This window comes from Mesobacillus jeotgali, assembly GCF_900166585.1.
Taxonomy (GTDB): domain Bacteria; phylum Bacillota; class Bacilli; order Bacillales; family Cytobacillaceae; genus Mesobacillus; species Mesobacillus jeotgali_A.
This window is the reverse complement of the sequence record NZ_FVZC01000007.1, coordinates 692058-749728: the sequence shown is the minus strand read 5'-3', so window position 1 is coordinate 749728 and position 57671 is coordinate 692058. Positions and strand designations below refer to the sequence as shown.

54 protein-coding genes and 2 riboswitches (2 of these 56 cut by a window edge) are annotated in these 57671 nt (G+C 44.0%); of the genes, 19 read left to right on the top strand and 35 right to left on the bottom strand.

What is annotated here, in order from left to right:
• Positions 1-80: the start of a nitrite reductase large subunit NirB gene (nirB, locus tag B5X77_RS05005; protein WP_079505684.1), read on the bottom strand. 2344 nt of this gene lie to the left of the window's left edge; 80 of the gene's 2424 nt are visible here — the first part of the coding sequence; its start codon is at positions 78-80; its stop codon lies beyond the left edge, outside the window.
• 253 nt (positions 81-333) lie between these two features.
• On the opposite strand from nirB, the gene B5X77_RS05000 reads away from it, so the two are divergent.
• Positions 334-702: a DUF948 domain-containing protein gene (locus B5X77_RS05000; RefSeq protein ID WP_079505682.1), complete on the top strand. Its 369-nt coding sequence runs from the start codon at positions 334-336 to the stop codon at positions 700-702.
• Between the two features lie 215 nt (positions 703-917).
• Entirely contained in the window at positions 918-3296 is a 2379-nt protein-coding gene (locus tag B5X77_RS04995; protein WP_079505680.1) for a M14 family zinc carboxypeptidase, read from the top strand.
• Between the two features lie 35 nt (positions 3297-3331).
• Here B5X77_RS04995 and B5X77_RS04990 read toward each other — a convergent pair whose 3' ends face one another.
• On the bottom strand, positions 3332-3763 hold the full coding sequence (locus B5X77_RS04990; protein WP_079505678.1) for a hypothetical protein: 432 nt from the start codon (positions 3761-3763) through the stop codon (positions 3332-3334).
• Positions 3764-3841: 78 nt separating this feature from the next.
• Entirely contained in the window at positions 3842-5032 is a 1191-nt protein-coding gene (locus tag B5X77_RS04985) for a M14 family metallopeptidase (RefSeq protein WP_079505676.1), read from the bottom strand.
• A 302-nt stretch (positions 5033-5334) separates the two neighbouring features.
• On the opposite strand from B5X77_RS04985, the gene B5X77_RS04980 reads away from it, so the two are divergent.
• Both B5X77_RS04980 and B5X77_RS04975 read left to right on the top strand, forming a co-directional pair.
• Positions 5335-7410: a carbon starvation CstA family protein gene (locus B5X77_RS04980; RefSeq protein WP_079505674.1), complete on the top strand. Its 2076-nt coding sequence runs from the start codon at positions 5335-5337 to the stop codon at positions 7408-7410.
• Positions 7403-7606: a YbdD/YjiX family protein gene (locus B5X77_RS04975; protein ID WP_079505672.1), complete on the top strand. Its 204-nt coding sequence runs from the start codon at positions 7403-7405 to the stop codon at positions 7604-7606. Before B5X77_RS04980 ends, B5X77_RS04975 begins: the two co-directional genes overlap by 8 nt.
• 79 nt (positions 7607-7685) lie before the next feature.
• On the opposite strand, the gene B5X77_RS04970 is transcribed toward B5X77_RS04975, so the two are convergent.
• The 3 genes from B5X77_RS04970 to B5X77_RS04960 form a co-directional block, all read right to left on the bottom strand.
• Complete coding sequence (locus tag B5X77_RS04970; protein WP_079505670.1) at positions 7686-8408, bottom strand: amino acid ABC transporter ATP-binding protein; 723 nt, start codon at positions 8406-8408, stop codon at positions 7686-7688.
• Positions 8405-9061, bottom strand: a complete 657-nt coding sequence (locus tag B5X77_RS04965; RefSeq protein ID WP_079505668.1) for an amino acid ABC transporter permease — start codon at positions 9059-9061, stop codon at positions 8405-8407. Before B5X77_RS04965 ends, B5X77_RS04970 begins: the two co-directional genes overlap by 4 nt.
• A 126-nt stretch (positions 9062-9187) precedes the next feature.
• Positions 9188-10018 carry a basic amino acid ABC transporter substrate-binding protein gene (locus tag B5X77_RS04960; protein WP_079505666.1) on the bottom strand — a complete coding sequence of 277 codons (831 nt, stop codon included), beginning with the start codon at positions 10016-10018 and terminating at the stop codon, positions 9188-9190.
• Between the two features lie 171 nt (positions 10019-10189).
• Here B5X77_RS04960 and B5X77_RS04955 point away from each other — a divergent pair, with 171 nt between their 5' ends.
• The 3 genes from B5X77_RS04955 to B5X77_RS04945 all read left to right on the top strand — a co-directional run bounded on the left by B5X77_RS04955 (position 10190) and on the right by B5X77_RS04945 (position 12831).
• A complete protein-coding gene (locus B5X77_RS04955; protein WP_079505664.1) occupies positions 10190-10558 on the top strand; it encodes a VOC family protein in 369 nt (122 codons plus the stop codon).
• Between the two features lie 104 nt (positions 10559-10662).
• Positions 10663-11877: an MFS transporter gene (locus tag B5X77_RS04950; RefSeq protein WP_079505662.1), complete on the top strand. Its 1215-nt coding sequence runs from the start codon at positions 10663-10665 to the stop codon at positions 11875-11877.
• 168 nt (positions 11878-12045) lie between these two features.
• Positions 12046-12831 carry a formate/nitrite transporter family protein gene (locus B5X77_RS04945; RefSeq protein WP_079505660.1) on the top strand — a complete coding sequence of 262 codons (786 nt, stop codon included), beginning with the start codon at positions 12046-12048 and terminating at the stop codon, positions 12829-12831.
• A 64-nt stretch (positions 12832-12895) separates the two neighbouring features.
• On the opposite strand, the gene B5X77_RS04940 is transcribed toward B5X77_RS04945, so the two are convergent.
• The 4 genes from B5X77_RS04940 to B5X77_RS04925 form a co-directional block, all read right to left on the bottom strand.
• On the bottom strand, positions 12896-13900 hold the full coding sequence (locus tag B5X77_RS04940; protein WP_079505658.1) for an ABC transporter permease: 1005 nt from the start codon (positions 13898-13900) through the stop codon (positions 12896-12898).
• Between the two features lies 1 nt (position 13901).
• Positions 13902-15410 (bottom strand): sugar ABC transporter ATP-binding protein, encoded by a 1509-nt coding sequence (locus B5X77_RS04935; protein ID WP_079505656.1) that lies wholly within the window; start codon positions 15408-15410, stop codon positions 13902-13904.
• Positions 15411-15590: 180 nt separating this feature from the next.
• Positions 15591-16691, bottom strand: a complete 1101-nt coding sequence (locus B5X77_RS04930; protein ID WP_079505654.1) for a sugar ABC transporter substrate-binding protein — start codon at positions 16689-16691, stop codon at positions 15591-15593.
• A gap of 100 nt (positions 16692-16791) precedes the next feature.
• A riboswitch (SAM riboswitch) is annotated at positions 16792-16897 on the bottom strand.
• Between the two features lie 178 nt (positions 16898-17075).
• On the bottom strand, positions 17076-19820 hold the full coding sequence (locus B5X77_RS04925) for a dynamin family protein (RefSeq protein WP_079505652.1): 2745 nt from the start codon (positions 19818-19820) through the stop codon (positions 17076-17078).
• A gap of 373 nt (positions 19821-20193) precedes the next feature.
• Between B5X77_RS04925 and B5X77_RS04920 the strand changes: the two genes are divergently transcribed.
• Positions 20194-20703, top strand: a complete 510-nt coding sequence (locus B5X77_RS04920) for a hypothetical protein (RefSeq protein WP_079505650.1) — start codon at positions 20194-20196, stop codon at positions 20701-20703.
• A gap of 32 nt (positions 20704-20735) precedes the next feature.
• Here B5X77_RS04920 and B5X77_RS04915 read toward each other — a convergent pair whose 3' ends face one another.
• The 7 genes from B5X77_RS04915 to B5X77_RS04885 form a co-directional block, all read right to left on the bottom strand.
• Entirely contained in the window at positions 20736-20951 is a 216-nt protein-coding gene (locus B5X77_RS04915; protein WP_079505648.1) for a hypothetical protein, read from the bottom strand.
• 53 nt (positions 20952-21004) lie between these two features.
• Positions 21005-21202 (bottom strand): hypothetical protein, encoded by a 198-nt coding sequence (locus B5X77_RS04910; RefSeq protein ID WP_079505646.1) that lies wholly within the window; start codon positions 21200-21202, stop codon positions 21005-21007.
• On the bottom strand, positions 21195-21722 hold the full coding sequence (locus B5X77_RS04905) for a Rieske 2Fe-2S domain-containing protein (RefSeq protein WP_079505644.1): 528 nt from the start codon (positions 21720-21722) through the stop codon (positions 21195-21197). Before B5X77_RS04905 ends, B5X77_RS04910 begins: the two co-directional genes overlap by 8 nt.
• A 24-nt stretch (positions 21723-21746) precedes the next feature.
• The gene (locus B5X77_RS04900) at positions 21747-22481 is read right to left on the bottom strand and encodes an Mrp/NBP35 family ATP-binding protein (protein WP_079505642.1); all 735 of its coding nucleotides are present in this window, start codon (positions 22479-22481) and stop codon (positions 21747-21749) included.
• Positions 22482-22781: 300 nt separating this feature from the next.
• Positions 22782-23330, bottom strand: coding sequence for a 4Fe-4S dicluster domain-containing protein (locus tag B5X77_RS04895; protein WP_079505640.1), 549 nt, complete (start codon positions 23328-23330; stop codon positions 22782-22784).
• Between the two features lie 14 nt (positions 23331-23344).
• Entirely contained in the window at positions 23345-25474 is a 2130-nt protein-coding gene (gene fdhF / locus B5X77_RS04890) for a formate dehydrogenase subunit alpha (RefSeq protein ID WP_079505638.1), read from the bottom strand.
• Positions 25455-26624 carry an MFS transporter gene (locus B5X77_RS04885; protein WP_257391728.1) on the bottom strand — a complete coding sequence of 390 codons (1170 nt, stop codon included), beginning with the start codon at positions 26622-26624 and terminating at the stop codon, positions 25455-25457. The genes fdhF and B5X77_RS04885 overlap by 20 nt, the downstream gene beginning before the upstream one ends.
• Positions 26625-27406: 782 nt before the next feature.
• Here B5X77_RS04885 and B5X77_RS04880 point away from each other — a divergent pair.
• Positions 27407-28396: an NADPH:quinone oxidoreductase family protein gene (locus tag B5X77_RS04880; protein ID WP_079505636.1), complete on the top strand. Its 990-nt coding sequence runs from the start codon at positions 27407-27409 to the stop codon at positions 28394-28396.
• Between the two features lie 61 nt (positions 28397-28457).
• On the opposite strand, the gene B5X77_RS04875 is transcribed toward B5X77_RS04880, so the two are convergent.
• The 5 genes from B5X77_RS04875 to amyS form a co-directional block, all read right to left on the bottom strand.
• A complete protein-coding gene (locus B5X77_RS04875) occupies positions 28458-29090 on the bottom strand; it encodes a histidine phosphatase family protein (RefSeq protein ID WP_079505634.1) in 633 nt (210 codons plus the stop codon).
• A 111-nt stretch (positions 29091-29201) separates the two neighbouring features.
• The gene (locus B5X77_RS04870; RefSeq protein WP_079505632.1) at positions 29202-29645 is read right to left on the bottom strand and encodes a threonine/serine exporter family protein; all 444 of its coding nucleotides are present in this window, start codon (positions 29643-29645) and stop codon (positions 29202-29204) included.
• Between the two features lie 15 nt (positions 29646-29660).
• Complete coding sequence (locus B5X77_RS04865) at positions 29661-30419, bottom strand: threonine/serine exporter family protein (protein WP_079505630.1); 759 nt, start codon at positions 30417-30419, stop codon at positions 29661-29663.
• Between the two features lie 113 nt (positions 30420-30532).
• Positions 30533-31684, bottom strand: coding sequence for an MFS transporter (locus B5X77_RS04860; RefSeq protein ID WP_079505913.1), 1152 nt, complete (start codon positions 31682-31684; stop codon positions 30533-30535).
• 505 nt (positions 31685-32189) lie between these two features.
• The gene (amyS, locus tag B5X77_RS04855) at positions 32190-33737 is read right to left on the bottom strand and encodes an alpha-amylase (RefSeq protein WP_373887796.1); all 1548 of its coding nucleotides are present in this window, start codon (positions 33735-33737) and stop codon (positions 32190-32192) included.
• A 295-nt stretch (positions 33738-34032) separates the two neighbouring features.
• Here amyS and B5X77_RS04850 point away from each other — a divergent pair, with 295 nt between their 5' ends.
• From B5X77_RS04850 to B5X77_RS04825, 5 genes are all read left to right on the top strand, one after another.
• A complete protein-coding gene (locus B5X77_RS04850; protein ID WP_079505626.1) occupies positions 34033-36078 on the top strand; it encodes an extracellular catalytic domain type 1 short-chain-length polyhydroxyalkanoate depolymerase in 2046 nt (681 codons plus the stop codon).
• 270 nt (positions 36079-36348) lie between these two features.
• Entirely contained in the window at positions 36349-38001 is a 1653-nt protein-coding gene (locus B5X77_RS04845) for a M20/M25/M40 family metallo-hydrolase (RefSeq protein ID WP_079505624.1), read from the top strand.
• Between the two features lie 162 nt (positions 38002-38163).
• Positions 38164-39822 carry a glutamine--tRNA ligase/YqeY domain fusion protein gene (locus B5X77_RS04840; protein ID WP_079505622.1) on the top strand — a complete coding sequence of 553 codons (1659 nt, stop codon included), beginning with the start codon at positions 38164-38166 and terminating at the stop codon, positions 39820-39822.
• 883 nt (positions 39823-40705) lie between these two features.
• Entirely contained in the window at positions 40706-41203 is a 498-nt protein-coding gene (locus B5X77_RS04830) for a GNAT family N-acetyltransferase (RefSeq protein ID WP_079505618.1), read from the top strand.
• An 89-nt stretch (positions 41204-41292) separates the two neighbouring features.
• Positions 41293-41643, top strand: a complete 351-nt coding sequence (locus tag B5X77_RS04825) for a hypothetical protein (RefSeq protein ID WP_079505616.1) — start codon at positions 41293-41295, stop codon at positions 41641-41643.
• A gap of 46 nt (positions 41644-41689) precedes the next feature.
• Here B5X77_RS04825 and B5X77_RS04820 read toward each other — a convergent pair whose 3' ends face one another.
• Positions 41690-44035: an immune inhibitor A domain-containing protein gene (locus tag B5X77_RS04820; protein WP_079505911.1), complete on the bottom strand. Its 2346-nt coding sequence runs from the start codon at positions 44033-44035 to the stop codon at positions 41690-41692.
• A gap of 299 nt (positions 44036-44334) precedes the next feature.
• Between B5X77_RS04820 and B5X77_RS04815 the strand changes: the two genes are divergently transcribed.
• On the top strand, positions 44335-45279 hold the full coding sequence (locus B5X77_RS04815; RefSeq protein ID WP_079505614.1) for a Gfo/Idh/MocA family protein: 945 nt from the start codon (positions 44335-44337) through the stop codon (positions 45277-45279).
• Between the two features lie 42 nt (positions 45280-45321).
• On the opposite strand, the gene B5X77_RS04810 is transcribed toward B5X77_RS04815, so the two are convergent.
• Positions 45322-45816 (bottom strand): NUDIX hydrolase, encoded by a 495-nt coding sequence (locus tag B5X77_RS04810; protein ID WP_079505612.1) that lies wholly within the window; start codon positions 45814-45816, stop codon positions 45322-45324.
• Between the two features lie 141 nt (positions 45817-45957).
• Here B5X77_RS04810 and B5X77_RS04805 point away from each other — a divergent pair, with 141 nt between their 5' ends.
• Entirely contained in the window at positions 45958-46320 is a 363-nt protein-coding gene (locus tag B5X77_RS04805; protein WP_079505610.1) for a hypothetical protein, read from the top strand.
• Positions 46321-46491: 171 nt separating this feature from the next.
• Positions 46492-48153 (top strand): PAS domain-containing sensor histidine kinase, encoded by a 1662-nt coding sequence (locus B5X77_RS04800; protein ID WP_079505608.1) that lies wholly within the window; start codon positions 46492-46494, stop codon positions 48151-48153.
• Between the two features lie 32 nt (positions 48154-48185).
• Here the strand turns inward: B5X77_RS04800 and B5X77_RS04795 are convergent, their stop codons facing one another.
• Positions 48186-48416, bottom strand: a complete 231-nt coding sequence (locus B5X77_RS04795; protein ID WP_079505606.1) for an excisionase family DNA-binding protein — start codon at positions 48414-48416, stop codon at positions 48186-48188.
• Between the two features lie 5 nt (positions 48417-48421).
• Positions 48422-49006, bottom strand: a complete 585-nt coding sequence (locus B5X77_RS04790) for a DUF1836 domain-containing protein (protein ID WP_079505604.1) — start codon at positions 49004-49006, stop codon at positions 48422-48424.
• A 133-nt stretch (positions 49007-49139) separates the two neighbouring features.
• On the opposite strand from B5X77_RS04790, the gene trhA reads away from it, so the two are divergent.
• Positions 49140-49787: a PAQR family membrane homeostasis protein TrhA gene (trhA, locus tag B5X77_RS04785; protein WP_079505602.1), complete on the top strand. Its 648-nt coding sequence runs from the start codon at positions 49140-49142 to the stop codon at positions 49785-49787.
• A gap of 72 nt (positions 49788-49859) precedes the next feature.
• On the opposite strand, the gene alaP is transcribed toward trhA, so the two are convergent.
• The 9 genes from alaP to B5X77_RS23220 form a co-directional block, all read right to left on the bottom strand.
• Positions 49860-51251: an alanine permease AlaP gene (alaP, locus tag B5X77_RS04780; RefSeq protein WP_079505600.1), complete on the bottom strand. Its 1392-nt coding sequence runs from the start codon at positions 51249-51251 to the stop codon at positions 49860-49862.
• A 310-nt stretch (positions 51252-51561) separates the two neighbouring features.
• Entirely contained in the window at positions 51562-52176 is a 615-nt protein-coding gene (locus B5X77_RS04775; RefSeq protein WP_079505598.1) for an exonuclease domain-containing protein, read from the bottom strand.
• A 104-nt stretch (positions 52177-52280) separates the two neighbouring features.
• Positions 52281-52784, bottom strand: coding sequence for an energy coupling factor transporter S component ThiW (gene thiW / locus B5X77_RS04770; protein ID WP_079505596.1), 504 nt, complete (start codon positions 52782-52784; stop codon positions 52281-52283).
• A 2-nt stretch (positions 52785-52786) separates the two neighbouring features.
• Positions 52787-53437: a thiamine phosphate synthase gene (gene thiE / locus B5X77_RS04765; RefSeq protein WP_079505594.1), complete on the bottom strand. Its 651-nt coding sequence runs from the start codon at positions 53435-53437 to the stop codon at positions 52787-52789.
• The gene (gene thiD / locus B5X77_RS04760; RefSeq protein WP_079505592.1) at positions 53410-54246 is read right to left on the bottom strand and encodes a bifunctional hydroxymethylpyrimidine kinase/phosphomethylpyrimidine kinase; all 837 of its coding nucleotides are present in this window, start codon (positions 54244-54246) and stop codon (positions 53410-53412) included. Before thiD ends, thiE begins: the two co-directional genes overlap by 28 nt.
• A 194-nt stretch (positions 54247-54440) precedes the next feature.
• Positions 54441-55253, bottom strand: a complete 813-nt coding sequence (thiM, locus tag B5X77_RS04755; protein WP_079505590.1) for a hydroxyethylthiazole kinase — start codon at positions 55251-55253, stop codon at positions 54441-54443.
• Between the two features lie 14 nt (positions 55254-55267).
• Positions 55268-56029, bottom strand: coding sequence for a 3-oxoacyl-ACP reductase (locus B5X77_RS04750; RefSeq protein ID WP_079505588.1), 762 nt, complete (start codon positions 56027-56029; stop codon positions 55268-55270).
• Positions 56030-56099: 70 nt separating this feature from the next.
• Positions 56100-56209: riboswitch (TPP riboswitch) on the bottom strand.
• A gap of 57 nt (positions 56210-56266) precedes the next feature.
• On the bottom strand, positions 56267-56422 hold the full coding sequence (locus B5X77_RS23225) for a hypothetical protein (protein WP_176167238.1): 156 nt from the start codon (positions 56420-56422) through the stop codon (positions 56267-56269).
• Positions 56415-56552: a hypothetical protein gene (locus B5X77_RS23220; protein ID WP_176167237.1), complete on the bottom strand. Its 138-nt coding sequence runs from the start codon at positions 56550-56552 to the stop codon at positions 56415-56417. The genes B5X77_RS23225 and B5X77_RS23220 overlap by 8 nt, the downstream gene beginning before the upstream one ends.
• Positions 56553-56677: 125 nt before the next feature.
• On the opposite strand from B5X77_RS23220, the gene pepT reads away from it, so the two are divergent.
• Positions 56678-57671, top strand: the 5' portion of a protein-coding gene (gene pepT / locus B5X77_RS04745; protein WP_079505586.1) for a peptidase T. Its footprint extends 239 nt past the window's final position; the window shows 994 of its 1233 coding nt (coding positions 1-994); it begins with the start codon at positions 56678-56680; the stop codon falls past the right edge of the window.

Below are 57671 nucleotides of genomic sequence, written 5' to 3'. Positions count from 1 at the left end.
TCTGGCTGGAGCTTAAGCAGTTCCTCGATTGTCCTGACTCCTGCCATTCCATTTCCTATCATGACTAGTTTCTTCTTCATCTCGTTTGCCCTCCTATATTCTCAATCCGGAGTATTCATTAATGATATTTCCTCTATGCTTAAATTGTATTGTTAAAAAGGGTTCTTGTTTGTGAAGTTCGTCACACTTTATATCTTGTATGTGCATAATTTCACAAATACTTCAAAATTAACAATTTTAGGCTCTCCTTAAATTTCTGTTATTCTTTCACAGAATTAGGGTAATCAATATGTAAATGCTTTTTCATTCGTGATTAGAAAGGAGGCTCCTTATATGATCATAGTTTATCTCAGTTTGGCCGTAATTGTGGCTGCCCTGGCGTATCTAGGATATGTTGCTTTTAAAACATATAAAGATGCCAAGCCAACAATTGACAGCCTTCAGGAGACAGCAACCCGCGTTCAAAATAAAACAACTGCAGTGAAAGAAGAAACTGATTCATTAAAGTTTAAACAGCAGAAGCTGATGACTGATTTTGAAAAGAAAAAGAAAGCTGTAAATACTGTTGTCTTTTCGGTAAAACAGACACCGGTTGAATTCAAGAATGCCCTGGTTGCAAAGCCAGTCGCCGAACTTGAACAAAAGTATAAAGCAAGAAAGTGGAACCGTGAACGTCGTAAACGCAACATGCAGCCACAATAAAAACAGGGCCTCTAGCCCTGTTTTTATTTTCCCCCTCAAAGTGACTATTCTCCTATATCATTTTACCGATTTATTTCCCAACATTAAAAAAGTTCAGGAACCATCAGGGTTTTGTTACCGGAACCTTTATTTAGGAATTTTGTACGATTGCCGAAATAATATTTAATAAATATTATGTATAAATATACAAATACTTTTTTTCGGAGGATATATTAATGAAGCATAAAAAAATAATTTCTGGTATAGTCGCTGCAAGTTTGCTAGCCTCATCTCCCTGGACGCCGGCGCTTGCTGAGTCTTTAAAATGGAATTATGTGAATACATACGAAGAACAGGATGGAAGTCTTTTCAATAGTGAAAACTATGATTTTATGAAGTTCTCAGAAATTGGAGGAAAGCTTTCTGAAATAGCAAAACAATCAAACAGGGTCAAGGTTGAAGTGAAAGGCCAGTCATCAACAGGACAACCTCTCTATGTCGTGACAATCGCTTCCCCGGATTCCCAGGGCAAGTTCGGTAAAATCCAGGCCTTAAGAAAGCAGATGTTCAAGAATCCTGACAAGGCACAGGACTGGATTGCAAACAATCCAGACTTCAAGGTCCCTGTCATGATCAATGGATCGATTCATGGAACTGAGTTCGTCGGCAGTGATGCTGTCATGCAGCTGATTGAGCGATTTGCACTTAGTAATGACGACACCACGAAAGAAATTCTCGAGAATAATATTTTGATTTTCAATGTCGTCCAGAATCCTGATGGCCGCATTGATGCTACCCGTTTCAATGGAGAAGGAATCGATTTGAACCGTGACTTCATTACTCAGTCACAGCCGGAAACCCAGGAAACCGTTGCACTCATTAAGGAGTGGAATCCGATGGTCTTCCTTGATACACATGGCTATGTAAAAAATTATGCTCCTAACAAGCAGGGCCTTATCGAGCCATGTACTGTTCCGCATAATCCTAACTATGAATACGACCTTTATCAAAAGTGGGCAATGGATCAGGCTAGAGCAATGGAAGCAGAAATTATGTCTGACAAGCAAAGCTTCACAGGCAGCCTGTACCAATCGATGGAAGGAACCTACATTCCTCAGCGTGACGACGCGGAAGGCTGGGATGATTATCCGCCAATCTTTACGCCAATGTATGCAATGTACCACGGTGCATATGGCCATACACTTGAAGCGCCTACGAATGACCTTGACGGCGTTCGCTGGATGTATGATGCCATCATGGGTGCACTGAAAAATGCAACTGATAACAAGCAGGAAATGATCACGGATCAAATTGAGATGTTCAAACGAGGCATCAATTTTGACCACCCCTTCCATGAAGAAGGCTTCTTCCCGACTGCCTATGTTTTGCCTGTTGATCCAGAAGATCCAACGGTAACACAAAAGGCGGTTAACCATCTGCAGAAAAACGATATTGAAGTGGTCCAGGCCTCGAAAGCTTTCACGGCAGACGGAAAGTCTTACCCTAAAGGCACATACCTCGTTAAAATGGACCAGTCAAAAGCCGGCCTTGCTAATACAATGCTGTGGGATGGCGAGGACATCACGGAAGATGTTGATGCGATGTATGATATTTCAGCATGGAGCCTGCCGGAACTTTGGGGCTTCGAGGCAATCGCTGTCCAAAGTGATTTCGATGTAACAGCGACTAAAGTGAACCAGGTGCAGAACCAGGGCACTATCGGCGGCAAAGGGCCATTCCTGATTCCAAACAGCTCAGTGAATGCTGTTCAGCTGGTAAATACTCTGCTACAGCAAGGAGTCAACGTTAAGCGTGACCAGGAAGGCAATTTTTACACAGAAGCGGCCGCGAACACAATTTCAGCAGCCGTTAAACAGTCAGGACTGAAAATTGAATCAGCTAAGGTACCAGCTGATGCGATTGAAGTTGTAAACATGAAGGTTGCCATTTTGAAGGATGGCGGCATGAATAAAGCACAATCACACTCGGGTACAAAACTGGCACTTAAACGCCTGGGCTTCAACGTCACTGAAGTAACTCCAGCAGAGGTTGCAGTGAAAGGTCTTTCTAGCTTTGACGTATTTGTTTACAGCGGAACAGAAGGTTTAATTGCCAAAACTCAGTCACGCGCTGGCAATAAAGAGTTCGGGTTCCAGAATCCTGAGCAGTTCGACAGCTTCAAAGCTAATGTAGAAGAATTTTTAAATAATGGCGGAAAATATATCGCAGTCGGTGCTGGTGCATCCAATGCTGCGAAGACATTAGGTCTCACTGATAACACAGTGGTTGTCGGCGACTACAACAGCAACGGCATCGCTAAGGTTGATTACACAGGAGAAGGTGCAGCTGCCGGCTACAGCGAAGACGATTTAGGCTTTGTTTACCGCCCTGTCTGGTATGAAAGTACAGCTGGCGATGAGGTTTCTGCAACATTTGACAACAACTCAGACTTCTTTGTTGCCGGACACTGGAAAAACAATACAGATGCACAGGGGAAGGCAGTCATTGTGAAAGAACAGGATAAGGACGTTACGCTTATTGGTCTCGAAGCAGGATTCCGCGACCATACTGACTATCTCTTCCGATTACTTTCCAACAGCATTTTTGAAAAATAAGCATTTTAAAAGCATCGGGTGTCTGCCCGATGCTTTTATTTAATTGAGGTATAGTATTTTTCCAATAGGAGATAATCTTTCGTCTTCTGGATTTCGACATTATTAGCAAGGGCAAACGCTTCAAGCTCGCTGATCAGCTGTTCGCTGTAAAAGTAGGCAACACCAAAGTTGAAGCCTCTCCTCACCTTTACCACAGCATTCTTCGTCGCCCAGCCAATCCGGCCGAACTTAATTTTTTTGATCTTCTCTGGCGTGAGAATTTTTCGGTAAACCGTGACTTTAAAAAGTTTAATTTTATATTCAAGTTGATTTGATGCAATCGTTAACTGGACTTCATGTAATATAATCACCAGCGCAGCAAAGGTGAATGGAAGCTTTATGAACCAGTTAAAATTAGGCACGATGATCGCACTCATGAAAAGGATTGCATACAAAATATTCTTGGACATTTTTCCTGAATAGGTCAATGAACTCTTCCCCCCCACTATTTCATTTTACTATATACATCCAATTCAAAGAGACCACCTTTTCAGGTGATCTCCTTTTCACATGTATAGTCCAGCCAGGAAAATCCCGAGAGCTTTCTCATAGATCTCATCAAACTGGGACAGCGGTAGCGGGTTGATTCCGAATCCGAGCTCGACCGTGAATCCCGGCCGGCGCCAGTCCTGGATGAACCAGTCTTTGTATCCGGCATAGCTTTCGATTGTTTTTACCGGCTGATAGCCGCTTACCCTTGCGAATTCGTTGACCAGTGTCTCTGATTCTGGCGGCTCGAGATTCTCAAAGCCCCAGTAGATGACCTCGCCCTGGGTGTGGAAGGCCAGGACCCTGGCAAAATCACGTCTTCTTGTCAATTCTGCCATAGCAATCGCTTCAGGCTCAGACAATGGCTTTTCACCGACATAATCCCTTGGGCCTGGCTGACTCGGATTCCTTTCTTTTTCAAGTTCCCATTTTGCTGGGAACTGATCATTCAAGTCCACCCCTCTTATGTTCGCTTTCCACCCCGAGAAATCAAGGCTCCCTTTATTTAATTCTACTACTCTATCATTCCATGGCTTCTCCTCAGGAGGACCATTAAGAACTAGGTCGACACCATCAGGATTGACCATTGGGACAATCGATAAGGTCGTTTGGGCGTAAAGGTTCTGCATTGACATTCCGCGTATCGGGGACTGGTTCGTCAGCGCCAGTAAGTAGTCATTCAGGAATGTCATGATGACCGGTGTGGTGATCCATTCATTCGCATGGAAGGAACCATTGTAGTGAACCCGTTTGCTGCCTTTCCCAAGTAAAGCTTCCGGTATCCTTTTCCCTAATACTGAGTTGCCGATTGACGGCACTCTTATAAACGGATATACATTTTCCAATCGTCTCAAATCGCTCATCAGTGACTCAAAATCGTAATTTTTTTTGCCCTGGACAATCCGCCAGGTCACCCTTAATGGCACTTTGATCATCTGGCCGATATACAATCCATTCGGATTGATATTGCGATTGGCCAGCAGCAGTGCATCCACCTGGATATTTCTGCTGCGGGCAATCTGCCAGAGTGTATCGCCTGCCCGGATCCTATAATCCACAGCGGCGAAACCGGGAATCTTAACAGTACGCCCTACAGCAAGTGCGTCCGGATCCAATTCAGGATTAGAATCTATGATTAACTGGAGCGGGATGTTGAAAAGGTTGCTGAAATACCAAAACGAATCTCCTCTTCTCACGTATATATCCATAGCGCGCCTCCTGTTCATTCAAAGTTGCATCTATAAATATGTATATGAATGGCTTTGGATTCTATTTCAGAAGTTGCAAATTCGGATTATTTTTTCAAAAAGATTTTGACATTCCACATTGAAAACTGGTCATTTCCCACTTTTTTAAAGTAAAGCGAAACCATTTATACTTTTTTTGATAAAAAAACGATATAAAATGCAAATCTCACTTCAAAAAAACGAATCTGAATAGATTTTCTTATTTAAAAATTTTGAATTTTACAATATAATTTGGACATATCAAAGAAAAGGTGGGAAGAAAGTTGAAAGCAATTAAATCAATCATTATCTGGGGTCTTGTGTCCGCTCTCGGTGCAGCCGGCTTTGCCGTTATGGCACTGAACAGCGGAGAAAGCGTAAACGCGATCTGGCTATTGACAGCGGCAGTGAGTGTTTATGCCATTGCATACCGTTTTTACAGCCGATTCATGGCAAGGAAGGTCTTTGAGCTTGATGACAACAGGAAAACTCCCGCAGAAATCAATAATGATGGAAAAGACTATGTTCCGACAAATAAGTGGGTTCTCTTTGGGCACCACTTTGCGGCAATTGCCGGGGCAGGTCCGCTTGTAGGTCCAATCCTTGCAGCCCAGATGGGTTATTTGCCGGGAACAATCTGGATTGTTGTTGGGGTTGTTTTAGCCGGAGCAGTCCAGGATTTCATCATCCTTTTTGGTTCAATGCGCCGCAACGGTAAATCACTTGGTGAAATGATCAAGGATGAGATGGGAAAAGTAACAGGATTTATTGCAATGATCGGAATACTTGGTATTATGATTATTTTATTGGCAGTATTAGCATTGGTCGTTGTAAAAGCGCTTACTGGAAGTCCATGGGGAATGTTCACAATCGCGGCAACTATACCTATCGCTGTGTTCATGGGATTCTATATGAGATATATCCGCCCGGGCCGTGTTGGTGAAGCGTCAGCAATTGGAGTCGTCTTGCTGCTTTTATCGATTATGTTTGGACAGAACGTTGCGGAAAATCCAACTCTGGCAGCTATGTTTACTTTTAAAGGTGAAACAATTGCCATCATGATGATTATCTACGGTTTTATTGCTTCCGTTTTGCCTGTTTGGATGCTGCTAGCTCCTCGTGATTATTTGAGTACATTCCTTAAGATAGGTACGATTGTAGGACTTGCACTCGGTATTATCATTGTAGCACCGGACCTCGCAATGCCAGGAGTGACACAATTTGTCGATGGAACTGGCCCGGTATTTGCCGGCAATATGTTCCCTTTCTTATTTATTACTATTGCCTGTGGTGCTGTTTCCGGATTCCATGCCCTTGTATCATCCGGTACAACACCTAAAATGATCGAGACTGAATCACATGCACAGCCAATCGGTTACGGAGCGATGCTGACTGAATCATTTGTCGCTGTCATGGCAATGATTGCAGCTTCTGTCCTGACACCAGGAATTTACTTTGCCATCAACAGCCCTCCTGCAGTGATTGGTACAGATGTAGTCCAGGCTGCACAAACTGTTTCCAGCTGGGGCTTTACAATAACACCTGATGATATCACAAACATCGCAAATGATGTGGGTGAAGAGAGCGTACTTTCCAGAACGGGCGGAGCGCCTACTCTTGCAATCGGAATGGCTGTAATCTTCTCAAAGGTTATTGGCGGTAAAGCCTTGATGGCTTTCTGGTACCATTTCGCGATTCTTTTTGAAGCATTATTCATTTTGACGACGATTGATGCAGGAACACGGGTTGGCCGGTTTATGATCCAGGACATCATCGGCACTGCCTATAAACCATTCGCCAGGACAGATGCTTTAATTCCAAATATAATTGCTACCACCCTTTGTGTGTTGGGATGGGGTTATTTCTTATACCAGGGAGTCATCGATCCTCTGGGCGGCATCAATACCCTCTGGCCGCTGTTTGGAATCGCCAACCAGATGCTCGCAGCAATAGCCCTGTTACTCGGGACAACTGTTCTTTACAAGATGGGCAAAAAAGCATATGTGTGGGTTACACTTCTTCCAACTACCTGGATCTTGATTGTGACAATGACAGCCGGCTGGCAGAAGCTGTTCCATGAAAATCCGAAAATTGGATTCATTGCACACTCTAAAGTGTTTAAAGAGGCACTGGATAACGGGAAAGTTCTGGCACCTGCAACCTCCACTGGCCAAATGAAACAAGTATTGCTCAATGATTATATAGATGCTGGTTTAACAGCATTTTTCATGCTTGTCGTCATCACCGTATTAATTTCCGCAATCCGGATTTGGGTGAAGGTTTTGACAAACCAGAAATATGACCTCCACGAGGAGCCGTATATCCCTCGGAATGAAGGAGACTTGAAGCATTATGCTTAATAGATTTAAAAGCATGCTGCAATACAGAAAACAATTTATCAGCCTTCTGGTAGGAGTGCCAAGCTACGAAAAATATGTTGACCACATGGCCCTCCATCATCCGGATGAACCTGTGAAATCCAGAAAAGAGTTCTTCTGTGAAGCACAGGAGGCAAGATACAGCGGAAAAGGCGGAAAAGTTTCGCGTTGCTGCTGATTATAACGCCAAAAGCCTGCATCATGACGATGCAGGCTTTTTTACATGATTTAGTTTATCTATCTATTAACTAATTGAATTACAAGACCTTGCTCAGAAATGCCTTCGTCCGGTCATGCTGAGGGTTTTCGAAGATTTCCATAGGCTGGTTCTCTTCTATGATCTGTCCGCCGTCCATGAAGATGACTCTATCACCGACTTCCCTTGCGAACCCCATTTCATGGGTCACGACAACCATTGTCATTCCTTCCCTTGCCAGCTGCTTAATGACTTCGAGGACTTCTCCGACCATTTCAGGGTCGAGAGCTGAGGTGGGTTCATCGAAGAGCATGATTTTCGGTTCCATGGCAAGCGCCCGGGCGATGGCCACACGCTGCTTTTGCCCTCCTGATAGTGAGTCTGGATATGCATCGGCTTTTTCGCCAAGTCCCACTTTATTCAGCAGCTCTATTCCTTTGGAACGTGCTTGCTCTTCTGAAACTCCACGCACCTTGCGTGGTGCCAGCATGATATTCTCGATTACCGTCTTATGCGGAAACAGATTAAAATGCTGGAACACCATCCCGACCTCCTCACGAACCTTGTTGATATTGGTTCCCTTGCCTGTAATATCGGCCCCTTCAATCAGCACTTGTCCCCCAGTGATGGTTTCGAGCAAATTAATACAGCGGAGGAAGGTAGATTTTCCCGAACCAGATGGTCCAATGACTACAACTACCTCCTGAGGCTGGACCGTCACATTTATCCCTTTCAACACCTGGTGGCTGCCAAATGATTTTTCCAAATCAGTAACTGTAATCATTCCGTTTTCAGCCTTCTTTCAAGGAGATTTAATAAAAAGCTAAGGGAAAGTGTCAGGATGAGATAAATTACTGCTGCGGTGAGATACGGTTCCCAAACCCTATAATATTGTCCTGCCATCGCTCTTCCCCAATACATGATTTCAGGTGTTGCCACAATTGCCGCCAGTGAAGATTCCTTAATCAATACGATGAATTCATTTCCAAGGGGGGGAATCATCCGTTTGAATGCCTGGGGCAGAATGACATACCTCATTGCCTGTACGTGAGTCATACCAAGCGAGCGTGCAGCTTCCATTTGTCCGCGGTCGATTGATTGGATGCCGGCACGGAAAATCTCGGCGATATATGCCGCAGCATTCAGCGAAAGGGCGATAATCGTCGCGGCAATCCCGTTTGTTTCCCCTAAAAACATAGGGACTACTCCGAAATGTATCAGCAGGATCTGTACAAATAGCGGAGTACCGCGAAAGAAAGTGATATACCAGACAAAAGGCCACGAAAGCAGTTTCCTGCGCTGCATCTTCCCCAGTCCAATGAACAACCCGAGAATCGTCCCAATTAAAATTCCTGCCAATGAGAGCCCAATGGTCAACAGTGTCCCTTTTAGCAGATAAGGAGAGTATTCGAAAATAATATCAAAACGAAAATTCATAGCTTGCCCCCCTAGCCTCATGTTTTGGAACGGATTTTTCTCAGGCTGTCCCAACCTGCCTTACAAAAAGATGCGTAACGCTGTTTTAAGTGTTACGCATCTTAGCAGTTTAATTGATTTTGTGTTTTACTTTGATGCTTTATCCTGTTCAGCCTTCAGCATTTCGATGTTCGGTTTTTGGCCGAACCATTCCTGATAGATTTTTTCATAGGTGCCATTCTCGACGATTTTCTTGATGGCTTTGTCAAAGTCCGCTTTCAGCTCGGTCCCTTTCGGAAAAAGGATACCGTAATATTCTGCTTCGAAGCTGCCGATGTCTTCGATGACCTTGAGTTTTTCATCCGGATTGTTCTTCGCGTAGACTTCAACCACTCCATTATCCGCCACTACGGCATCGGCGCCGCCGGAAAGCATTTCCATGATGGCCAGGTTGTTGTTATCAAATTTCTTGATATCTTTATTGTTTTTGCCAAGCAGTTTATCCATTGCTTCCTGCCCGGTTGTGCCGTTCTGGACTGCCACTACTTTGCCTTTAAGGTCATCGGCATCTTTGATGTCGCTGTCTTCTCGGACAAGGATTTTATTAGTGGAAAGGAAATACGGCAATGAAAAGTCGTATGTCTGCTTGCGCTCGTCATTGATTGAAATTGAGGATACTGCCAGATCAGCACGGTTGCTGCCAATCTCAACGAAAATCGGATCCCAGCCAACATGATCGAACTTCAGCTCATAACCAGCTTCTTTTGCAGCCGCCTTCAGGAAATCCACATCAAATCCGACAATCTTATCGCCTTCCATATATTCGAATGGCGCATAAGCTGCATCCGTTACCACTCTGAGCTCCTTTTTCACAGTTCCGTTCGTTTCCTCCGTTTCGCTTGTTTTGCTTGTGCCGCATGCTGACACAACAAGCGTTAACATTGCCAGCATGACCATGGCAAAGTATCTTTTTTTCATTGAAAATGCCCCCTCTTGTAAATACGTACAAAACTTTACTAAATTTATATGTTGGCGGTCAGGCTTGTATTACAGCAATTAAGGATAAGAAAAACTTATTGCTTTTAATTTATAACCTGTTATTTCCTAATCTTTCCTATGGAATTAAAATAAAAAGGGGGAGGGATTATAATGACTTTTAAATTTAAAGCAATCGACCATGTTCAGCTAGCAGCTCCGAGTGGTACTGAAGAGCAGGCAAGGAAGTTTTTTGGTGAGATATTAGGTTTTGAGGAAATCGAAAAGCCTGATGAACTAAAAAAACGCGGCGGTGCCTGGTTTCAATTCGGCTCTTGCCAAATCCATGTCGGGATAGAGAAAGATTTTGTTCCAGCAAAGAAAGCACATCCAGCTTTTGAAGTGGAAAATATTGAAGCACTGAAGGAGCATCTGTCAGCTGCTGGGGTTAAATACCTCAAGGACGACAAGCTGCCTGGAGCAAATAGGATCTATGTGAATGATCCATTTGGAAACAGAATAGAATTGCTTGAGTGGCACTAGAATAAACCACTCTAAGCTTGCTCGGTTGGTTTTCAATCGAGCAAAAATTTGCTATAATATTTAGAAAAGCGAAATATTCGTGCTGAGAAAGAAGTGTTAATGGAATGACCCAGCAGCAAAAGGCAAAGCGCAACTTGATGATCATGTGGTTCGCGAATTTCTTTATCGCAGGCAGTATGACAATGGTAATGCCTTTTCTTTCATTGTACATTGAATCGTTTGGTGACTTTTCGGAGAGATATGTCCAGAACTGGTCGGGCATCACATTCAGCATTACTTTCGTAACAGCTTTTATTTTTTCGCCCATCGTCGGAAGGCTTGGAGACCGATTCGGCCGCAAAAGGATCCTTATTTTCATGGCCTTTGGGATGGGATTATCCGTTTTTCTGCTAGGCCTGGCCTCATCGGTTTGGGAATTATTTTTACTTAGAATGTTCATGGGCTTGTTTTCAGGCTTTATTCCAGTGTCCCAGGCACTAGTTTCTACACAGACGCCAAAAGAACAGGCTGGAAAAGTATTGGGTACCCTGCAGACAGGCAGTATTACGGGATCATTGCTTGGACCAATGATTGGCGGTGTCCTTGCTGACTCTTTAGGCTATGCAGCAACCTTTCAATCAACGTCGGCTTTTATCATCCTGTCCGGCCTCCTCGTGTTCATGGTACTGGAATACAGAATTGATATTAAGAAGGGCAGCAAAACAAATTACAGCCGTAAAGAAGTGCTTCAGCATATTTTCAGAAATCCAATCATGGTAAATGTCCTGCTCATGTCCATGCTCGTCCAGATTGCCCATTTCAGCATCCAGCCTATTCTTTCCTTATATGTAGGCGAGCTGCACGGACATGTAAATCTGGCTTTCTATTCAGGGATCGCCTTTTCCGCTGCAGGCCTCGGCAATCTGTTAATGGCACGGAAATGGGGCCAGATCGCAGACAAGGTGGGCTATATAAAAATACTTGTCATTCTCCTGTTTCTGTCGGCAATCATTTATCTGCCAGGCGGTTTTGTCACGAATATCTGGCAGCTCGTCCTGATACGATTCCTGCTGGGAATTACGATTGGAGGCATCATTCCTGTCAGGGTTGCCTACATCAGGCAGGAAGCTCCAGTGGCGATGCAGGGCGAAGTACTTGGATATAACACCAGTCTCCGTTTCTTTGGGAACATCATAGGGCCTGTGCTCGGAGGATTCCTTGCCGGCTATTTTGGCTTTACATCCGTATTTGTCCTCACCAGTGCCCTCCTGCTCATAAGCGGCATCGTGCTGTTTTCGTCAATGCAGCGGAATCCACAGTTCGTAAGAGATTCTTTTTAACATGGAAAAGACTGAATCGGCCGAGATTCAGTCTATTTTTATGCCTAATAATTGATGACAAACAAAGCTTGGCTGTTTTTCCTCCCTCAACTCAGGGAAGTATTTACATAGGAGAGCCCCATTGAGGCAGAATACTCTTATTACATACTGACGACGGGTGGTTTTAGTTTGGAGGTACAAGCATTACAAGAGGTTGAGAAACTGGCCTTAAAAAAGCAAATGATATTTAAACAGAGCAAAATCCGCTATCTTGCAAGGGCTGCCCTCGCTTCGATGTTCATAGGATTTGGAGTGATTGTCGCATTCAAAACAGGGAATCCCTTTTATGTTGAACACTCCCCCTTTGCCTACCCGATAGCAGCCATTACCTTTGGTGCCGCGATCATTCTCATTGCCTATGGTGGAGGAGACTTGTTTACCGGGAATACCTTTTACTATACGTTTGCCGCTCTGAGAAAGAAGATGGCCTGGCTTAATGTCGGAAAGATGTGGATTTACAGCTATATCGGCAATATTATCGGAGCAGCTGCTTTTGCCTTTTTGATTTATACAACGGGTTTATTTGATGACCATTCCGTAAACGGATTTTTGTTAAGTGTGGCTGAAAAAAAGACAACAGCACCAACCATTGAGCTGTTTTTCCGGGGAATCCTCTGTAACTGGCTTGTTTGTCTGGCGTTCTTCCTGCCGATGGCAATGAAGGGCGACGGAGCAAAAATGTTCGCCATGGTCTTTTTCGTCTACTGCTTTTTCATATCCGGATACGAACACAGCATTGCCAATATGTGTACCTTTGCAATCAGCATGGTACTGGAGGACCGGCAGTCTGTTACTTTTGCAGGGGTGATCCACAATCTGATTCCGGTCACGATTGGAAATCTGATTGGCGGCGGAATTATGATGGGCTGGATGTATTATTACGCAAATCAGCCGTTTTTTGAAGAAAAGCGATAATCAATAGTAAAGCCGGATTTAGGATAATTCCAAATCCGGCTTTTCGGTGTAATGCACACTGTTATCAATGGTTCTGCTTATAGTAGGTAATACCAAGAGCAAATGCCAGCACCGTTCCCTTTACGATATCCATTGCATAGTACGGGACGGACATCATCACGAGGCCGTTTTGGAGAATGCCGATCAGCACCGCTCCGATAAAGGTCCCGAATGCGTTGGGCTTGCCAGCTCCGAGGACGGAAAATCCGATGAAGGCAGCTGCGACTGCATCCATTAAATAAGGCGAACCTGCATTGATTTCCGCGGTCATGACTCGTGAGGCCAAAACAATTCCGCCGATTGCTGCGAATAGCGCTGAAAGCAGATAGGCAGCCGTTTTATAACGGTTCACAGGAATTCCAGAAAGCCTGGCCGCTTCTTTGTTCCCTCCGATTACATACATATAGCGCCCATGCTTGGTGTAGGTCAGAAAAATATGGACGATGAGCACCGCAACAGCCATAATCAGGATAATCCACGGAACCTGCCCTATTTTAGCGAAAAATGAACTGATTGTTCCTGTTGAAAAACTTCCATCAGGCATGATCATATTCTCAGAGACAGTCGCACCCTTCGTATAGGTCTGCGCCGTTCCCTGGATGATGAACATCATTGCCAGTGTCATCAGCATGTCCGGAATCTTCAGCTTGACGATCATCAGCGAGTTGAGTGCTCCAACAATCAATGCTGCGGCAATTGCGGATAAAACCGCAATCAAGGTGTTCTGCGAAAACCAGACGAACATGGAAATGACAATCGCATTGGATAATGATGCAACTGAACCGACTGATAAATCGAAGCCATCAACAGTCAGCGAGATGGTGATGCCGATTGCGATGATGGTCACAATCGAAATGGACCTTAAAATATTGATGACATTGTCGCCGTTGATAAAAGTTGGATTTGCTGCCGCGAAGATGGCGATGAGCACAAAAATCGTCAAAATCGTTCCATACTTGTAAAGGAACTGGAACAACTCAAAAGTTTTCTTCGGCGGCGTTTCCTGCTTCAATGGGAGTTTGGCTTCCATCCTATCTGCCTCCTGTTGAGTAAAATAATAGTTCTTCTTCTGATGTTTCGGCTGTTTCAAGTTCCTTGACAGGTTCTCCATCGTACAGGACGTATACGCGGTCCGTGATGCCGACGATTTCTGACAGTTCTGAGGAAGCATAAATAATGGCTTTGCCCTGTTCTGCCAGCCTGGCAATCAGCTCAAAAATATCTCTTTTTGCGCCAACATCCACACCCTTGGTAGGCTCATCAAAAATATACACATCTGCATCAGTCAGCAGCCATCTGCCTATTGCCACCTTCTGCTGATTGCCGCCTGAGAGATTCTCAACTTTGGCTGTATCCGATGGTGTTTTAATGCCAAGGGCTTTTATATATTCCAGCGCTGTTTCCTTTTCAGCACGCCGGTCGATAAAGCTTAAAAATCCAGAGAATTTTTTCAGGCTGACTGCCGTAAGATTCGATGTGACAGATTCAGCTACGAGAACTCCTTCCTTACGCCTTTCTTCAGGCACCAAAGCCAGACCGCTTTTTACCGCTGCATGCGGACTCGTCAGCTTCAGTTCTTTTCCATTAAGGAGCACTGTCCCATGGACGGTTGGTGATGCTCCAAAAAGCGCTTTGCATAGTTCCGTTTTGCCAGCTCCAACCAGACCGGCTATCCCGACAATCTCTCCTGCTTTTACATGGAATGAAGTATTTTTCACTTTGTCTCCATCTGTCAGGCCTGCCACTGTCAAAAGAGGATTGCCAATCGAGTTTTTTGACCTCTCTGGAAATTGATCCTCCAGCCTCCGGCCGAGCATATATTCAATCACCTGGTGAATATCCACATCAGGGATTTCCTTTTTCACAATAAACTCGCCATTTCTCATGACGGTAAGCTCATCACATAATTCAAAGATTTCCGGCATCCGATGAGAGATAAAGATGATGCCTACATTTCTTTTGGCCAGATCCCGAGTGATCCGGAACAATTCTGATGTTTCTGTGTGGCTCAGAGGAGCTGTTGGTTCATCGAGAATCAGATAGGTACAATCGCTTGAAATTGCCCGGGCAATCAGGACAAGCTGCTTTTCGGCAAGCGTCAGTTCACCCGCTAACTTTTTAACAGGAATCTTCAGATTCATGCCAAAAAGAATATCTTCTGCCTCCTTGAATAGCTGCTTCCAATTCATCCAGTGCTTATTTCCCTTTGACTGCACTGTTTGATTCAGCATGATATTTTCTGCAACAGTCAGCGACGGGATGATGGCTGTATCAACTTCCTGGTAAACTGTCTGGATCCCGAGTTTCTGTGCATCAGCAGGTGTCCTGATTTGGACCTTTTCCCCATCCAGGTGGATGTCCCCGGTGTAATGGTCATGTGCTCCGGAAAGCACCTTCATCAATGTCGATTTTCCCGCTCCATTCGCTCCGATCAGCGCGTGAATCCTGCCCGTTTCTATGCTGAATTGCACAGCGTTCAGCGCACGAACTCCCGGAAACTCAATCGTGATGTTCTTCATTTGAAGTTTCTTGGCTGTCATCCCGGTTCCTCCTTTTCCTATCAATCTGCAAAGCAGACACCCTCTTTAGTTTGAGAGTGTCTGCTTTGTTTCTCTTAACTGGAAAAAATCGTGCAGAATTTCCAGTTCGCTATAAAAACGAGAAATTCGCTATAAAAACAATTTTCCGCTATAAAATTGATTAGCAAGCCAGTTCAATCGTTATTTCTTATAGTGCTCCTTCAATTTTTCCATCCAATCTTCTAAAAACGCATCTGATTTGCCCCAGCCATCGATGATTTCAGCAAGACTAGCCATGTTGACCGGATTTTTTGACTTCTGAAGCTCTTCCTGGGAGATCAGTGAAGCTTCCAAGTCGTAGGTAGCTGGCGTTTCTTCGCCGGCGAGCTTCTTAGCTAGCAATCTCATATTCACTTCACCGATCAGCTTGGGATCCACCGCTGCTGTGTACTTCCACGGGCTGCCTTTTCCCTGGATTTCCTGGAGGTCAGCATTGGAAACGTCGATTCCATAAATTTTGATTTCATCTCGGCCAGCTTCCTTAATCGCACGTGCTGCGCCAATCGCAAACGCATCCCATGTCGCGAAAATCGCGTCAATTTCTCCTTTTGGATGCTTGTTCAGCATCGCTGCAACCGCATTCTGTGTCTGGACGCTTGTATCTGCTGCGGCAACTCCGAATCTCTCAACCTCTTTGATTCCCGGATTTGCCTTCAAGGTTTCCTGGTAAACTTTATTTCTTCTTACCATTGGCGGGAATCCATCGACCCAAAGATAAACGATATTCGCCTCTCCATTTTGGTCCTTTACTAACTGGTCGAGCGCCTGGGTTGCCAGGGCTTCATCATCCTGGGAAGTGAGTGTGACTCCTTCTACCTGGGCAAGGTCAGGGTTGGAATCGAATGTCACAACACTCTTGCCCTTTTCAGCTAATTTCTTCACATCTTCTACCGTTGCGGCATCATCGCCATGTGAGATAATGAATCCATCATAGTCCTGCTGCAGCCCCTGGTTGATGGCATCATGGAATTTGGCTGTGTCTCCGTTAGCCGTGAAAACGTCAACCTTGAAACCAAGCGCTTCCCCTTCTGCCTTTGCACCCGCTAAAAATTGCGCTGTATGATCATCTCCGCCAATCTTGCGGATTACTTTAATTTTAACTTCCTCGCCTTTGGCAAATCGCTCTGGTACTCCTTCAACAGGACCGCTGGCAGTCTTCGTTTCACCGCCGCCACAGCCTGTCAGCAGCAATGCCGAAGCCGCTGCCGTTAATAATATTTTTTTGAATCCAACTCTTTTCATCTGTATTTCCCCCTTTGGTTTATCCGCTCCGCTAACACAAATAAAAAAACCTCTCCAGAAAAGAGAGGTTTCGAACGCAAAATGAAAAGGTTAGATTCCTCTCTTATCTTTCAAAACAAAATTGTTTTGCAGGATTTAGCACCAATTCATAATAGAACGGTTGCCGGGCGTCACAGGGCCAGTCCCTCTGCCACTCTTGATAAGAGAAATTCTTTATTAAGTTAATCAGGCAAATTGATAAGCTTTACTTTAAACTCCCATACTCATATTGTCAATATTATTATGAAAATTTAATTTTATACTGAGAAAAGCGCAAACGATCAAGCTAGACAATTCAATCTTGTAAAAGGAGATTCCCAATGCCCGGGAATCTCCTTTTTACAATCATCCTTGGCCGGCTGCGGTCATCCATTCGTACTGGCGAAGTTTTACTTCATAAAGCGTCAATGGATCTCGGTACAGTTCCGGGTTGATTCTCAGTTTTTCCAATTCATTCTTTCCGTGCTCTATTTCGGTCTTAGCATCCTCTACTGATTCTTCAAGGACGTTGAATGGCTGTTTGAAGAACAGATTTACATCGCGTTCAATCGATTTTTCAAAAATCTCGAATTGCTGCAGGAACTTCTTTGCGATGGCTACGCCAATTTCATAATAATCCTCTGACTCGAGATAGGTTTTATATCTGTTATAAAGCATTGTATTGTTTTGCGGCAGCACTCCAAGCAGCTTTCCGGCGCTCTTCAGGAAAAATTGCTGTGGGGTAGAGCGGTTCATGATGTTGACCTTCTCATAGTGCACTCCATTGGTCATTCGGTCTGCATCACGGCGCCAGTCATCAAGCACCTTGAAATCGCAGTCGAGGCTGATTCGTTCTTCACCATACAAGGAATTAAAACTATCCGCCATTTCATTCAGATAGTTCTGGCTCTGGTCGAACTCTTCCTTTGAAAACTGAATCCACTCATGCAAGTCGGCATGGAACTTTGGCAGTAAGGTTTTGTTGAGATATTCTTCAATTCGGTTGTTCATTTCTTCGTCCATTTCCGAATGAATCTTCCCAAAATCACTATCTTCCGTTACCAGTTCTGAGCAGCTCCGCAGCAACTCCGGAACCTTCTCGATGATTTCCGCACGGGTTTCATCTTTGATTTTACGGAATGATTTCTGGATGGAGCGGGACTTCTCATCTTCAATGTCACCAAGCTGGTTGATGGCGCCATTCAGCTTGCTCACCATTTCCTCATTCCAGTTGATTGACTCCATATGGTTATTTTCGATTTCTACCCTTTTATCAAGCAGATAAGTAATGGCTCTTCTGACGAAGAATTGGAGTTTTGCAGTGCGTTCCTGCTCGATATTCAATGGACTTCTGTTTGCTTTGATAAAATTCGAAAAGTCCTTAAGCTGCTGCCCAGTATCATAATTGGATGAGAATGCGAACATTTTCGCATCCGGATAGAATTGACTGATTTCGGCCCATGTCTGGTCGAAAACTTCCGTTGCCTCCTGACGGCTGTATATCACGTCAATTTTATTCAGCAGGAAGTGAATCGGCAGATCAGGGAAGTACTCTGATATTTTCGCAAGGATTTCCCTTTCCTTTTCCGTAAAAGGATCATTTGCATTGAGAACGAATAGCAAGCTGTCAGCAAACCTCAAGTAATTATAGAGCGGGTGCTTTTCATAGTTATTTCGGTTGACGCCTGGTGTATCGATCAGTGCCAGCTCATGCTCCCGCAAGAATGGGAAGTCTGCCTTGAAGTCAATAATGGTTTCATGCTTATGATTTTTGCGGCTTACTCCTGCTGACTCCTGGAAGTCCTCAATATCTGTGATTTGGCGGACTTCTGTATCCGTAATCTCATGGGCCTCTGGATTTTCATGATTCATGAAACGAATGACAGCTGCAGTCGGCGCAGTAAGCAATTCCTCGCCGACAACCGTATTCACAAAGGAAGACTTCCCATTACCCGATACGCCGGCGACCAGCATATTATGGACATTCGATTCATGAAGCTCCTGGACCATCCATTTAATCTTGTTTCCGACTTGAATCTCATGGTCCTCAGCCCATTTGATGATTGTCTGGAATAATTCCAAGCTATCCCTGTAGCCATCTTGGTATTCCTGAGAGTTCAGTACTAATGTCTCAGCGTCGTGGATTGCCGAAGACGTAATTGTTCCCGGGAACACTTCGTTCCAGGCAATGATGGATGATGCTGCAACAAGGCTGTTCACCGGACTGGTTATTTTCAGCCAGTTCGTCAGCAGTTCAGGAATCAGCGGCGAGATTTCCTTGATCAGCCGGTCCCCATTTATCAAATCGAAATAGCTTTCCTGATAGACTGCTGAAAGCTCGGTCCAGCCATCTATCCTGTTTCCGTCCATCCCGCTGAATAATTGATTGAAATCCCTTAACCACGTCATGTAAGTGCTCTGGTTCCTAAAGCTTTGCCACAGGGTAACGGCCAGTTGTTCAAACCGGCTTCTGTCGACCTGGAATAAGACAGATAATGCCTCGTTAAAATATCCTGGTGAAAACTTGGCGGTATATCCTTGTTCCACATACTGGTTCAAAACATCAAACCATTTTGGCGACCCTGTCCTGATCCCTTCATTGACAGCAAGCTCGACCGCATTTTCCCAGTCATTTTGCTCCTCAAAGAAGGAACGGGCTATTTCTGTCACACCAGGGTAATCCGGATCGAGCGCGACTGTTTTCTTGATGACCGCTACAGCTTTTTCGAGCTTTCCCTGCTCTATGTAAAGTGATAACAGCTGCAGGCCACTCTCGATTTTCAGGACACTGCTTTCAGTTTCAATCGAAAGATAGAGATCTTCCGCAGATGTCAGCAGGCCAAGCTCGAGGAATGCATCCCCCATGTTCTTTTTTGCCCAGGCCTCCAGTCCATTCGTAATATTTTCCCACTTAAAGATTGCTGCTTCATAATCCTTATGGTGAAAATAAACCTCACCCTGCGCAAAGCGGATATATGATAAATCAGGCATATCATTCTTTTGTTCAGCAAGGTAAAGCTCCCCAAGCACCTGGACTGGATGTGTCCGGTTGCCAGAATCCACATAGGTTTCAAAATACGACTTTTTGATTAATTGCTCTTCAAATGTCATGACTTTCCTCCGACCTTTAATAATATCAATCCAAAAAAAGAGCCTTCAGACTCCTTCAGGCATGAAAAATTAGTTTAGTTAACTATTCTTTTTCCCTTCTGCTGCTTACCCTCAAACCTTATCATTGTATTCTATCAAACTATTTTTCATTCAAGATTTCAGGAAGCTTTCAGTTCTGCTACAAGACCTGAAAAATATGTAATGATTTTAATAATTCATCCACTTTATTGCCATATCCTGTCGAAATATAAGGACACCTATACCCTTCGAACTAATATTCTTATTTCTGGGCATGTAATGAAGTTTGTCACACCGCTGATAGGGCAAAATCATTATAATAAAAGGTATTAAACGATCGAAAAAGGAGATTGCTATGCTGACACTAAAAATTATGGGAATCCCCCTCGACCAAATTGCATCAGAACATATTAAAGGCCACTCTGTCTTGATGAACAATAAAACTCTTGCCACCGTAAAAGGTACGGATCATGAAGTGGAATTTCATATTGACCAGCATCTGGATCTGGAAGAATTCCAATTTTTGCGGGATATCATCCTGGAGATAAGCTACGGAAATGAAGCTGCCATCGATGAACAAGGCTGCCAGCTAGGCTACCTGGAGAACGGAGAGAAAGCATTCCTGATTAAAAACTGGGAAGAGTGGAAAGCATTCCTTATGAAAGCAAAACTAAGGACACTTGAAGGTCAAAACGTCCAGGCATTGAATGCGGAGGGCGAGGAACTCGGCTCCGGCCTGCTTGCCGAATACGAAGCAGCTTCAAGTCCATTCCGTATTTTAAGCTGTACTTTGATCACCTTATTCGGCGAAAGAAAATTTGAAGGGGAAAATATAAAGATCGTGCCGACAAATCAGTTCGGTTAAACAGAAAGAGCAGCGGGCTTCCGCTGCTCTTCCTATTTCTCTTTTTGCAGCTCATCAATGAGCTGCTTCGTCCGTTTCGCATTGCCTTCCGCGAAGTTTTCCAGACGGTCCTTTAGTTCAGCATCATCGTTGATACGCTCGGCTGTTATTAAGTATGTCCTCATCAAATCTTCTTCCATTTGAATTGAGTTTTCCAATACTTCTTCTAATGATTCTTTTTTGCTTTCTTGATGAAAAGGATTCTTCATATCAATCCTCCCTCTCGATTGAAAAGACCTCTCCTTTTATCATCGCCGACAGGTTACTTTTTATACTCCGCCTTCTTCCATATAAAGAAGGCGGCCGTTGCTAAAACTGTGGAAATCAATGCGACGATGACCGCGCCATATACACGCTCGTCTTCATGTCCGTAATAACCCTCAATCGCATTGGAAAGCGAGAATACATTGACGGCAAGGAACAGGAAAATGGAGAAGAATGCTGCTCTTTTTTTATCCATGCCTTACTTCCCTCCCAACTGCAAATACCTTTCCATCCTTGATTTCAAGCAGGATTTTCGGAAGCTCACGCTGCGGAGGTCCCGCCATAGGCTGTCCGTTGTCTACATTGAAATAGCCTTTGTGGCATGGGCAGAGAAGAACGTTTTCCTTATGCTCGTAAAAAACAGGACATTGCAGGTGTGTACATTTATTGTTGTAGGCAACGAATTTATCGTCCGGCGTCCTGACCAGGATAGCTGGCTCATTCTTTGTCGGATAGTTAAAATTCCTTGACTCACCGATTGCCAGGTCATTAATATCAGTGACTTCTACTCTCTTCACTTCGCCGTTTTCATCCCGCAGGAAAGTGAAAATTCCAAACGGAGTCGTCGCAAGACCGATTGCAACCGTTGCACCAAAGGAAGCTTTAAGGAACGCCCTTCTATTCAGATGGACATCGTCTTTCCTGTTCAGGTTATCGATCAGTTTGATCATATCTTTATCATCTTCATGATGGTTTTGCTTTTTTTCATCACTCATCGCCAAATCCTCCAGTTCCTATAGCTAAAACTTAGCATGAATTCTCTCTGCCAGGTTTAGATATTCCTTGAATAGCGGGGTATTTTCCGTGGCAATCGCAGGGGTCTCACTGTCCTCATCCGCTTCCTGGATCGGCAGCTGCCCCAGCAAATCCGTGCCAAGCTGTGCAGCCAGCTCCTCGCCGCCGCCTTTTCCGAAGATATAATACTTCTGCTCGCTGTCGTCAGGCTTGAAATAGGACATATTCTCAACCACACCGATAACTTCATGCTTGCTCTTAATCGCCATCGATCCTGCGCGTTCCGCAACGAATGATGCCGCCTTGTGTGGAGTCGTCACGACGATTTCCTTGCTCTGAGGAATCATCAGGTGCATATCAAGGGCGACATCACCCGTGCCAGGAGGCATATCGAGAATAAAATAATCCATCTCCCCCCAGAGTACATCCTCGGTAAAATGCTGAATCATTTTTCCAAGCATCGGGCCGCGCCAGACAATCGGTTCGTTATCCTTCACAAGGAAACCCATGGACATAACTTTAATGCCATTTGCTTCAACCGGAATGATTTTTCCATTGAATGTTTTTGGTTTTGAATCTATATTAAGGATTTTCGGTACACTGAATCCATATATATCAAGATCGATGATGGCAACTGACTTGCCAAGCTTTTGCAGCGCGAGTGCAAGATTAACCGATAACGAAGACTTACCAACTCCGCCTTTTCCGCTTGTCACCGCCAGTACATTTCCTTTTAGCATTTTAAAGCACCTCTTTTTTTGGATGGGTTATTATTCCCTACCTTATCTTCAGTTAGTTGAAACCAAACTGGAAAAGAACCTTGTGAATTTCCAGTTCGCCAATATAATTATATTTTCGCCAATAAAGTTGTGAACTTCGCCAATATAATCGTTTTTTCGCCAATAAACCTATGAACTTCGCCAATAAAACCAGATTTTCGCCAATAAAACCAGATTTTCGCCAATATCGTGAAATCGATCCAAAAATAGAGCCGGCCCTAATGAACTTAGCGCTCTCTTCCGGCCGGCTCTTATGAATTATTATTGTGAATCTGTGTAGACTCCGAAGAATTCAGGCACATAATCCCATTTGTTTCCTTCTTGAGGCTTTTTGCCTTCAACAAGGTTCATCTGGGTACGTCTTCTGCGAAGCTGCTGCATTTCATCGAAATCGATGAAGCGAATCGCATCACTTGGGCATACAGATGCACACATTGGCGCGATATCATGACGAGTTCTGTCATAGCACATATCGCATTTGTACATTTTGTTTTTCTCGAAATCGAATTTAGGAATACCGAACGGGCAGCCGAACGTACAGTTGCGGCATCCGATACATTTTTCTTCCATAGCTGACAGTACGACACCTTCATCGGTGATCTGGATGGCATTGGCCGGGCAGACACGAGCACATGCAGGATCTTTACATTGCATGCACAACATCGGGAAAGTCTGTCGGGATTCAGTAAAATCAACATATTCTACATAATTGCGTTCTTTTGCGTCATGGTCGCCGCACTCTCGGCAAGCTGCCTGGCAGGCACGGCATCCTATACAGCGTTCAAATTCCAGGTACATAATTTTATTCATAATAGCCGTTCCTCCTATTTTGTCAGCTTTTCGAGCTTTACAGCGCAAACTTTAAATTCTGGCATTCTTGAGAATGGATCAAGCGCCGGGCTGGTCAATTGGTTGACTGCCAGCTTTTTGCCCCAGTGGTATGGGACGAACATTGTATCTTTACGGATTGCTTTTGTTATTTTTACCGGAGCGATCATGTCGCCGCGCGGAGTTGAAAGTTTCACTCTTTCACCGTTCTCTACCTGATACTGGCTTGCCAGTTCAGGATGCATTTCTACGAAAGGCTCAGGGCATTGCTCCATCAGGAAGCCAACGCGTCTTGTCTGGTTACCGGACAGATAATGGAATACGACACGGCCAGTTGTCAGCCATAGAGGGTATTCCTTTGACTGAACTTCCGCAGGTCCCCTGAAATCGCAGACTGCCAAATTCGCTCTTCCATCTTCAGTCGCAAATCGCTCTTGGAATACTGATGGAGTTCCTTTGTGGTCTTCTGCAGGTGCTGGCCAGAAAACGCCGTCCTGCTCATCGATTTTTTCATAAGTTACACCGAAGTAATCAGCCTTGCCGCCTTTTGAAGCGAGACGAAGCTCATCAAAGATCTCTCTTGGTTCGTTGTAATCAAAGTACTTTCCTTTACCTAGTCGTTCAGCAATCAGACTCATGATTTCCCAATCAGGCTTCGATTCGCCAATTGGCTCCACTACCTTTCGAATCCTGATGACACGTCCTTCGATGTTCGTTGTTGTTCCTTCGTCTTCAGCCCAAGTTGTTGCCGGAAGAACAACATCAGCAAGCTCGGCTGTTTCTGACATGAAAAAGTCATTTACGACAAGGAAATCCAGCTTCTCCAGTGAGTCCTGTACATAGTTAATGTTCGGTGATGAAACAACGGGATTCGAGCAAATGACGTGTAATGCGCGGATCGTCTTGTTCTGCATCAGGTGGAACATTTCGTATGCGGAAACGCCTTCCTTCGGCATTTCTTCTGGCTTGATGCCCCAAACTCCTGCGACATGCTCAACATCCTTAGGATTTGCGATTTTACGGTATCCTGGAAGAGCATCTGCTTTCTGTCCGTGTTCGCGTCCGCCCTGGCCGTTGCCCTGTCCTGTGAAAGTGGCAACACCTGATGCGAATTTGCCAATCTGTCCCCTCAATAACGCCATTGACGTATACAGGCTAACATTATCAACACCTGACGTCTGTTGTTCCGCACCGCGTGCGAACATCACGACTGAGCGTGGTGATTTTCCGAAAATGTGTGCTGCCTTGATGATTTTCTCAGCTGCCACACCTGTAAGTTTCGATGTATATTCAGGCGTGAATTTCGCCGTCATTTCTTTTAATTCTTCAAAGTTGTTGCATCGTTCCTGTACGTATTCATTGTCAACATAATCATGCTTGATCAGAAGGTGCATGATACCGTTCGCAAGTGCTGCGTCTGTTCCTGGAAGCAAGTCAAGGTGCACGTCAGCGACACGTGCTGTTGCTGTTTCACGAGGATCTGCGACGATGAATTTTGCTCCTTTGTCCTTTGCCTTCCAGAACCACTGAATACTTGTCGGGTGGCATTCTGCTGTGTTGGAACCAGCCATGAAAAATGTATCGGTATGCTCAAGCTCAGTCCAAGGAAGAGTGGAGCCGCGGTCCATTCCAAGAGTCTTGTTGAAACCTCCGGCAGCAGAGCTCATGCAATAGCGGCCATTATAGTCGATATAACGAGTTCCCAGTCCTACGCGAGCGTACTTACCAACGAGGTAGCACTTTTCATTTGTCATTGAAACTCCGCCGTATACGCCGACCGCATCCTTGCCGTAAGTTTCCTGGATTCCTTTATACTTGCTTTCAATCAAGTCGAGCGCTTCATCCCATGTAGCTTCGACAAACTTGCCGTTCTTTTTGATCAAAGGAGTCTTGATGCGGTCCGGATGGTCCACCGTCTGGTAGGCAGTAACCCCTTTCGGACACATCTTCCCTCTTGTTAAAACCCAGTCATAACGAGGTTCAACACCGACAACCTTGTTGTTTTTTTCATCAACACGGATATGCATTCCGCACTGCATGCCGCAATAGCAGCAATGAGTTGTGACTAGCTTTTCACCTTTGCGAATCTGGTTCTTTACGCCTTCTTTAACGAGAAACTGGCTCATCAACTTTTTCCTCCTTTGAGTCCTGGTCAAGTCCGTAAAATTCTTCCGAACGCTTCTTGCTGAAGCCTGATAAGTGAATTCCATTATTGGTGCTTACTGGTCCGTATGGGTTGCCTTTAGGCGCTTCAAGATTCATTTGTTTCAATGCTCTCATCCTGCGGCGGCAGCCAGTGCAATAATCTGAAAGGTAAGAGCCGTCCGCAAGCTGGAGATCGAAATTTTGGCTTTTTAATATTGCCTGGACATCCGCAATCTGGTCATCATTGCTGTATGGCTGTCCGCAGCTTTTACATTCTTTCGTATCCACTTTGACCACCTCTTGATAACTCATAGGAACTGCTGTAGCCAGCGGCCTGATCGGCACATGGAACAGTTTTCCGAATGGGAAGTACATGAGCATGATGATAACTGTTACCTGGTGAATCAGCGACATATAATGGTGCATCCATCCCTCAAGGAATGTGTACATGATTGTTAGGATCAAGCCTGTCACTGTTACTGACAAAAGAATTATCAATGGGAGAATATCGAACTCAAATCGCTGAGTTACTTTTACATCATAGTCCGTGATGCGTCGGTAAAGGGCCATCCCCGCTCCGATTAAAACCATGATTGCACCGATATTCAGGCCGTTATAAACGATTTCCGCGAAAATCCCGTGAGCTGCCATTGTGATGGTCGGCATATCAAACACGATAATCTGGTACGTTTCAGAATCGATAAGATCAAATCTCATCCAACCGAAGGTAAGTCCGAAGGTAATTGCGAATGAAATGATGCAGCCCCATGAAATCATGAAGTGCTGGATACCGCGGTATAATCCGCGCTGGAAAATGAATTTTTGCAAGATGATATTATCAATCAAAGTTTTGAGTACTGCTTTTGTGTTGCGTTTCAATCGTTCTTTATTAAAAAGGTTCTCAACACTTCGCTTAGCCACCTTGTTCGTCGCTTTGCGCCACATCCAGAAGCTCATTCTGATCGTGAGCCCGATGGCAAACACCGCTGACGAGATTGCATACCCCAGAAGCGCCATATCTATATGGACAAACTTCGAGGTCGAATACCACATTGAGAAAAATAATATAATGACAACGACAAAGGAATACATGCTTGTTTTTGAGTAAAAGGATTTCTCGAATTTGTACAACTTTGTTACCTCCCTGTAAATCGTTCCCGATTTCAAAAATCATCTTATCATGGAAAAACAGTCAAAATAGGGGGAAATTGTAAACACTTTGTGAATAGTGAAAAATTGATTTAATAATGTTTTCAACCCTAAGCTCCACTGTGTACCTTGTTCATACCTAAATCTTAAGTGAGCCAGATTAAAAGATATGTGAAGTCCGTCACACCAGATTGACTGTACACAAAATCGTAATAATTTTGTGCGGGACTTAACAATCTGTCAGACTCATCCGGGGTAAAATATCCTGAAGATACGGCCTTACTCGTTGGAATTCTCAGGTGGATACATTGTGGCCTTTTATGGAACGATGACTGGTAAGGACTTGATTTATGCGCATGTTATAGTGACGATAATTTGCTGATGTCTTGGTTTATCTGCACATTAACTCTTTTTATGTGACGATAATAAATGGATGTCTTAGTTTATCGTTACATTAACTCTTCTAATGTGATGATAATTTTTGGATGCTTGGATTTAACTGCACATTAATGCTTTTACCAGTGACGATAATTCATGGGCGCCTTTTTTTATCCCTACATTAATACTTGGAAGTCATGAAAAGCTGACAGGCAAATATGAGTCCGGAAACGTATTTTATCGCCCGCAAGGATGTCAGCAACAAAAGTCATATCCAGTCTTTTTTCTACTTGTTAAAATTGATTGCCCACATTAAGTTGAGTTATTAGAAGATGGACAGTGTTTTCCTTATACTTAAACTATCAAGCCAAGAAAGGTTGGGAGTCATGGAGAATTTCAAAGCTTTTATGGTGAATAAAAATGAAGAGGGATTTTCAGCAGGGGTAACGACGATCACGCAGGAGAACCTCCCTGATGGAGATGTGCTGATCAAGGTAGCATATTCAAGTGTCAATTATAAGGACGGGCTAGCAAGCATCCCTAATGGCAAGATTGTCCGGTCTTACCCTTTCATCCCTGGAATCGACCTTGCCGGGACTGTAATCCGCTCTGACGACAGCCGCTTTAAGGAAGGCGATGAAGTAATTGCAACGAGCTATGAAATAGGGGTTTCCCACTATGGGGGTTTCAGTGAGTATGCCAGAATTCCGGCAGAGTGGGTTGTACCATTGCCTGAAGGCCTGACTCTAAAGGAAGCGATGGTTTTTGGGACTGCCGGATTCACAGCAGCGTTGTCCGTCCACCGCCTTGAAGAAAACGGCCTTACTCCGGAAAAAGGGAAAGTGCTGGTGACAGGCGCAACCGGAGGGGTCGGCAGTGTTGCCGTGGCAATGCTCGCTAAGCGTGGTTACCACGTTGTAGCAAGTACAGGAAAAGAATCGGAACATGATTACCTGAAAAAGATCGGTGCGGCCGAAATTATCAGCCGTGAAGAACTTGTCGGCGAAAAAATTAAGCCACTGGACAAGCAGCTATGGGCCGGAGCTGTTGACCCGGTTGGAGGCGATACCTTGTCGGCAATCTTAAGCAAGCTGGAGTACAATGGTTCGGTCGCTGTCAGCGGCTTGACTGGCGGAACAGACGTCCCGACAACTGTCTTTCCATTCATCCTAAGGGGCATCAATCTCCTGGGCATAGATTCCGTATATTGCCCGATGGAAACAAGAAAGCTTTTATGGCAGCGAATGGCTGGGGATTTGAAGCCTGAGGAATTGCTTGAGACTATCAAAAATGAAGTATCATTAGAAGAATTGCCTAGCGTCCTTTCCAGCATTTTAAAGGGAGAGAACCGTGGGCGGACGATTGTAAAAATGTAAAACAACAGCCTGAACCCAGTCTTGAGCTGGATTCAGGCTGTTTTTAATTCCACGATGTCAATTAAATTTGGACAGAAAGCTCCTCTGCATCTACTTTTGCCAGATGGCTGCAATCATTCAGGAACATGACTGTTTTTTGCCCTTCTTTTATTTTAAGCAAATGGATCCCTGTGTCTCCGGTTGGAAAATAGATATCATTGGTTACTGGCAGATTCAAAAATGCCCTCAGCAGATTGGAAATCATACCTCCATGCGAGACAATCGCGATCCTTTTCCTTCCTGCGCTTTCTGTTAGAATCTTTGAAAATACTGTTTGGGCACGGAAGCGGAATTCGAGCTCGGATTCTCCATCCTCGATTGGTTCATGCGGCTTTCGCCCGCCCTCTGGCTCTGGATAACGCACCTTCGCTTCTGCATAGGGCAAGCCTGCCAAAACTCCATTATTGAATTCTCTTATTCCGTCATCTTCAATCACAGCGACACCTGTTTCACCGCTCAGGATTTCTGCCGTTTCCCTTGCACGCTTCAATGTGCTGGACCAGATCACTTCCGGCATATATTTTTCCTTTACGACTTTTGCCATTTCCCTTGCCTGTCGGCGGCCCCGGTCCGTCAGAAGCAAATCCGCCCGGCCTTCTTGAACCTGAAGGATATCCCCTTCTGACTCACCATGCCTGATTAAAAGAATTTCCATGTCCCCATCCCTTTTTTTTCAATCTTTTTAACTATCAATTCTCCACAAACTAATGAATCCCTTTTTTGGCAAATAAAAAAGACTCACATCCAATGCGAGTCTTCTTAATGATTATTTTACCGGCCCAAGGCTTGATCTTCTAATCACCTGGTTGATTACTTCAGAAAAAACAAGTCCGACAGCGATGGCGCCCGATATCATCGACGCTTTCGCAGCTAACGAAAGGGCAATGCTGTAGTCGTTCTCCACAAAGTTTCTCATCGCATCATACGCCAATCCGCCCGGAACCAATGGAATAATTCCAGCGACACTAAATATGATAATTGGCGTCCTGTATGCCTTCGCGAACACCTGGCTGACAACCGCAATCAGGAAGGAAGCTATCAATGTGGCAAAAATCGTCCCGACCCCATTTGTATCCAGGGCAAAATAAACAATCCAGCCCACCATCCCGGAAATTCCGCATTTGACCAGTGATTCCCTGGGTGCGTTAAAAATGATTCCAAACGCTGCCGATGCAATAAAACTTGTAATTAACTGTTCTATATAAACCATCGTTTTTTCTCCTGACTACAAGAAAGATAAAATTGCCGCTATGCCAGAACCAATCGCAAACGCGGTCAACAATGCTTCTGCTCCCTTTGACAATCCTGAGACCAAATGGCCTGCCATCAGATCCCTGACCGCATTCGTGATCAGCAAGCCAGGAACAAGCGGCATAACTGAGCCGATAATAATTTTATCCAGTTCCTGTCCTAATCCAAGTTTTACAAAGAAAAACGAAATCATACCAATCATAAAGGATGACAGGAATTCAGCGAAAAACTTTACTGGCACAATCCGGTGAAAATAAACGACCAGGAAGAAACCGATTCCCCCTGCGGCCATTGAAGGCAGGAAATCAAGCCAGCTGCCCAGGAACATGATGGTAAAACAGCCGCTCGCAATTGCAGCTGCAATGAGTTGAATCATAAATGAGTAGGTTAGATTTGCTTCCTCAATCTCCACCAAAAGCCTGCATGCCTCCGCAAGTCCAACCTCACCGCTGCTGATTTTGCGCGAGACACTGTTGACCATCGCCACTTTTCTCAGATCAGTTGTCCGGTCGGAGATTCGTACAAGTTTAGTCCGTTCTGGTCCTATACCTTCTACAGAAAAAATGATTCCAGTCGGCGTAACATAACTGTGTGTCTTGTCAATGCCGAGCGCAGAAGCCATTCTGGACATCGTGTCCTCGACCCGATATGTTTCGGCGCCGCTCTGGAGCATGATTTTGCCGGCCAGCAGACAGGCCCGCATCACTTCAAATGTTTGATCCTGATTATCCATAATCATCCTCACATACCAATCCGTACTGTGTAAATTTCTTTATCAGTTTAAATCAAAAGAGAGCATATTAGCAACCATAGAAAAAGCCAGCCATGAAACGGCTAGCTTTTGCCTTAGGAAACTGCCTTCTTTGGAAGTCGTACTTCCCCTTTTTGTTTGCCTTTCATAATCGTGAGGATTAGTGCAAGTACGATGAAACCACTTGAAATCTGGAACAATGTCCCAAGTTCTACATACTGCGCAAAAACTCCGAAAATCAAACCGCTCAATCCAATCCCAAGGTCGATTGATGAGAAGAACATTCCATTTGCCACCCCACGCCTGTTTGCTGGTGTCATCGATAACGTCCATGATTGCAGGGTTGGGATCAATGATCCGAATCCAATCCCGAACAAAACGCCGGCAATTGCAATCATCATATTAGAGTGAGCGAACGAAAGCACCCACATACCAGCAATGGTGATGGTGATCGTTAAAATAACAAGCCCGGCAGGACCTTTCTGGTCAAACCATTTCCCTGCTACCGGACGTGACAATGAAGCTAGAATGGCATTGCAAAGGTAAAACAGAAAGATTTGATCAATTCCTCGTTCCTCTCCGAAAATAACGATGAAGGTGACGATTGTCCCATACCCGAGATTAATGAGCAAAGTCAGCATTGCCGGGAACCACCCCGACTTTTCAATAAGTGAGCCAAGATAGGAGAATTTTAAATCTTCCTTTTTTGTATTGATAACCTGTTCAGGTGTTTGATAATTGACGGTTCCGAGCAAGATCAGGGAAATGACGCCAAGCGCACCCGAGATGTACACCAGATTTTCGAACGTCGTAACCTGAAATAAGAATATCCCAAGACTCGGAGCAATGATCATCCCAATTGTGATGGACAGTCCGTAATAACCCATTCCTTCTCCTAGCCGCGAGTTGGGGATTACATCAACGGCAGCCGTGCCATTGACAGTCGTAGACCATCCCCAGGCAAGCCCATGCAACAGCCTGATCGCCAGGAAAATGACGACTACCTGCGACAGCGGATACAGGAATGTAATCAAGAGCAGCAGCACTGCACCAATCAAAACAAGCGGTCTCCGGTGTTTGTATTCAAGCATGAATCCGATGAATGGCCTGCTCAACACAGCCCCAATGGAGAAAAGGGCGGTAACAAGACCAATCTCGGTCCCATTCGCACCAATTGACTTTATATAGGGTGGCAAAGTCGGAATCAGCATCTGAAAGGACATAAATACAAACAGATTCCCGACCATCAGCTTTATGAATGAAGAGGTCCATAATGGCTCTTTAAGTTTTGACAAAAATATCCTCCCCTTTATTAATAGAGCTGTTCACTAATGATTCTGTTCTTTTCTCTACTTTTTCATTATTGATTGTTAAAAAAGAAAAAAATCTTCTGCAGAAGAAGATTTTCAATGTTATTTCGCATTTCTAAATAATAGCACAGTCCCCGGTATAAATAAAAGGGAAATTTTGTTTATGTGATGTATTGAGGATTGTTCTGTGGATTAAATCCATTGAGTTCTCGCATATACATATACCCTACTATTAATCATCTAGAAATGAGAATTTGGAATAAGGGGATTTCAAAAATTTAAGACATTTAAATAGCTACTGTGAAACCTAATGGACAACTCGGATATATTTTTCTATATTATTCACTGTCAGAATAGGGGAATCCTATTACTTAGCTGAACTAATACAGGATTTTTTAGATAAAAACGGCAATCCGACTGGAATGCCGTTTTACTAGTTCTTCTATTTCTGAACATAAACCGAAACTGATCCTCCATTTACATAAAACTGACCCCATCCGTCACTATTTATGGTTACGGTGTTCGTACGGTTACCTGTAATGTCATACCATACTTCGCCGGCATTCTGTTTCCCTACATTCATCCACTTAGAACCACCAGGACCATCGGTTATCAATGTTGCCAGACCTGAATTCGCCCGCGTTCCTTCACCTTCTCTTGTCCAGCCAATAATATCCCAATGGTCAAAATAATCATGCTGTACTCCATAAGCATAATTTTTTCGTGCAGTTAGAATCGGATCAATCTTAGTCTTTAATGAAGGAATTTCGTAGCCGCTATTCCCTTTAGTCCCGTAATAATCACCATAGAAAACCGAAGGATAACCTTGTTCCCTGGTTAAAATAAATGCATATGCCAGCGGCTTGAACCATGTACTGACCACTGATTCAAGTGACTGCCCTGGCTGTGAATCGTGGTTTTCGACAAGTGTTACTGCGAGCGTAGGGTGCTGGGCAACAACTGTGCCGTTCAAGATGTTTCTCATATCATAATTGCCATTACTGTTTGAAGCATAATGAAAATTATAATGGAGCGGAGCATCAAACACGGAATGATTATAATTTGTTTTCGCAAGGTAGTTATTCAGCGCGTTAATATCATTTTGCCAGTATTCAGCAACAGTAAAAAGCTGTTTACCGGTCTGTGTTCTGACATGGTTAACCCAGTCCCTTAAGTAATCATGCTTGATGTGTTTAACCGCATCTAAACGGAAACCATCAAGGTTAAGCTCTCGCGCGTACCACGTGCCCCAATTTTTCATTTCATTTGCAACATCAGGATGACTGAAGTCCAAGTCTGCGTACATCAAATAATCATAATTCCCCCACTCGCCAGACACTTCCCAATCCCAAGCCTTCCCGGTTCCTCTGAATTTATAGACACGGCTTAAATCTCTTCTTTCGTCCCAGTCTGTTCCATCGAAATGGTACCACTGCCATTTAAAACTGGAGTATGTATTACCCCTCCCAGGAAAACTGAATCCTGTCCATGCATCTATCTGATAATCACCAGATACCTCGTTATTACGGTTATTCGGATTTACCTCGACAGCCGTTACTGCTTGGGTGTAATCCGCGCCGCCTTTATGATTCATAACAACATCGCCATATACATTAATATTTTGGCTATGCAGTGCTGAAATGGCTGATTTCAGCTGTGTTTTCGTTCCGTACTTGGTCCTGACCGTTCCCTTTTGGTTAAACTCACCCAAATCATATAAATCATAAGCGCCATAACCGACATCATTTTGTGAGGTCCCCTTGTAAGCTGGCGGTATCCACACAGCTGATATACCTTTGCCTGCTAAGTTTGCCGCATCATTTTGCAAGCGAGTCCAATGCTCTCCGTCATTCGGCAGATACCATTCGAAATACTGCATTAATGTCCCATTTGTTGGAGTTGCAGCTCCCGCTCTTTCAATAGTTCCAATGGATGATAGCAACAGAATAATTGATAAACCTAAAACAAGAGTAAACTTTACCTTTCTCAATTTCGGCACACTCCTCAACCAAATTATGAAAACGCTTGCACATCTCATTATACCGCGTTACTTTTCCTTGATAAATTACTAATTTGCTTGTTTAGTAAAAAGATACTTTTGTCCTATGACGTCAGGGATTGGCCATACACCAATTCATTATTTATAAAGGCTGGATTGCTATTGTTCTGTAACTCCACTGTAACTCTTCCTGCTTATCATTAATCCAATCTTTTATGCAAATGCCGCAGAACTTTAGAAGTGATGTTCATCTTTTAGACAATTAACAATTAAAGGAGGAATAATAATGAAGTTTAGTATCGAGAAAAAACAGGTAAACATCTTGGTCGTTCTGTTTATCCTTATCTTGTCTTCCTTGTTCCCCATGGCGAAAGAAACAAATGCGGCAGGGCAGTTTCTAACTTATAGCTATAATAGTAAAAGCTATAAAGTTTACGTACCAAGCGGATACCAAAGCGGAACCCCTATCCCGGTCATAATGATGCTCCATGGCTGTACCCAAGATCCTAACCAATTTGCTTCCGGCACAAAAATGAATACGATTGCTGAAAGAGAAACATTCATTGTTGTTTATCCCGATCAACCATCCTCAGCAAACCAAAATAAGTGCTGGCGCTGGTTCCTGCCTGATCACCAAGCACGCGGGTACGGAGATCCTGCCCATATTGCGGGTATTACTGACCAAGTCAAAAAAAATTTCAGTGTAGATGAGGAGAGAGTATTTGTTGCTGGCCTTTCGGCAGGTGCCGCCATGTCGGTGATTATGGGGGCAGCTTATCCGGATGTCTTTGCTGCAGTTGGTGTCAGTTCTGGATTGGAATACAAAGCCGCTACTACAGAAACCAATGCATGGAGTGCGATGTCAAGCGGTGGTCCAGATCCTGTCCAGCAAGGGACTGCTGCATATAAAGCCATGGGATCTTACGCTAGAATAGTTCCAACCATTGTTTTTCATGGAACCTCTGATTACACCGTTTATCCAATAAACGGTCATCAAGTTGCATCCCAATGGGCACAAACAAATGATTTAGCTTCCGATGGAATGGATAATAATAACATCGATGATGTCGCTGATGAAACCATTCACGGCTCGGTAACCGGGGGAAGGTCCTATACCAAGTATAAATACAATGACTCTAATGGAAGAACTCTAGTAGAAAAATATATTGTAGATGGAATGGGCCATGCTTGGTCTGGCGGAGATACAACAGGCTCTTACACAGACCCTCAAGGCCCAGACTCAAGTGAACTCATGTGGAATTTCTTCAAAAACAACCCAAAGAAGGGAGTCGATAGTATTGCACCACAAACAGCAGCCACTCCCCCTGGCGGAACATATGGAGGAGCGGTAACAGTCGAATTATTAGCGAATGAACCATCAACAACCTACTATACCACTGACGGAAGCACGCCTTCCACTGGCTCATCCAAATACTCTTCTCCCTTAGTTATTAGTTCGAATACAACTTTAAAGTTTTTCAGTGTGGATGCTGCAGGCAACAAAGAGGCGATAAAAACAGAAACCTATACTTTTGAGGGACAGTCGGATATCACACCTCCTGTGACTTCGGCCACTCCTGCTGGCGGCTCGTATTCAGGCTCTGTTTCAGTTGAATTAGCGGCAAATGAACTAGCCACTACTTATTTTACAACGGACGGAACTACTCCTACTGAGAGTTCAACAGTTTATAACAGTAAAATAAACATCACATCTGATACTGTTCTAAAGTTTTTCAGTGTTGACCAAACTGGAAATAAGGAAGCAGTCAAGACCGAAACGTACGATATCATTACAGCCAGCAAAACTCTAACCTTATCGAGCCTTGCTTCAGAAGATGGTTTTACAGGAATGTACTTAGCAGATGGACTTAGTACAGCTGCTAGCAAAGTTGGCGACAAAGGGATGAGCAATCGCGATACATTCAGGACAATTTTATCTTTTGATACAAGCTTACTTCAGGATGATGCCAATATATCCAGCGCGAAGCTTAGAGTATATCGAAAATCTTTATCAGGGTCTGTTAGCTCTCTTTCAGTAAGTTTAGTAAAAGGGTACTGGGCAACTTCCAGCAATCTAGAGCAAGGGGATTATAATGCGGCGCCCTCGCCTGCAGGCTCGATTGATTTTGCGACAATGCCTATTCCCGTTGCAGATAACGAATACTCAGAAATCAACATTCCTGTATCTCTCCTTGATATGGTCAATAAGACTGGCAGAACACAGTTCCGACTAAAAGCCGATACGCTCGCCGATTTTGCTTCTGATATTTTAAATCTATATGGAGGAGAAACACCTGAATTTGCACCTCAATTAATTGTGTCATTTAATTAAGTTAGACTGTTAAAGAAATCCCCTACCGCCGACCATGTGCAGCAATCACTCATATGCTGGGACACAATTTGCGAATTAAAAAACAGATATAATCCCTTTTTCGATCCTATATCTGCATTATCTAACAAAGCTAAGTGTTGGAATCCCCTATCCGCAATAGGGGATTTTTTCTATAATAGTTGGGGACAGCCATTTTTTTCTATTGTGTTTCCTGTTAATATACGTTACTTTGTTGGTAAAAGCTGAATTTTCAGAAAGGAGATGCTTTGGATGCTTGACTGCCAGGATGAAGTTTTGTTTTACACAAAGCAGCTTGTGAACATCGGGAGCATTGTCAATACAAATGGAGAGAACGAAATTGCCCAGGCACTTTATACGATGATTTCATCGTTTCCTTATTTTATAGAGAATCCCACCCAGGTCATCAAACCGCAGACTCAGAATGATGTACTTGAAAGGTACAATGTATTGGCTTTTGTAAAAGGAACAAAAGGCAAAAGCAACCGTACCGTCATTTTGATAGGGCATCTTGATACGGTCGGGATTGATGATTTTACTCAGCTTTCCGGCCTGGCGTTTAATCCAGATGAACTCCTTATTGAGTTGAAAAAGGAAAAACTTCCTCCTCTAGTGAAGGAGCACGCTGAATCGGGTGACTGGATGTTTGGGCGCGGGGTGCTTGATATGAAGAGCGGGGTCGCCTCCAATCTCTATCTTCTGAAATACTATTCAGAGCATCCGGAAGATTTGGATGGAAACCTGGTTTTTTTATCGGAATGTGATGAAGAGGACAGCTCGTACGGGATCCTGTCAGCGGTCAAAAACTTAAATGCCTGGAAAGAAGAACATGGCTTTGAATACGTTGCTGCGATCAATAGTGATTTTGTCTCACCAAGATTTCCCGGGGACAAGAACCGCTATATCTATAAAGGCACTGTCGGAAAGCTTCTGCCTTCTTTTTTTATAACTGGCTCTGAAACCCATGTTGGTTCAGCGTTCGAAGGCTTGGATCCCAACCTGATTGCCGCTGAATTGACAAGGCAAATCGACTACAACCCTGACCTCTGCAACGAGGCACTCGGGGAAACGACGATGCCTCCCGTGTCTTTAAAGCAAATGGATCTCAAGCCGAACTATACCGTGCAAACGGCACTGTCTGCTTATGTTTATTACAATTTCTTTATCCACTCCTGGACGCCCAAGGATGTCCTTGTTAAATTGAAGGAGCAGGCTAAGATCGCTTTTGAAAATGCATTGAAGTTATATGAGGAACGTTATCAGCAATTTTGCCAGCTCAGCGGTGAGCCTTCGAGGGAGCTTCAATGGCAGCCGAGGGTGATGACCTATGAAGAAATGGAATCGGAATTGATCAGGGTACATGGCACGGAATATACGGCCCATATGGTTGAGTTCAAAGAAAACCTTCTTCTTGATGCCACCCTTGATTTAAGGATGTACGCAGCCAGAGTCGTCGAGGAAGCATGGAAGTGGATGCCAGATCAGAGTCCCGCAATCATTGTTTTCTACTCTTCACTCTATTCGCCAAGAATTGAAGTGACTGGCGAAACTGAGGATGAGCGAAATCTGATTGAGGCTGTGGATGCAGCTGTTAAAAAGGTTCAGCCAGAATATGAGGAACCAATTGTGGTTCGCAGTTTCTTTCCTTATATATCCGATATGAGCTTTGTTGCATTGAGTGATGATGACGAAGCACTGGATTCTGCCTCCCGCAATAACCCTAGCTGGGGTACGAAATTTTTTGTGGACTACCAGGAAATCCGCGAACTGAATGTCCCTGTGGTCAATATCGGGCCACACGGGCTGGATGCCCATAAACGCTACGAACGGATGGAAATAGACTACTCCGTTAAAATCGTTCCGAATTTGACCAACGAGGTCATTAAGTATGTACTGGCAAAATAATTAGCAGGTGCCTTGTTCCAGGGCGCCTTTTTTGTACAAACATAGCCATACACCTCTTGTTTTTCCGCTTTTTTCTTATTACTATATAGTTCAGTGGAAATATATTAAAGTAATCATTAAAATAGACATAATGAGACTGATCAAAGGAAAGGCTGATTTCAATTGGAAGAAAACTCTAACTTTATAAAAACAATCATTAAAGAAGATTTGGAGAGCGGCAAGCGTGATAAAGTCGTGACGCGGTTCCCTCCAGAACCGAACGGATACTTACATATCGGTCACGCGAAATCCATCGTGATCAATTTTGGGCTTGCTGATGAATTCGGCGGCACGACAAACCTCCGTTTCGATGACACGAACCCGCTGAAGGAAGACCAGGAATTCGTAGATTCCATTAAGGAAGATGTTGAATGGCTCGGTTATGAATGGGAAGGTTTGTTCTTTGCTTCCAATTATTTCGATGAAATGTACGACCGCGCTGTCCTGTTGATCAAAAAGGGATTAGCTTATGTGGATGATTTGTCAGCCGATGAAATTCGCGAATATCGCGGCACACTGTCTGAGCCTGGCAAAGAAAGTCCGTATCGCAACCGTTCAGTGGAAGAAAATCTTGAGTTGTTCGAACGCATGAAGAACGGCGAATACGCAAATGGTGAAAAGGTTCTGCGCGCGAAAATTGACATGTCTTCACCAAACATCAATCTTCGCGACCCGGTCATCTATCGAATTTCGCATGCAACACACCATAACACTGGGGATAAATGGTGCATTTATCCAATGTACGCTTTCGCCCACCCTCTTGAGGATGCTATCGAAGGTGTCACCCATAGCTTGTGCACAACCGAGTTCGAAGACCAGCGTCCGCTTTACGACTGGGTTGTCCGCGAGTGTGAAATGGAAGCAACTCCACAACAAATTGAATTTGGCCGCCTCAACCTGACAAACACGGTAATGAGCAAGCGCAAACTGAAGCAGCTTGTAGAAGAAGGATATGTTGATGGCTGGGATGATCCTCGTCTGCCAACGATTTCCGGCCTAAGAAGACGCGGTTTCACACCGGATGCAATACGTGAATTCGTAAAAGCAGCTGGAGTATCAAAAGGATTCTCAACCGTTGACGCCCAAATGCTTGAACACTTTGTACGCGAAGACCTTAAGCTGAAGTCACCACGTACGATGGGAGTGCTTCGTCCGTTGAAAGTTGTCATTACCAACTATCCTGAAGGAGAAGTGGAATGGCTGGATGCCGAAATTAATCCCGAGAACCCGGAAATGGGCACTCGTAAGATCCCATTCACCCGCGAGATTTATGTCGAGCAGGACGATTTCATGGAAAATCCGCCAGCGAAGTACTTCCGACTGTTCCCTGGTAATGAAGTCCGTCTTAAGCACGCTTATTTTATTAAATGTAATGATGTAATCAAGGATGAAAATGGCGAAGTGGTTGAGCTTCATTGCACCTATGATCCAGAAACAAAAAGCGGTTCAGGCTTCACTGGCCGCAAGGTAAAAGGAACACTGCACTGGGTTGACGCAACCCACGCATTGCCGGCAGAATTCCGTCTGTATGAGCCGTTGATTTTGGACGAAGATGCAGATAGTGACAACGAGGCTGAAAACAAAACCTTCCTGGATCAGGTGAACGAAAAATCCCTTGAAATCCTGAACGGTTTTATCGAACCAAATATGAAGGACGCCAAGGCACAGGACAAATTCCAGTTCTTCCGCCACGGCTACTTCAACGTCGATCCGAAACATACGACAGATGACAAAAAAGTCTTCAACCGTATCGTTTCGCTCAAGAGTTCGTTTAAGCTTTAATATATGGATTAGATAAGTAGCCTCCCCGGGTTTTGTTGGATTCGGGGAGGTTTTTTTGGAGGATAGACTTTGCAGGTGGGCTGGATGGGCAATAGGCAGCTTTTCTGTGTGCCCATCAAAACCTGTCTTAATAGTGTATGATTCTTGACAGCTTTCATGGGCTTCCCACCAAACCTGTCTTAATAACGGGTTATTTTTGACAGCTTTCACAGGCTTCTCACCAAACCTGCCTGAAGGTGCTCCCTCTTTGGACAGCTTTTCCCCTTTCACCTCCCAACCTGTCTAAAGTTGCTCACTCTTTGGACAGCTTTTCCCCTTTCTTCCTCCAACCTGTCTAAAGTTGCTCTCTCTTTGGACAGCTTTTGCCCGTTCTCCTCCAAACCTGTCTGAAGTTGCTTCCTCTTTGGACAGCTTTTCCCCTTCCTCCCTCCAACCTGTCTGAAGTTCCTTCCTCTTTGGACAGCTTTTGCCCGTTCTCCTCCAAACCTGTCTAAAGTTGCTTCCTCTTTGGACAGCTTTTGACCGTTCTCCTTCAAACCTGTCTAAAGTTGCTTCCTCTTTGGACAGCTTTTGCCCTTTCTCCTCCCAACCTGTCTAAAGTTGCTTCCTCTTTGGACAGCTTTTCCTCTTTCACCTCCCAACCTGTCTGAAGTTGCTTCCTCTTTGGACAGCTTTTGCCCGTTCTCCCTCTAACCTGTCTGAAGTTGCTTCCTCTTTGGACAGCTTTTGCCCGTTCTCTTAGAAATCTGTCAGAAGTTATTCCTGCTTCTGACAGTAATCGCGCTTATACCTTGAAATCTGTCCGAACTTACTTTTCTTAGAGGGAATCCGGCTTTAAATCTAGAATTGAATTAAACAACCAATTTAGACAGAGGTGACCATTATGGAAATTCGAAGATTAGATGGCAGGGCTGCTGAGAGTTATCGGGCTCTCCGCCATGAAGCCTTGATTAAGAATCCAGAGGCTTTCGGCTCCAGTTATGAAGATGAGAAGCATCTGGGTGAGTCTGATTACGGTGAAAGGCTTGATAATAAACTTTCTTATACATTTGGCGCGTTTGACGATGGTCAGTTGGCCGGTGTTGTTACTCTTGTCCCAGATATAAAAGTAAAGCTGAAACACCGTGCGAACATCTTTGCCATGTATGTTACTTCCTCACATCGCGGTAAGGGCGCTGGCAGGGAACTAGTAAAAACAGCGATCCAACAGGCCAGAGAATTAAGCAGAATTGAACAGATATACCTCGCCGTCAATGCCAGCAATGAACCTGCTAAAAAGCTCTATTACTCTCTCGGATTCAGAACATACGGGGTTGATAAGAATGCGTTGGTCATTGATGGCAGCTATCATGATGAAGAATTGATGGTGCTATTTTTGTAGAAGAGGCCAATATTGGCCTTTTTTTCATGTTTATTTTTTGCTGAAAAAGGAAGTAGGTAAAGGATGAGTTTTTTGAAAGGAGAATGCACATGTTTTTAGATGCGTATGTTAATCAAAAGGTTCAAGTTAAACTGAAAAATTTTCCCGAAAATATGATTGGCGAGATTACAGGTATCTATCAACCCGATGAATGGTACCTGGTAAAACTGATCCATACTGAGAGTATGGGAATTTGGGTTGAGAACCCATGCTACAAACGGACTCCAGTTCAAAAAGAAGATGGCACCGTCATACCTTCCGAAGACCAGGTCGAAGAAACCTGCATAACCCACCTGTTCCTTCGTTGGGAATACATCGCCTCGGTCATTACCTTCCCTGACTCGGATGCCAAGGCTGACAAAAAAGCGAAGCTCATTGGGTTCCAGCCTGATATTGATTAGAGATATACAAAAACGCTGCCGAAAATCCGGCAGCGTTTCTTTTTTTTTACTTAAAGATTAATACTTTACCAACTGTACCGTCAGCACTTTGTCCAACAACGCGGAATTTCAAGCCGTATTTAGTTACATTACGGCCGGCATCTACAAGACCTGGATTGCTATAATCTGCGCTATCATCGAACAATGGGTTGCGCTTAGTATAATTGTCCTTCATAGTAAACTGTCCTGGATAGTTCAAGAACATTTTTTCGGATTTTTCAAGTCCAAATGCAGCATCGTGTACTTGGTAGCGAGTAGAACCTACAGCTCCATCACTCCAATAATTAGTATGCTGGTCCGCATCGACTACTCCAAGATATCCATCCCCAGGGTGATCACCTGTCCAGTTGTTATCATAAGTTTCATCTACATACCATACGACTAACCCTGGATCATAGGACATAATCGTTGCCCCACGACGAATGTTTTTCAAGCCTTCATCGACACCATTATGGGATCTCCACTCAAGAAGATAATAATGATCGGTAGTATACTTTCCATCATGCTTTTCAAACCCGTTTAATGAAAATTTAGGTTCTCCCTCGGCACCATCAGAGAATACTTCATTCCCATCTGCCGTTACCTTGATGTTATCAGCAAAGAATCCATCTAGATTTGTCGCCCAGTCCGTCATTGAACGGAACTGAAGCTGGATTTTTTGTCCGGCATACTTACTTAGATCAATTGTTTCGTGAACCCAGCCTTTACTTGATCCAGTATAACCAGGAAGATTGTTTTTGATATCTGGATATCCATTAGGATCCACAGTAGATGTTGTTCTACCACTTGATAAAGACTCCCATGTTCCCCCACCATCGGTCGATACTTGAACCATTGCATAATCCCAATCCTGCTCAATATTATACCAGGCATCAAAATCGAGGGTTGCAGCAGTTGCACCACTTAAATCTATTGCAGCTGACATTTTGTGGTCAACTTCATCTCCTTTGCCGCCATAGTATTCATATGATCCTGCAGCTGGTGTGTTCAATACGTTTACTTTTTTCGGAAGGTTAACTCGTACCGCATCATTATTGGTGCCTTTAGTAACACCTTCGTCAAGTAAAACATTTGTGCCTGCACTTGTAATATCATCAGAATTCAATGTTGTTCCACTTAACCAATTACCACCGTGCCATAGTTGGAGTTTTTCTTTTGCATATGGACTGAATCCTGGTGGCTCTGTTCCGCCAATCTTACCTGCCCAGCTGCCGCTTGCCATAACAGACCAGTAAGCAACTGCTTCGCCTGCACCGCTATAGACAGTGTCATATTCATCTGGCAGTCCTAAATCGTGGCCAAATTCGTGAATGAAGACGCCAGCCGCTCCATCTTCTGGCTCGATTGTATAGTCATAAGCCCCTAAAAGGCCTCCAAAACGATCACTGTTTGAACTACCACCCGGTACCGCAACAAGTCTACCGAGATTCCAACGGTGTGACCAGATTGCATCCCCGCCAAGTGAACCGCCGCCTGCTTCTTCACCTACTCCTGCATGAATAACCATTAAATGGTCAATGAGTCCGTCTGGCTCATTGTAAACACCATCACCATCATAGTCGTCGCGATCCCAAACATCATACTCACTTAGATTAACGTTTGGATCTTGGCCAGCTTTCGTAAGTGCTTCATAAACTAACGTACGCGGACGGGCATCACTGCCATCTGGAGCCGGGTAATTACCGCCATAATATGCCGCTGGATGATCTGCTGTATACCAGCCAGCCACTTCACCATCAACTGTATAGCTGCCGCCAGATTGTTGTTCATAATACTGTTTCATAGAGACGAATTTCTCGCCATTTGGACCATCGTAACCACCTTTGCCAAATGCCATGTTTTGGAAATGCTCATCAGAATAGTTATCATAATAAAAACCTGTCTCTTCTGGAGTAATAGTATTATGGGCGTAATCAGGGAAATCGATTTTAAGTATTAGAACCTTATCTGATCGAACCTCTCCGTTGTATCCCTCTTCTTGCACCCCATCCACAGTATTCTTCTTAGCCTGTCCAAGTTTATTCCCTTTGCCTTTAGTCAGGCTGTCGCTATTTGGTTTTTCCGCACCTTTTTTAAGCTGTCCAAGTGATTCTGGCAACTTATCCTTCGTCTTACCGGAATTAGCAGCTTTCGCTTTTAAGTATTTCTGCAATCCCTTCTCAGCCTCAGCAGGAGTTGCATCCTTAGCGATTTTTCCTTCTTTCTTCAGCATTTCTATCAATCTCTCATCGTTTGCGATGCCTAAATCGATTGGTGCTCCTCCATGGGTCTGGTAACTCGGCTTTTCAACAGCTTTGACTGTAGCGGGTCCAGCAGACGCGAATGAAAGCGTGCTTGCGAGCATTGCGGTCATCGTAATGCTCGACAGGACCTTAAGACCTAGATTTTTCTTCAAATTCCTACCCCTTTCCATTAATAAAATCTTTTAATATGTAGTGCATTATTATTTTAGCAATTAAACTATTTATTTACAATATTATTAATTATCAAATAATTATACAAATTCCCTGTTTTTCTACCACGCAATAACCAAAATCGTGATGATATCGACCTATAATTCGACATTGAAAAATTTAGACTTACTAAACTATTGAATTTTTAAAATAGTTTGTATAATGAAGAAAAAGAACTAACAGATTTGGAGGTCTTGCTATGTTAAAAGTCGGAGTGATTGGTCTTGGCGCGATTGGCCAGAGGCTGATCAAAGGATTTCAGAGTCACCATGAAACTGAAATTGCAGCGGTATGTGATACTGTGGAGGAAAGGACAAATGAGATTGCTGCGGAATTGGGCGGGATTCCGGCATTTACGAACCATAAAGAAATGCTTGATAACACTAAACTGGACCTTGTTTATGTCGCGGTGCCGCCGAAGTTCCACCATGCTGTCGCTTCTGATGTAATCGAGAAAGGAATACATATTTTATGTGAGAAACCGCTGGCTAACTCAGTTGAAGAAGCGGAGAGTCTATTAAAAAAGGCACAAGATGCTGGTATTGTCCATGCGATGAATTTCCCGCTGAATTACAGTGCCGGCAGCAGGACTTTTGAAAGGTTAATTAAGGATAATTATGTTGGCGAGCTGCGGAGAGTTCAATTGAAGATGCACTTTCCTGAATGGCCGCGACCGTGGCAGCAGAATGCCTGGGTTGCGAGCAAGGAACAGGGTGGTTATGTACTGGAGGTTGGCGTCCACTTCATCCAGCAGCTGCAGAAGATTTTTGGCATTGTTAAAGTAAAAGATGTCCAATTGCAATTTCCGCAAGATCCGCAGGCAAGCGAGATTGCGATTTTGGCTTTATTGGAATTATCCGATGGTACTCCAGTACTGATTGATGGCATGAGCCAGATTGCAGGCAAGGAGGAAATTGCCTTTACCGCTTTTGGGAACCAAGGAACTTTATCACTGCTGAATTGGGCACAACTTGAAGGGGGCAAGCTTGGCGAAGACATTTTGCCATTGCACGCTGATGATTCCCTGACAGATTCATTGGTTGATCATCTTGTAAAAGCGATAAAAGGCGAGGATTCGATCATCATTGATTTTGCTGCAGGGTATGATGCTCAGGTCGTATTGGAGCAACTTAGAAAAGGATGAGAACGCGGTGATCGCGTTCTCTTTTTTATGCATCTCTTCCGCTTAAGCTTTCACCCATCCCTCATCCCACTGGAACTCAGTCTTGTCACGATCCGTTACCACAAAAATGCTTTCAGGATAAGGTAAGGCTAATTCCGGCCTATTTTCCGCACTGAAGTAACACAGCTCTGCTGTCTCGCTGTCGATTGGACTGTGGTCACCTCCTGTGATTCTGCATTCAAACACGAACACCACATATTCGACCTTGTGGCCATTTGGATATTCATAGCGATAGTCCTTGCCGCCAAATATACCGAGCAATTTTTCCGGGACTACCTTCAGTCCGGTTTCTTCCCACACCTCACGGATAACCGCTTCAGCAGGTGCTTCGCCTATTTCGATCGCTCCTGCAGGCAGGCTCCATTTCTCTCCATTGCCCTTATTCTGGAACAAAACTTCGCCCGCTGTATTCCTGATGATTCCGGCTACGCTGGGCATGAATATCAGGTCACCTCCTATTTTACTTCTAAGTGCCTGATAGTAACTTGACATTCCCATTAATCTCACCACCTGAATATCCTTTCGCTGTACCTCATGTTTTTTCCTTCTTTATGTAAAAGCCTTGCACCCTCCGCGTTCACCCACATACTCTATAATGATTTTATTCTCAGGGACGTTTTTCAAAAGGAGTGTACCCGTATGAATCCTTATCAAATCTACAATCCACAGTATTATGATCCCTATACACACTATGATTTTGATTACTATTCACAACAGCAGAACTTCGACCGGCAGCCAGCTCTGGAACGTAGAGTGAACCAGCTTGAACGGCAATTACAGGTTCAAAAGACAGAGCTTGACCGGCAGAACAAAGAGATGGGCCGCCAAAACAGAGAGATTGCCAGACTCAATAAAGAAATTGGCCGTCTTAACAATGAGGTCACCCGTTTGAGCCAAAATGACGAGCGGCATACCCGTCGTTTAAACCGTTTGAATCAGAGGCTGCGGACCGTGGAGAACCGGCTGAATATACCTTTCCAGGCTACTGATGGCGAATTTTAATCATGAAATGCATAGGAGCGAAGCTATTTCGATCCTATGCATGTTTTTCCATTTAATAGAAATGCTAATATGGAAATATTCTTCATTTTAATTGACAAAATTGTGCTACTATAGATTAGTAACCCTATTTGAAATCATGTAGGCCTATTCGCTTACTTTAGGAGTCAAGATATGAAAAAAAAGCAATATGTCCTTATCTTTTTCATTATGAGCATTGTCTGGATTTTCGGGACAAACTATCTGCTCAATTTATACGCACCTTCCGACTTTGTTACAGTGATTGAACATTCGAAGGAAATTCTCTATGTTTTACTCGCAGGATGGTTTTTCTATTATTTCATTTCGAAGATGGAAGAATTGAGTGCTGCTAAAGAAGAAGAGAAGAGACTCTCCACACTGATCAATTCGATGGTTGATTTTGTCAACTTCAAAGATGGAGAAGGCCGCTGGATCCAGGCCAATGATTTTGGCTTAAAACTATTCGATATTGAGAATATTGACTATAGAGGAAAAAAGGACTCAGAGCTTGCAGAGTACAGCAAATATTTCGGCGATGCCCTGAGGTATTGCGAGATTTCCGATGAAGAGGCCTGGAAAGCCGGCGGAATCATCCGTGTTGAGGAATTCCTGCCGCAGCCGGATGGGACGGTCAAAACATTTGATACAATAAAAGTCCCTCTATTCAATGATGATGGCAGCCGTCAAGGGTTAGTCATCATCGGCCGGGACAGTACGGAACGGAAAAATGTTGAGACGCTTCTTGAAGAAAGCCGCCAGCAATATCGTTCCCTGTTTGAATATAGCCCTGATATTGTTTCGATGCTTGACTTGAACGGAACAATCACTAATCTGAATCCGCAGTTCGAAGTAATAACTGGATTCAGCCGTAGTGAATATATTGGAAAAAACATTACTGACTTGCTTCCAGAGACCCATAGGGACAGAGTATGGGCCAAGGTATCGAGCGTTGTGGAAAATCGCTGTCCGCAGATGTTCGAGCTGGAGATGACTCATAAGAACGGAAAACAGCTTATTTTCCAGAGCACCTCACTTCCGATTATCGTGAATGATAAAATTGCCGGCATTATCTGTAATTCAAGGGATGTGACAGAGCTGCGCGAGACAGAAGAGCGTCTTCGCAGGACAGACAAACTGTCCGTCGTCGGTGAGTTATCCGCAAGTGTTGCGCATGAAATCCGCAATCCGCTTACATCCTTAAAAGGCCTGGTACAGCTGCTTCAGGTGGAGGATGAAAAGCACCAGCTTTACTACCAAATCATGATCGATGAACTCAACAGGATTAATCATATAGTCAGTGAATTGCTGCTGTTGGCCAAGCCCCAGCAAATCAAATACACAGAAGCTGACCTGCAGATGATTTTACATGATGTGATTTCCCTGTTGAAAACTGAGGCGAGTCTCCATAATATTCAAATCGAGTTCCAGGTCAAAGGTCACCGAGCCATGATTGAATGTGAACCAAACCAGCTTAAGCAGCTGTTCATCAACATTGTTAAGAATGCCATCGAAGCTTCTTCTGCAGGAGATGTCGTTGTCATCACGCTCGACAGCTTTGATAATAAGGTCTCGATCAATATCAAGGACGAGGGTGTAGGAATCTCGAAAGAATTGCTTGAAAGAATTGGTGAACCTTTCTACTCTTCCAAAGAAAAAGGAACCGGACTGGGGATGACCGTGAGCTTTAAAATCGTCCAATCCCATAATGGCACCATAAAGTTTGACAGTGAGCCAGAAAAGGGAACAGAGGTTACCGTCCAATTGCCAATCAAGCATGAAGACAAAATGAAGAATGTCGAAAAAGCAGCCAAATAAAAACGCGAAAGGACTTGTCCTCTCGCGTTTTTTTAATCCTCATCTTTTATGTCAATATCTTCAGGAACTGGCTCACTCATCATTTCCTCGACCAGTTTTTTGTATTTCTCTACCTGCTTAAGATGGGTGTTAAATTGGTCTCTATAAATCAGGTACTGCTCTCCATCATGAATTGCCCTGATTTTCCGCTGTAAGATCAGGTTCTCGACCTGTGCCTCTGGCATCGACAAATATTCTGCTGTTTCTTTTACTGTTAAATACACTTGGTTCAGTCCTTTTTAGCGTTTTTCGCCGCAAGCTGGTCTACAAGCTTCTCGGCCGTCTTTCTGTAAAAATTGCTGATATTTATTAACGATGCTATCAATAATACTATCTCGAGCTCCTCTGATTCATCTGCCTCAAGAGTGCTTACTTCTTGTTTAACGTCCTGCTCCATTTGAAGAACGTCATCCTTAAAGATCTCGATATTTTTTTCATGCAGCCTTAAATAACTCTGATAAAACTGGTTCAATTCAAACTGCCCTGACTCGGTCCTCTGGTTGATGCCTTCAAGTGTCTGCTTGATATCCTGGATGGATAAGCCGCCTTTCAGCTGGTAAATTAAGCTGATCAGAATTAAATGTTCCTTTGAATACTTTTTATTTTTTATCGGAAGGAACAGCTTCCCTTTCGCGTAATTGTTGATCATTGTTTTCGTCAGGACCTTTTCTCCTTCATTCCTTGTTGAACTTCCGAAATTCCTTTCGAACAGCTGGATTACCTGATCCATATACAAGTCGAGTTCAGGGATGTCCTCAAGCGCGATATTGCTTTCAAGATTAAGCTGATCAAGCAGGTTAGCTAAATTAGTCAATATGAATCCCTCATGTTTTTTGTTTTTATTATAATGCAAAAAAAGAATATCGTAAACATTGACTACTTGGTGTAATCATAATATCATTATAAGTAGTTATAAAAACTACATAACGATATATGGAGGTTTTAAAATGAACAGCTATATCCGCGAACCTATTAATGGCCTTACCCACCTGGCCGGTGCTTTGTTATCTTTTGCTGGGCTTCTTGCGTTAGTCATCAAAGCTTCAATGACAGATGGCTCAGCCCTGGCGATTACTTCTGTGATAATTTTTGGCCTAAGCATGATTCTCCTTTATACTGCTTCAGCGACCTATCACATGGTCATAAGCAAGGATGGCGTCATTGCTTTTCTTCGAAAAATCGACCATTCGATGATTTTCCTCTTGATTGCCGGAACCTATGCACCGTTCTGCCTGATCAGTTTAAAAGGATTAACGGGCTGGACGCTTTTTGGCATCATCACATTTGTAGCTTTGTGCGGCATTCTTTTTAAAATGATTTGGTTCAGGAGCCCAAGATGGCTTTCGACTTCGATTTATATCGTAATGGGCTGGATGGTGATTTTCGTTGTCTCTCCCCTCTCCTCCGTGCTTAATCCAGCGGGAATATTCTGGCTGGTTGCCGGTGGAATCTTATATACCATTGGCGGCGTCATTTATGCCTTAAAACCGGATTTCCTGCGTTCAAAGCATCTGGGTTTCCATGAAATCTTCCACATTTTCATCATGCTCGGAAGCCTTGCCCATTTTTTCAGTGTCTATTTTTACGTATTATAAGAGCCCTAGGGGGCAGAAACTATCATTAAAAAAATGCGCCTGCTCTTCAAAAAGGAAGAACAGACGCATTTTTTACCCTATATTTGTATTGTTAATTGCATGATCCTTTTTATGAAATCCTTTAGCATAGTATACTCCTGTAAGAAGAGCGAGCCAAAGCGGCCCGATGAAAAGGGCAACTCTTGTGTCAGGACTAAAGGCCATCAGTACGATTACAAAAGCCAGGAACGCCAATGATAGATAGGAAGTGAACGGGAACAATGGCAGCTTATATTTCAGCTTGTCCACTTCATTCTGACGCAGACTCTTGCGGTAACGAATTTGTGAAAGCAGAATGATCGCCCAGGTCCAGATAGCTCCAAACGTCGCAATACTTGTCACCCAGGCAAAGACTTTCGCTGGGACAACATAATTCAAGACGACTCCAATCAGCAATGCTCCAGCAGAAGCCAGAATGGCAAAACCAGGGACTCCATTCTTCGTCAACTTGCTGAATTTCTGTGGTGCTTCCCCGTGATTGGCAAGATTAAACAGCATCCGTCCTGTGCTGAAAATCCCGCTATTGCAGGATGATAGGGCAGCAGTCAATACGACGAAATTTATGATACCAGCTGCAGCAGGAATTCCTAATTGTTCAAAAGTGAGTACAAAAGGACTTCCCTTTTCCCCGATTTCATTCCATGGGTAGATAGACATAATCACGAATAATGCGCCGACATAGAATATCAGGATGCGCCAGAATACTGAATCGATGGCTCTCGAAAGTGATTTCTCAGGATTTTTGACTTCACCTGCCGTTATCCCGATCATCTCGATTCCCAGGTAGGCAAACATGACCATTTGCAATGATAAGAGAACACCTTTAATCCCATTAGGGAAAAAGCCGCCATTCTCCCATAAGTTTTGGATGCCTGTAGCAATTCCGCCATTGCCGATTCCCCAGAATATCATTCCTGCCCCTGAAACAATCATCGCTAAAATAGTGACAATCTTAATCAGGGCAAACCAAAATTCAAGTTCCCCATAAGCTTTCACAGCCAGGAAGTTGACTGACGCCATGATCAATAGAGCAGCAAGCGCCCATATCCATCGAGGTATTTCCGGAAACCAGTATTCCATGTATATACCGACTGCAGTGATCTCCGCCATGCCAGTAACAATCCATAGAAACCAATAGTTCCAGCCAGTAATATACCCTGCCAAAGGACCAAGATAGTCCCTGGCATATTTGCTGAATGATCCGGAAACAGGCTTTTGGATTGCCATTTCCCCTAGCGCCCTCATAATGAAGAACATGATCATTCCACTGAAAGCATAACCCAGCAAGATTCCTGGACCCGCTAACTTGATGGCAGTCGCTGAACCGAGAAATAGTCCAACCCCAATTGCTGCGCCTAAAGACATCAACGTAATATGCCTTTGCTCCAACCCCCGCTGCAGTTCATTTCCTTTTGTTTTTTTCATGGTGTCTCCCCTTGTTTTTAATTTCTGATTGTAATTTCATCATAATATCCTTCTCTGCTGGTACTACATCCTTAGTTAATTAGAAACCCCATTCCTAAGGGAATGTAACCCCTTTCTTATACACATTCAGAAACAAATTTAAACCTCATTTTCCAAAAAATTATTATCCTTAAAAAATTTCCCTGTGCCATTTTACCATGAAACAACCTCATTAGAAATATGCAAATATTCTCATAAAGCAAAAAGCCTTTTCTACCATCACATGGTCGAAAAGGCAGACGATATATTTTTACATTTTTTACGATATATCCTAGTAAAACATCCGTCTTCTTTGTTTTGCGGCAGGCTGGTACTTCCTCATCGGTCCATAATCCAGCACTTCTTTTAAATAATAATCACCGTTTGGATTTTGCTGCTTTAGCAGTTCCGTCAAATATGTAATGTCATCCATTGCCCTGTGGGTCTGGTACTTCGAAATATTGTGTGCCTGCAATAATGTCAACAGCTTGCTATTAGGGAAGCCATGGTTTTTCCATTGCACATTCTTCATCGTGCAATACCACTGCATCTCATTGACCTCGGGATACATCCTGAACAGGAAACTTCTGTCAAAGGAAGCATTATGGGCAAAAATAGCATCGGTGCGATTAAAATAATCCATGATTCTCTCATCGTAAAATGTTTTCCCGCGTACCATATCATAATGAATTCCATGAATCCGATAGGCCCTGTCATAATTTCTTTGTGCTGTTATAGATAATGGCTCCCTTAAATAAGAATCTTCATCCAGAACCTCGATAATTTCCCCTGTTTCTTCATGAAAAGAAAACAGCTTCAGCGCCAATTCTATGATTTCATCCGAGTCGGGACCCAATCCGGTTGTCTCCACGTCCACTACCAATCCAAGCTTGTTCTCTGTGCTCAAAAATTGTCACCCTTTTCAGCTGGTATATATGAATCTATTTATAATCATATAGGAGGATTCCCTCCATTTCCAGCTTAAGCAAACTGGATGAAAACATTTCCAGATTACAGCTTGCCAGCCATCTCTATTCTGCCGGCTGCATTTTTCATAAATATTTTCAGAAGAACAAATCCAATCGCCGCCCCGGCAAGTGAGCTCGCAAAAAATGCTGGAACGAGGCCAAATAAAGCCGCTTCCTTGCCAAGGAAAAGCACAGCAATTGGATAACAGGCTATCGCTCCTATAACTCCAGTGCCAACTATTTCTCCTAAAAACGCAAACCCCATTTTCTTCGTCTTTTTATATAAATATGCTGCCAGAAGAGCGCCAATCATGCTTCCGGGAAAAGCGAAGACTGAACCAGTCCCCATTACATTCCTAAGCAATGATATACCCAGCGCCTGTGCAACTGCATAATATGGCCCAAGCAGCACTGCAGACAATACATTGATAAGATGCTGCACTGGGAACACCTTGACAATGCCTAGCGGAATATATAACAAGTGGCTGGTCAATGTGCCAATTGCGATCATCATGGCTGTAAGGGTAAGCTTTTGTGTAGGTCTCATTTTTACCTCCCTATAACCTTTTCTTTTAATCTGGCTGCAGCTTCCTTGATGTCAGCTGCATGACTGATCGCTGTTATCACAGATACTCCGTCCGCCCCGGTATTCATTACATCGACCGCATTATCTGCATTGATTCCACCAATCCCGACAAGCGGCATTCCTAAATCCTTGATTCCCTCTAATATTGCTGTTCCCTGGACAGCCCTGGCGTCCTTCTTAGTCGCTGTTGCAAAAATCGGGCCAATACCTAAATAATCTGCACCAGCTAGCTTTGCTGTTTCAGCCTCCTCCAGACTGTGCACGGAAACCCCAAGGATCTTATCACCGATTTGTTTGCGGACCTGTATGGCGTCTTCATCCTCCTGACCGATATGAACACCATCTGCATCTAGTTCCAGGGCCAGCTCAATATCATCATTCACAATGAACGGGATACCGTTTTCCTTGCAAATTCTATGCAGCCTCCTTCCCATCTCCATCTTCTCTAGGTCGTCCAGACAGCCTTCGCCTTTTTCACGGTATTGAAAAATCGTGATTCCTCCGTGAATGGCTTGCTCAAGAACGTGAATGGGATCCTTTAAACAATTCGTGCTGCCTGTGATAAAATAAACCTTCAGCAAGCTTCTCATTTGTTCTGGACTGATTCTTGCCATGATGTCACCCCGCTTTCCTTTTTCATATTATAGGCCCAGTGATTAGTGGGGCCATGTCCATTTCCGATAGTCAGAGGATGTGCTATAGCTGCCTGGATGAACTTTTTTGCCACTGATACTGCTTCATGTACAGAAGATCCTTTCGCAAGCTCGGCAGTTATCGCGGCAGAAAATGTACAGCCTGTTCCATGGGTGTTCTTCGTCTCAATCCTTGGAGCGGAAAAGTAGGCAAATTCACTTCCGTCAAAAAGGAGATCAACGGATTCGTTTGTTCCCTCGTCATGCCCGCCTTTTATAACTACATTTTTAGCTCCGAGCTTATGAATGAGTTTTGCCGCTTCCTTTTTCTCATCGATACTGTGAATAGACATCCCTGTCAGCACCTCGGCTTCGGGGATATTCGGAGTGATGATGAGACAGAGCGGAAGCAAATGGGTTTTAAGCGCCGCAACAGCCTCCTGCTGGAGCAATGATGCTCCGCCTTTCGCAATCATAACCGGATCGACAACCACCCTTTCCCAGCCAAACTGCTTTATCTTTTCCGCCACCGCTTCGATGATGGGTGCGTTGAAAAGCATTCCTGTTTTCAAAGCGTCTGTCCCGATATCCTCACCAATTGATTGAATTTGTTTCGCGACTGCTTCTTGTTCCATCGGGAAGACTCCCTGGACACCAAGCGTATTTTGGGCCGTAACAGCGGTGAGTGCAGACATTCCAAAGATCTTCAATTCCTGGAAAGTCTTTAGGTCCGCCTGGATTCCAGCTCCGCCGCCACTGTCCGAACCTGCAATGGTCAGTGCTTTTTTCATGCTGCTCTACCTCCTTTTTTCAAAAGAACTTTTATTAAGGCTCTTTTCTCAAACTTTTTTGCTATTGGCTACAAAATAGGATGGAATTGCCTAAGTTTCTGCACAAAATGAACGCTTATTTAGAGAAAAGAGCTTGCCAACTTCGTACCGACCTACAAAATGGCTATTATTACGTTAAAATCGGCTTCAGGATTTTAATAGTAGTCTTTACGAAATCTGCCCTTGTTATAGATTTCTTCAGCATCGAGATGATACAGCTGATTCAGGAACTCCACCTGAAAACTTCCTGGCCCGTTCAGCGCACTTTTTTCAGCGGCTACTTCGGCTGCTATACCGTAAATAGCAATTGCCCCCGTGGCTGCTTTAAGCAAATCCTTTTCAACTGCAGTGAACGCACCAATTACTGAAGTCAGCAGACATCCAGTCCCTGTTACCTTCGTGAGGATTGGGTGTCCGTTGTGAATGGAAAAAGTGGTTTGCCCATCGGTTACAATATCGTCCTTCCCTGTTAGCGCAACGATGGTCCCCATTTTTTCAGCAGCCGATACGGCAAGCTCCAGAACATCGCCGCTCGCTTCCCCGGCATCCACACCGCGGATGTTCCAGTTTTCACCTGCAACATTGGCAATTTCGGCTGCATTTCCCCTGATAATCGAAATCTCCAATTCTTCCATTAGCATTCTAGCTGTTTCGGTTCGGTATGAAGTCGCACCAGCGCCAACCGGATCCATAATGACCGGAACTCCCTGCTCATTCGCCGCTTTGCCGGCAACCAGCATCGACTCAATCACTTCAGGTCTCAGGGTCCCGATGTTGAGAACCAGGCTCCCTGCCATCCTGGCCATTTCAGCAACCTCTTCACGGGCATAAGCCATAACAGGTGATGCTCCCAGAGCCAGCAATCCGTTAGCAGTAAAATTGGTGACCACCACATTGGTAATGTTGTGTACAATAGGGTTCTCCCTCCGGACTTTTTCCAGCAAGCTTGCAATATCTCTTTTCTCCACTGTAAAACCCTCCTTTAATTCATTACAAGGCCGCCATCAACGACCAGATTTTGTCCTGTAACCGCCCGTGCCCATGGTGATGCGAAGAATACTATCGCATCCGCAGCTTCTGCCGGCTCAGTCACCCTCCTTAACGGTGTGGAAGATTCGATAAGCTGGAACACCTCCTCCGATGTCGCAGAGCTTGCGTCGGTCATTTTCAGCAGCCCGCCAGAAACCATATTGACAGTAACACCATACTTCCCAAGATCATTCGCCATATTTCTGGTAAAACCCAAAAGGGCTGCCTTGCTAGTTGTATAGTCGTGATAGGCGACAACCGGATTTTGGAACAAGTTTGTGCCTATATTGATGATTCTGCCAAAATTCAATTCTTTCATATCGGGAAGTCCTGCCTGGATGGTATTCAAGGCACCGCGAATCGCTCCTTCCAGCTGCTTGTGAAAATCCTCCCAGCCCACTTCAAATGCATCCTTGTTACCTGCGGGGTCAAATTTAAAATTGACAAGTGCGTTATTCACGACTGTCGTAATCGGTACTCCAAAATGCTCTTTTGCCTGCCTGAACAAGCCTTGTACCTGTGAAGGATCTCTTACATCCGCCCGGACAGCAAGGGCTCTTTCCCCAATCATCTCTTCCAGATTCTTCGCTTTTTCTTCATTCTGATAATAGTTGATGACGACTTTCGCACCTTCCCTCGCAAAAGCTTTAACCGTTTCCGCCCCCAGCCCCCGGCTGCCGCCGGTAACTAAAACTACTTGATCTTTTATTTTCATTGAAAAAACCTCCTAAAATATAAAAAGCCAGATCCAAAATGGACCTGGCTTAAAAGCTTAGTAAGAAAAAAGTTTTCTCACACTACTTTCCTACGCTGGTATTACCCAGATCAGGTCCGAAGGGTTAAAAAACTTAGCGTTTTTCTCTCAGCCCGCATCAGGGCACCCCTAGTAGTACATCGAATATTAAGTTGTCTTTATCCTAGCCCTAACTTTTATATATGTAAAGTAAAAACCTCATATTTTTCTATTTTTCAGTTCTTTCTTGATTTCTTCCATCAGCTTAAGTTGCTGGTCCTGCTTATGGGTGATTTTGTCGGCTATTTTTTGCAATGTAATCGTGATGGACCAGAGCGACAGCAGGAGGACTATGATGACACCGATATCACTCATCTTTCTTTTTCCCCTCTGTTAAATCGTCAAATGGAGTGAAGTTGTTGCTTGGGAGTTTTCCGTTGCGAATGATTTTAAAAATAGAATAAAACACAATAAACAACACAATGGCTGTGAATAAATACCCCATTTTTCTCCGCCCCCTTATTAACCCATTATATATGAAAATAATGGAATTTTCATTCTTTTTAAAAATGGTGTTCCTGATGATTTATGCTAATATGAAAATATACATACATATGGGAGATGAAGGACATGAAAAACGAGATTATCGAAAGATTTACCTCTTATGTAAAAATTGACACGCAGTCTAATGAAATCAGTGAAACGACACCCTCGACAGACGGCCAGCTGACCCTTGCGAATATGCTGGTTGATGAGCTAAAAACAATTGGCATGTCGGAAGTCACCATTGATGCAAACGGCTATGTGATGGCTACCCTTCCAGCCAATACGGATAAAGAGGTTCCAACGATTGGTTTCCTTGCCCATGTTGATACAGCAACGGATTTTACCGGCAAAAATGTGAATCCTCAGGTTGTTGAAAATTTTGATGGCAGCCAAATCATTTTAAACGAAGAACAGAACATCATTCTGTCACCTGCAGATTTCCCGGAGCTTCCTCAATATAAAGGACATACATTAATCACCACTGATGGGACCACATTGCTGGGCGCCGACAACAAGGCAGGAATCGCCGAAATTATGACAGCGATGGATTATTTGATCAAGAATCCGGAAATCAAGCATGGAAAAATCCGTGTCGCTTTCACCCCGGATGAAGAAATCGGCAGAGGACCACATAAATTTGATGTCGAAGCATTCAATGCGAAATTTGCTTATACAGTAGATGGCGGACCGCTTGGCGAGCTGGAGTATGAAAGCTTTAATGCCGCAAGCGCCAAATTGACTTTTAAAGGCAAGAATGTCCATCCTGGCACAGCCAAGGGCAAAATGGTGAACTCAGCCAAAATCGCGATGGAATTCAACAGCAAGCTTCCTGCCGAAGATGCACCTGAGCATACTGAAGGATATGAAGGTTTCTTCCACCTAAGCTCGATTAATGGTGATGTCGAAGAGACGACACTGAGCTATATCATCCGAGACTTTGACCGTGAAAGCTTCCAGGCTCGCAAGGACCTGATTCAGAAAATCACCAATGAACTGAGGCTGACTTATGGTGAAACACGTGTTGAACTTCAAATGAACGACCAGTATTACAACATGAAGGATAAGATTGAGCCTGTAA

What these genes read in the sequence shown, in the direction of transcription:
- B5X77_RS05000 (WP_079505682.1), top strand. Translation starts at nt 334, where the DNA reads ATGATCATAGTTTATCTCAGTTTGGCCGTAATTGTGGCTGCCCTGGCG.
- B5X77_RS04995 (WP_079505680.1), top strand. Translation starts at nt 918, where the DNA reads ATGAAGCATAAAAAAATAATTTCTGGTATAGTCGCTGCAAGTTTGCTA.
- B5X77_RS04985 (WP_079505676.1), bottom strand. Translation starts at nt 5,032, where the DNA reads ATGGATATATACGTGAGAAGAGGAGATTCGTTTTGGTATTTCAGCAAC.
- B5X77_RS04975 (WP_079505672.1), top strand. Translation starts at nt 7,403, where the DNA reads ATGCTTAATAGATTTAAAAGCATGCTGCAATACAGAAAACAATTTATC.
- B5X77_RS04970 (WP_079505670.1), bottom strand. Translation starts at nt 8,408, where the DNA reads ATGATTACAGTTACTGATTTGGAAAAATCATTTGGCAGCCACCAGGTG.
- B5X77_RS04965 (WP_079505668.1), bottom strand. Translation starts at nt 9,061, where the DNA reads ATGAATTTTCGTTTTGATATTATTTTCGAATACTCTCCTTATCTGCTA.
- B5X77_RS04960 (WP_079505666.1), bottom strand. Translation starts at nt 10,018, where the DNA reads ATGAAAAAAAGATACTTTGCCATGGTCATGCTGGCAATGTTAACGCTT.
- B5X77_RS04955 (WP_079505664.1), top strand. Translation starts at nt 10,190, where the DNA reads ATGACTTTTAAATTTAAAGCAATCGACCATGTTCAGCTAGCAGCTCCG.
- B5X77_RS04950 (WP_079505662.1), top strand. Translation starts at nt 10,663, where the DNA reads ATGACCCAGCAGCAAAAGGCAAAGCGCAACTTGATGATCATGTGGTTC.
- B5X77_RS04940 (WP_079505658.1), bottom strand. Translation starts at nt 13,900, where the DNA reads ATGGAAGCCAAACTCCCATTGAAGCAGGAAACGCCGCCGAAGAAAACT.
- B5X77_RS04935 (WP_079505656.1), bottom strand. Translation starts at nt 15,410, where the DNA reads ATGACAGCCAAGAAACTTCAAATGAAGAACATCACGATTGAGTTTCCG.
- B5X77_RS04930 (WP_079505654.1), bottom strand. Translation starts at nt 16,691, where the DNA reads ATGAAAAGAGTTGGATTCAAAAAAATATTATTAACGGCAGCGGCTTCG.
- B5X77_RS04925 (WP_079505652.1), bottom strand. Translation starts at nt 19,820, where the DNA reads ATGACATTTGAAGAGCAATTAATCAAAAAGTCGTATTTTGAAACCTAT.
- B5X77_RS04920 (WP_079505650.1), top strand. Translation starts at nt 20,194, where the DNA reads ATGCTGACACTAAAAATTATGGGAATCCCCCTCGACCAAATTGCATCA.
- B5X77_RS04915 (WP_079505648.1), bottom strand. Translation starts at nt 20,951, where the DNA reads ATGAAGAATCCTTTTCATCAAGAAAGCAAAAAAGAATCATTAGAAGAA.
- B5X77_RS04910 (WP_079505646.1), bottom strand. Translation starts at nt 21,202, where the DNA reads ATGGATAAAAAAAGAGCAGCATTCTTCTCCATTTTCCTGTTCCTTGCC.
- B5X77_RS04905 (WP_079505644.1), bottom strand. Translation starts at nt 21,722, where the DNA reads ATGAGTGATGAAAAAAAGCAAAACCATCATGAAGATGATAAAGATATG.
- B5X77_RS04900 (WP_079505642.1), bottom strand. Translation starts at nt 22,481, where the DNA reads ATGCTAAAAGGAAATGTACTGGCGGTGACAAGCGGAAAAGGCGGAGTT.
- B5X77_RS04895 (WP_079505640.1), bottom strand. Translation starts at nt 23,330, where the DNA reads ATGAATAAAATTATGTACCTGGAATTTGAACGCTGTATAGGATGCCGT.
- fdhF (WP_079505638.1), bottom strand. Translation starts at nt 25,474, where the DNA reads ATGAGCCAGTTTCTCGTTAAAGAAGGCGTAAAGAACCAGATTCGCAAA.
- B5X77_RS04880 (WP_079505636.1), top strand. Translation starts at nt 27,407, where the DNA reads ATGGAGAATTTCAAAGCTTTTATGGTGAATAAAAATGAAGAGGGATTT.
- B5X77_RS04875 (WP_079505634.1), bottom strand. Translation starts at nt 29,090, where the DNA reads ATGGAAATTCTTTTAATCAGGCATGGTGAGTCAGAAGGGGATATCCTT.
- B5X77_RS04870 (WP_079505632.1), bottom strand. Translation starts at nt 29,645, where the DNA reads ATGGTTTATATAGAACAGTTAATTACAAGTTTTATTGCATCGGCAGCG.
- B5X77_RS04865 (WP_079505630.1), bottom strand. Translation starts at nt 30,419, where the DNA reads ATGGATAATCAGGATCAAACATTTGAAGTGATGCGGGCCTGTCTGCTG.
- B5X77_RS04860 (WP_079505913.1), bottom strand. Translation starts at nt 31,684, where the DNA reads ATGGTCGGGAATCTGTTTGTATTTATGTCCTTTCAGATGCTGATTCCG.
- B5X77_RS04850 (WP_079505626.1), top strand. Translation starts at nt 34,033, where the DNA reads ATGAAGTTTAGTATCGAGAAAAAACAGGTAAACATCTTGGTCGTTCTG.
- B5X77_RS04845 (WP_079505624.1), top strand. Translation starts at nt 36,349, where the DNA reads ATGCTTGACTGCCAGGATGAAGTTTTGTTTTACACAAAGCAGCTTGTG.
- B5X77_RS04830 (WP_079505618.1), top strand. Translation starts at nt 40,706, where the DNA reads ATGGAAATTCGAAGATTAGATGGCAGGGCTGCTGAGAGTTATCGGGCT.
- B5X77_RS04825 (WP_079505616.1), top strand. Translation starts at nt 41,293, where the DNA reads ATGTTTTTAGATGCGTATGTTAATCAAAAGGTTCAAGTTAAACTGAAA.
- B5X77_RS04820 (WP_079505911.1), bottom strand. Translation starts at nt 44,035, where the DNA reads ATGACCGCAATGCTCGCAAGCACGCTTTCATTCGCGTCTGCTGGACCC.
- B5X77_RS04815 (WP_079505614.1), top strand. Translation starts at nt 44,335, where the DNA reads ATGTTAAAAGTCGGAGTGATTGGTCTTGGCGCGATTGGCCAGAGGCTG.
- B5X77_RS04810 (WP_079505612.1), bottom strand. Translation starts at nt 45,816, where the DNA reads ATGGGAATGTCAAGTTACTATCAGGCACTTAGAAGTAAAATAGGAGGT.
- B5X77_RS04805 (WP_079505610.1), top strand. Translation starts at nt 45,958, where the DNA reads ATGAATCCTTATCAAATCTACAATCCACAGTATTATGATCCCTATACA.
- B5X77_RS04800 (WP_079505608.1), top strand. Translation starts at nt 46,492, where the DNA reads ATGAAAAAAAAGCAATATGTCCTTATCTTTTTCATTATGAGCATTGTC.
- trhA (WP_079505602.1), top strand. Translation starts at nt 49,140, where the DNA reads ATGAACAGCTATATCCGCGAACCTATTAATGGCCTTACCCACCTGGCC.
- alaP (WP_079505600.1), bottom strand. Translation starts at nt 51,251, where the DNA reads ATGAAAAAAACAAAAGGAAATGAACTGCAGCGGGGGTTGGAGCAAAGG.
- thiW (WP_079505596.1), bottom strand. Translation starts at nt 52,784, where the DNA reads ATGAGACCTACACAAAAGCTTACCCTTACAGCCATGATGATCGCAATT.
- thiE (WP_079505594.1), bottom strand. Translation starts at nt 53,437, where the DNA reads ATGGCAAGAATCAGTCCAGAACAAATGAGAAGCTTGCTGAAGGTTTAT.
- thiD (WP_079505592.1), bottom strand. Translation starts at nt 54,246, where the DNA reads ATGAAAAAAGCACTGACCATTGCAGGTTCGGACAGTGGCGGCGGAGCT.
- B5X77_RS04750 (WP_079505588.1), bottom strand. Translation starts at nt 56,029, where the DNA reads ATGAAAATAAAAGATCAAGTAGTTTTAGTTACCGGCGGCAGCCGGGGG.
- B5X77_RS23225 (WP_176167238.1), bottom strand. Translation starts at nt 56,422, where the DNA reads ATGAGTGATATCGGTGTCATCATAGTCCTCCTGCTGTCGCTCTGGTCC.
- B5X77_RS23220 (WP_176167237.1), bottom strand. Translation starts at nt 56,552, where the DNA reads ATGGGGTATTTATTCACAGCCATTGTGTTGTTTATTGTGTTTTATTCT.